We start from the raw sequence: 57671 nt of genomic DNA on the forward strand, positions 1-57671 counted from the left end.
CCTTCGTCGCGTTCGGCTTCGAGCGCGAAGTCGATCATCATGATCGCGTTCTTCTTGACGATGCCGATCAGCAGCACGATGCCGATGATCGCGATGATGTCGAGGTCCTTGCCGGCCATCATGAGCGCAAGCAGCGCGCCGACGCCGGCCGAGGGCAGCGTCGAGAGAATCGTGATCGGATGGATGAAACTCTCGTAGAGCACGCCGAGCACGATGTACATCGTGACGATCGCGGCGAGGATCAGGAACAGCTCGTTCGACAGCGACGACTGGAACGCGAGCGCCGCGCCCTGATAGCGCGTCGTGAACGAGCCCGGCAGACCGATGTCGCGCTCGGCCTGCTCGATGGCCTTGACCGCCTCGCCGAGCGAGGCGCCCGGCGCGAGGTTGAACGAGACTGTCGTCGACGGGAACTGGCCCAGGTGGCTCACGACGAGCGGCGAGGTCTGTTCGGTGAACGTCGCGATCGAAGACAGCGGCACCTGGCCGGTCGTCGAGGTCGACGACGGCAGGTAGAGATCGCCGAGCGACTTCGTCGAGTGCTGGAGTTCGGGGTCGGCCTCCATGATCACCCGATACTGGTTCGTCTGCGTGAAGATCGTCGAAATGATCCGCTGGCCGAACGCGTCGTAGAGCGCGCTGTCGACGGTCGCCGGCGTGATGCCGAAGCGCGCCGCCGTGCTCCGGTCGATGTTGATGAAGACCGACGCGCCGTTCTGCTGGAGATCGCTCGCGACGTCGGCGAGCGCGGGCGCCTGCTTGAGCCGGTCGACGAGCTTGGGCACCCATGCATTGAACTCGTTCGAGTTCGCGTCTTCGAGGATGAATTGATATTGCGTCGCGCTGACCGTCGAGTCGATCGTCAGATCCTGCACGGGCTGCATGAACAGCTTGACGCCCGGTACCTGGTCGGCGTCCCGCTGAATACGGCGGATGATCTCGCTCGCATTCGCCTGGCGATCGTCGAACGGCTTCAGATTGATGAGGAAGCGCCCGGTGTTGACCGTGATGTTCGTGCCGTCGACGCCGATGAACGACGACAGGCTCTCGACATCGGGGTCCTTCAGGATCGCGTCGGCGAGCGCCTGCTGACGCTCGGCCATGGCCTTGTACGAGGTCGATTGCGTCGCCTGCGAGATGCCCTGGATCACGCCCGTGTCCTGAACCGGGAAGAAGCCTTTCGGAATCACGATATAGAGCAGGGCGGTCACCGCGACGGTCAGGATCGCGACGACGAGCGTCAGTCCCTGGTGATCGAGCACGACGCGCAGCGCGCGGCCGTACTGCGCGATGACGCCGTCGAAGAACGCGCGCGTGCGCGCCTCGAAGCTGCGGCTGCCCTTGGGCGGGCTGTGACGCAGGAGCTTCGCGCACATCATCGGCACAAGCGTCAGCGAGACGATCGCGGAGATCACGATCGTGACGGCGAGGGTGATCGCGAATTCGTGGAACAGCCGTCCGACGACGTCGCCCATGAACAGCAGCGGGATCAGCACCGCGATCAGCGACACCGTCAGCGAGATGATCGTGAAGCCGATCTGCTTCGAGCCCTTGAGCGCGGCGTCGAGCGCCGTCTCGCCGGCCTCGACGTAGCGCTCGATGTTTTCGATCATGACGATCGCGTCGTCGACGACGAAGCCCGTCGCGATCGTGAGCGCCATCAGCGAGAGGTTGTCGAGCGAAAAGCCGCACAGATACATGACGCCGAGCGTGCCGACGAGCGAGAGCGGCACGGACAGGCTCGGAATGATCGTCGCGTACGCGTTCGACAGGAACACGAAGATCACGATCACGACGAGCAGGATCGACACGCAGAGCTCGAACGCGACGTCGCGCACCGATGCGCGGATCGTCGTCGTCCGGTCGGTCAGCACGTGGACTTCGACGGCCGCGGGCAGCGTCTGGCGCAACTGGGGCAGCAGCTTCTGGATCGCGTCGACCGTGGCAATGACGTTCGCGCCGGGCTGGCGCTGGACGTTGAGAATCACGGCGGGCGTGCCGTTCATCCAGGCGCCGAGCTGTGCGTTCTCGGCGCCGTCGACGATCTTCGCGACATCGGTCAGCATGACCGGGCGGCCGTTCTTGTAGGCGACGACGGCTTTCTGATATTCCTTCGCGCTTTCGAGCTGGTCGTTCGCGTTGATCGCGTAGGCGCGCGTCGGTCCGTCGAAGTTGCCCTTCGGCGTGTTGACGTTGAGGTTCGAGATCGTCGTGCGCAGATCGTCGAGATTGAGGCCGTACGCCGCGAGCGCGCGCGGGTTCGCCTGGATCCGCACGGCCGGCCGCTGGCCGCCGCTGATGCTGACGAGACCGACGCCCGGCACCTGCGAGATCTTCTGCGCGAGACGCGTGTCGGCGAGGTCCTCGACCTGGGTCAGCGGCATGGTCCGCGAGGTCAGCGCGAGCGCGAGCACAGGCGCGTCGGCCGGATTGACCTTCGCGTAGATCGGCGGCGCGGGCAGATCGGACGGCAGCAGATTGCCCGCCGCGTTGATCGCGGCCTGGACTTCCTGCTCGGCGATGTCGAGCGGCAGGTCGAGATTGAACTGCAGCGTGATGACCGAGGCGCCGGCCGAGCTCGACGACGACATCTGGTTCAAGCTCGGCATCTCGCCGAATTGCCGTTCGAGCGGGGCCGTGACCGACGAGGTCATGACGTCGGGGCTCGCCCCCGGATAGAACGTCTGGACCTGGATCGTCGGATAGTCGACCTCGGGCAGGGCGGACAGCGGCAGAAAGCGCAGCGCGACGAGGCCCACGAGCATGATCGCGGCCATCATCAGCGCCGTGCCGACCGGGCGCAGGATAAAGAGGCGTGACGGGTTCATGCTTTACCCTTTACTGCGCGTCGCTCGAATGATGATGGCGGTGCGCATGGGCCGACGAGGCGCCCGACGCCCAGTCGGCGCCTGCCGCGCCGCTCGCACCGCTTGCACCGCTCGCACCATGGGGACCGCGCGCCGGAATCACGACCTTCGCGCCTTCGCGCAGCCGGTCCGCGCCATCCGTGACGACCGTCTCGCCGATCGACAGGCCCGACACGATGCTCGTGCGTTCGCCGTCGATCGGTCCGACCTTGACGACACGCACGGTCACGGTGTCGTCGGGCTTCACGACATAGACGAATTGGCCGATCGAGCCGGTCTGGACCGACGAACTCGGCACGATGATCGCGTCATGCACGGTGCGCACGAGCAGCTTCGTGTTGACGAACTGGTTCGGGAAAAGCAGGTTCTTCTTGTTGTCGAACAGCGCGCGCAGCTTGAGCGTGCCGGTCGTCGTATCGATCTGGTTATCGAGCGTGTCGAGATGTCCGCTCGCGATCGGGGTCGTGCCGCTGCGGTCGTAGGCGGTCACCGAGAGCTGCGCGCCGTCCGACACCTGCTCGAACACGGCGGGCAGATTGTCTTCGGCCAGCGTGAAGATCACGCTCATCGGCTGCATCTGCGTGATGATCACGACGCCGTTCGTATCGCTCGTCTGGACGTAGTTGCCCGGATCGACCTGGCGCAGGCCGACGCGGCCCGCCACGGGCGCGGTGATATGCGCGTAGACGAGATCGAGCTTGGCCGTGTCGATCGCGGCCTGATCGGTCTTGACCTGGCCTTCGTACTGCTTGACGAGGTACTGCTGGTCGTCGAACTGTTGCTGCGAGATCGAATCCTGCTTGATCAGCACCTGGTAGCGCGCGAGGTCGTTACGCGCCTGGAGCAGCAGCGCTTCGTCCTTCGCCTTCGTCCCCTCGGCGTTTTGCAACTGAATCTGATACGGACGCGGGTCGACTTGGGCGAGGAAGTCGCCGGCTTTGACCATCTGGCCCTCGCGGAACGCGACTTCGGTCAGCGTGCCCGCGATCTGCGTGCGGACCGTGACCGTCGCCAGCGGCGTCACGGTGCCGAGCGCGTTGATCGTCACGGGCATCTCCCCGCTCGTCGCCTTGGCGACCGTGACGGCCTGCGCCTGATTCATCGAATAGCGTCCGCCGCGTCCCGGCGGGCCACCGGGACCGCCGGGGCCGCCCGGCGCCGGCGTGCCGGCGCCCGCGGCGGCGGCGGCGGAGCCCGACGCGGTTTCGCGGCGATGATGGATCCACGCGATCAAGGCGACGACGAGTACGACGAGCAGCACGACCCAGGGCCAGCGGCGACTCGGGCGCGCGGGCGTTTCGGCGGGCGAACGGGAGGGCGGAGCGGGCGTGCGGTCTTTGTCGTCCATCAGGGAAAGGCGTCGAAAGGAGCGTGGATAGTACGGCTTGGGATCGGGGTCCGTTCGCGTGTCACGACATCGCGCGATATCAAGGGATACCCAACGATACCCCGTGAACCCGCGCACGGGCGGGGGCGCGCGTTGTCTCGCAGACGGCGTCGGCGCGGGCTCGAACGCGCGGTCCGCGCTCGCGCAATCGCGCGCGCGGCCGACCGCGTGCGCTCCCGCGACGGAACACGAGATGCTACGTCGGCAAGATGACAGCGTCCAGTTGCCATTCTTTCTAGGAGTTACGATGGCTTTCAAGCGCGCGTCACAAGGCGTTGCCGGGCTACAATCGCACGATCGCTGTTTAGCTTGATTTCGAAACTGCATGGAGATTCGACGCACGCCGCTCGTGTCGCCGTCGCTGGGCACGGCACGCGACTTGTTGCAGTACCACTTCGGACCCGCGCATGCGCCTCGGCGCATCGTCATCCAGTCTTCCGTGCATGCCGACGAGACGCCGGGCATGCTCGTCGCCTGGGTGCTCAAGCGCCGGCTTGCCGAACTCGAGCGCGACGGCCTCCTGCGCTCGCATATCGTCGTCGTGCCCGTCGCGAATCCGGTCGGGCTCAATCAGCGCGTCTCGGGATCGCTGATCGGCCGTTTCGACACGGACAGCGGGCAGAACTTCAACCGGCAGTTCCTCGATATTGCGTCGCTCGCGGGCGATCGGCTCGAAGGCCAGCTCGGCCGCGACGAGGCGCGCAACGGCATGCTCGTGCGCAAGGCCATCGTCGAGGCGCTCGGCGAACGCGCGCCGCGCACCGAGCTCGAATCGCTGCAGCTCGCGCTGCTGCGGCTCGCCGCGCCCGCCGATATCGTGCTCGACCTCCATTGTTCGCTTGAGGGCGTGCTGCATTTGTATACGCACGCGCGCGCCTGGCCGGCGTTCGAGCCGCTTGCGCGTTATCTCGGCGTCGGCACGTCGTTGCTCTGCGACGATTCGGGCGGCCATTCGTTCGACGAGGCGCTCAATCTCGGCTGGAGCCGGCTGATCGAACGGTTCGGCGACCATCCGATCCCCGCGGCGCCGCTCGCCGTCTGCGTCGAACTTCGCGGACTGCACGACGTCACGCACGCGCTCGCCGAGCGCGACGCGGATGCGATCCTTCAGTTCATCGCGCTGCGCGGCGGGATCGCGGGCGGCGTGACGCCGCCGCCCGACCTCATCCGCGAGCCGGTGCCGCTCACGGGTTCCGAGCAGATCGACGCGCCGTGCGCGGGCGTGCTCGTCTATCGCGCAGCGCTCGGGGCGTCGGTCAAACCGGGCGAGCCCATCGCGGACATCGTCGATCCCTTGTCGGATGCGGTGACGACGCTCGTGGCGTCGATCGAGGGCGTGCTGTTCACACGGCGCGTGGTCCGGTACGTGCACGCGGGCGCGATGGTGGCGCAGATCGCGGGCGCCACGCCGTTCCGCACGGGCCCGCTGTTGAGTCCCTAGTGGACGGGGGGGCGACGTCCGGGCTGACTGGCGGACCGTCCCGATCCGCCATTGTCGGGGCGGCAAGCGCCAACCTTTTGGCAATTCCGGGAAAGCACGGGATAATGTGCGCAACCGCACTTTCGAGCGGTGTCTTGCTTCGGCTCCGGCGGCATGCCGCGGACCCGGTGCCTGGTTGCCACAGTCTGGCCGGTCGGTGTGCCGGCAGCGCGTTCGGGAACGTCGGCCGCGATGCGGCCGCGTGCGCGGGCGCGCAGTATAGGGTGTTCGACTGTCGTCACGTATCCGCCAAGCACTGGAAGACGCCGAACGCATGAGACTTTTCACAAAGGGCCTGCTGCTGATCGCCATTCCGAGCGTGTTCGAGATCGGGCTGCTGGGCCTTGTCTACGCGACGCACCTCGATACGGAGGTCGCGGGCACCTGGGCCGCGCACAGCAAGCGCGTCATCGGGCAGACCAACGATGTGCTCGAGCCGATGCTCGTGCAGTCGATCCGCGTGCGTAGCGCCGCGTTGGCCAACGATCCCGCGGCGATCGACGATACGGCGCTCTGGACCGAACTCGACCGGCGCGTCGACCGGCTGACCGATCTCGTCGCCGACAATCCCCCCCAGGTCGCGCGTGCCGCGCAGATCCGCAACACGATCCAGCAATATCGCGAGTGGTCGTCGCATGCGCGCGAACTCATCGAGACCGGTCAGCGCGAGGCCTTGATTGCCCATCTGAGCGAGCCGCAGGGTAGCGCGCTCGTCGATACGTTCCGGCGCGAGCTCAATGCCTTCAAGGCCGAGGAGCTGCGTCTGGACGCCGCGCGGACCGAGGCCGTGCACGAGGCCCGCGAGCGTCAGCGCGGTTTGCTGATCGGCGCGGTGTTCGGTTCGATCGCGGTGGCGAGCGTCGCGATGTATCTCTTCATTCGCGGGTTTCGCGGTCGCCTGCTGGCGCTCGGCGAGAATGCGCGCCGGCTCGCCGACAATACGCCGCTGCCGCCCGCGCTGGCGGGCGACGACGAGGTCGCCCAGCTCGACGGCATCCTGCACACGACGAGTCGCCGCCTGGCGGCCGCCGATCGCGCGCGCAACGCCGTCAAGCGCGACCTCGAACATCGGGCCGCGCAACTCGCGCTCGCGAACGAACATCTGCGCCTGCAGACGGCCGACAACGAGATGTTCATCTACAGCGTCTCGCACGATCTGCGTTCGCCGCTCGTGAATCTTCAGGGTTTTTCGCGCGAGCTCGCGCATACGTGCAAGGATCTGCGCGATGCGCTGCGCGAGTTCGATCTGCCCGAGCACGAATGGCAACGTTTCGCACAACTGCTCGACGAGGAGATCGCCGAGTCGCTGCATTATCTGCAGACTGCGGTCATGCGGTCGGCCGACATCATCGATGCGCTGCTGACGCTCTCGCGCGCGGGCCGCGCCGAGTACCGGCCCGAACGCGTCGATCTGAACGTGCTCGTGCAGCGGATCGCCGCGCGGTATCAGGCCAAGCTCGAAGCGCTCGACGCGCGGCTCGTCGTGCATCCGTTGCCGGCCGTCGAGGCGGATCCCGATGCGATCGAGCAGGTGTTCAGCGGCCTCGTCGATCACGCGATCGAGAGCCTCGATCCGGGCCGCGCCGCGCGGATCGAGATCGGCGCGCGCGAATTCGAGGATCACCGCGAACGCGCGGGTCAGCATCCGTTGCAGCCGTTTGCGACGCTATATGTCGCGGATAACGGCCGCGGCATCGCGGCGTCGCAATTGTCGAAGGTATTCGCGGCGTTCTACCGTCCGCAGGGCGGCGGCGGGGTCGCGCTTGCGCTCGTGCGCCGGATCGTCGAGCGGCACGGCGGCCGCTTGTGGGTCGAGTCCGTCGAGCAGAGCGGTTCGACGTTCTATATGACCCTTCCGATCGGGGGCGTATTGCCTGCGATGCCGCCGGCCGCCGCGGAGAGCGCGGCATGATGCGAGTTCGAACCCTTGCCGGCGATGTGCCTCGCGCCGCTTTCCTGACAGCATGACTGACGTCCAAACTTCCTCCCTGCGCGATGCCGTGCGCGTGCTGCTCGTCGACGACGACGAGGGGCTGCTGCGCCTGGCGAGCCGCGCGCTTCAACGATGCGGCCATGCCGTCACGACCGCGGCAACGATTGCGCGTGCGAAAGAGGCGATCGACGCGTCGGTGCCCGATGTGATCGTCGTCGACTATCAGCTCGACGGCATGACGACGGGGCTCGAGTTCCTGCGCGCGCTGCGCGCGCGCGGACTGCATATTCCCGCCGTGCTCGCGACGGGCTTCGCCGACGAAAAGCGCGTGATCGAGGCGCTGCGCGCCGGGGTCGGCGACGTCGTACCGAAGACGCCCGACTATTTCGATTTCCTGCCCGAAGCGATCGATCGTGTGCTCGCGCAAGCGAGACTGCAGCGCGAACTGGTCGTCGCGGCGGAGCGCGAGCGGCTGCTCGAGGCCGAGCGTGCGGCGCGCACGGAAGCCGAACGCGCCGCGCGCGTCAAGGACGAGTTCGTCGCGACGCTCTCGCACGAGCTGCGCACGCCGCTCAACGCGATCGTCGGCTGGGTGCAGTTCCTGTTACGCGATGCGAGCGACCCCGCGCGCGTGCACAAGGGACTGCGCGTCATCGATCGCAACGCGCGGCTGCAGGCGCAGATGGTCGACGACCTGCTCGATCTGAGCCGCATCATTTCGGGCAAGCTCCGACTCGACATCCAGCCGGTGGATTTGCGCCAGGTCATCGACGACGTGATCAGCTCGCTCCAGCCCGCGGCCGATGCGAAGGAGATCGCGGTGTCGACGGCGCTCGCCGAGACGGGGCCGATGCAGGGCGACTCGTCGCGGCTCCAGCAGGTGATGTGGAACCTGTTGTCGAACGCGATCAAGTTCACGGACCGGCGCGGCAGCGTGCGGATCGAGCTTGCGCAGCGCGACGGCTCGGTCGTGATTTCGGTCGTCGATACGGGGCAGGGGATATCGCCCGAATTCATGCCGCATGTGTTCGAACGGTTCCGGCAAGCCGATTCGAGCACGACGCGTCAGTTCGGCGGACTCGGCCTGGGCTTGTCGATCGCGAAGCAACTGACCGAGTTGCATGGCGGGCGTATCCGTGTCGACAGCGCGGGCGTGGGGCTTGGCGCGACGTTCACGGTCGAGCTGCCGGTCGCGCGCGCCGTGCAGGGCGCGGCGACCGGGCGCGAAGGCGTGCGCGACGATCCGACGCGTCTGGCGGGCCTGCGCGTGCTGGTCGTGGAAGACGAGGACGACGCGCGCGATCTCACGCGTCATATCCTCGAATCGCTCGGTGCGCGCGTGACGGCCGTGGCGAGCACGCCCGCGGCGCTCGCGGCATTCGATCTCGAACGCCCCGACGTCGTCGTCAGCGATCTCGGCATGCCCGGGCAGGACGGCTACGAACTCATCCGCCAGTTGCGGATTCGCGATGCGAGTCTCGGGCGGCTGACGCCCGCCGCGGCGTTGACCGCGCAGGCGCGCAGCGAAGACCGCAAGCGCGCGTTGATGGCGGGCTTCCAATCGCATGTCGCGAAACCCGTCGATCCGCGCGAGCTCTCGACGGTCGTCGCGGAGCTTGCGGGACGTCAGACCCCGTAGCGCGCGCGGCGAGTCAAGCTCGCGAAGCCACGCGCGCGCTCCGGAACCCGTCTTCAGAACACGCGATAGCGGAAGCTGCCTGTCGTCGTGCTGCCGGGCCAGCTGATCGGCGTGCGCGAGCCGCCCGTGCTCGCGTGAACCTTTTGCACGGGCTCGCCGACGACGGCGTTGCCCGAGTGCGAACCACCGGCCGGGCGCGCGGCGTTCACACTGCGTGCTTTGCTCCCCGACTCGTCGCTCGATCCGGTGTCCCCGTACGTCGTCGAGCCGTTCGAGGCGTGCTCGTCGCGGGCCGGGTCGGCCGACGATGCGCGTGCGGCCTCGTCGGCCGCGGCGGTCTGGGCGTGCAGCGCGTCGGCGTCGTCGAGCACGGTGGTGAATGTCGCGATCGAGGTTTCGTCGGGCATCGGCGCCTTGAGCGCCGCGACCATCAGCGAGGAGAGCCGCGCGATGACCTGCAGATCGCTCGACGTTTCGCCGTGCGCGAACTGCGCGACGAGCGCCTGGCTATTGCTGCCCGCGAGTACGCCCGACAGCGCGCCGATCGAGAAATGCAGGCGCCAGCTCAGTTCGTCTTTCGGCAGGTGGGGCAGCGCCCGCGCGAAGGCCGCGAAAATGCGGTCGGACACGGAGGCGTAGTGCCGCGCGAGAAATTCGCGCACGAACGACGAGGGGTCCGTGTACGCGCGTCCGAGCAGACGCAGGAACGCGCGGCCGCCTTGTTCGGGATCGCGCGCGAGGCGCAGCGCCGGGATGAAGAGGGCGCCGAGCACGTGTTCGCAGGTCAGGCCGCCGCCGTCACCCGAATCGGCGAAGCGCTGTTCGAAGTGGTCGAGCAAGGCGAGCCGATCCACGTTCAGACGATCGAGCCGGCGCGCGAGCATCGAATGGATCAGCGTTTCCTTGCTGCCGAAGTGGTAGTTGACCGCGGCCAGATTCACTTCCGCGTGTGCGGTGATTTGCCGAAGCGAGAGGGCCTCGAAGCCCTGTTCGATAAAGAGTGCTTCGGCGGCGTCGAGAATGCGGCTCTTCGTGTCACCGTTTGGACGAGTCCCTGCTGCGCGTAGTGTCATCTTGATCTCCTTGTCGTCATGGACCGGATACCGGCGAGTCGAGGAGATTCCTGCAAAGACTGTGCCAACAGCGTGAATTGCCTGCCGCCTCCGTGTTTTCCCGCAAATTCGTGCGTTTTACGGTCGAAATGACCGGCGTTGGCATGCGGCGATTTCTGTTTCGATCGGTTCGAGTGGGGAGTTGTTACGTAACGCCATGCAGATGTTTCGAAACGTGTGATTCAAGCGTCGCAGACCGAGCGCGCAGGGAAGGTCGGAACGAGCCGAGATCGTCGGGGATGCGCGCGGATCCGACGTAGGCCGCTTGCTTCGAGCGTCATCCCGACTACGACGTGTCGTCGAGGTGATCGGCTTTTTATAACGTTTCATATAGGATGCATTGATGAGTTTTTCTCCAATAAAGTTCTGTATAGGATACGTATTTGATTTTTGGAAATGTATCGTATTAAATACACTATCTGACTAATTAACGATAACGTATCTAGGAAGGAACATGGATTTCGTTGAGCTCGGGGAGGCGTTTCGCCTCGCGAGGCTGGCCGCCAACAAGACTCAGCAGCAGGTTGCGGAGCAAAGCGGGATCACGCGCGCGCGAATCAGCCGGTTCGAGACGGGATTGCTTCCCGAACTCGGCACCGTTAAATTGCTGAGCCTCTTCGAGGCCGTCGGGCTCGAACTGTTCGCGCGTCCGATCGGCCATGGGCGAACGCTTGACGACGTTCTGGCCGAGCAGCGTACGCCTGCGCTTTCCAGCGCGGAAACCCGGCGCCGCGTCCGGCTGCCGCGTCCCGAGGCTCGGACCAAGATCACCGGAAAAGGCGGATAGCGTATGGCCGTGCTCGACATCTACTGCAACGCCACGCGGGTTGGAACCCTGGCCGAAGAAGCGCACAACGGCGTCTTCACGTATCTGCCCGGCACGTCGTCGGCCGATGTCGTCTCGCTGCTCATGCCGGTGCGAAACGGATCCTATATATGGCCCGGCGGCATCATGCCTTCGTTTCAGATGAATCTGCCAGAAGGGTTCAAGAAGGACCTTATCCGTCGAACACTCGGCCCGCACGCGGATGTGAGCGATTTCGGGCTTCTCGCGCTGACGGGCGCGAACACCATCGGGCGAGTGCGCGCTGTTCCGCTCGGCGCGTCGTTCGGCTCCGCCACCTCTCGTTTCGATATGGCCAGACTGCTCGCGAGCCCGGACTCGAGGGCGCACCTGCTCCGGCACCTCGAGGCCGGGATCACCGAGGGCGTATCGGGGGTCATGCCCAAGTCGCTGGCCTCAGGCGATCAGAAGGCCACCGTCTGGACGGACGCGTATATCTTGAAGACGGGCCCCGTCGATCTGCCGGGGCTCAGCATCAACGAATATCTGTGCCTCGAGGTCGCGAGACATGCCGGCCTTGATGTTCCGGAAACGCATCTCTCGGACGACGGGCAGGTGCTCGCGGTGCGGCGTTTCGACCTGAATTCCGATGGGACCCGCCTCGGCGTCGAGGACTTTTGCGCGTTGAAGGGCCTGGACCCCGTTCGCAAGTATCAGGGTACGGTGGAAGACCTCGCGAAACTCTGCAATCAGTATCTCGGCGTCGAACACAGGAAAGACAGCAAGCGCAAATTGTTCGCTTTGCTGCTGCTGAACCATGCGCTGCGTAACGCGGATGCGCATCTGAAAAACTACGCGCTGACGTATACAAACGAGCAGGACGCGCGTCTTTCGCCCGTGTACGACATCGTGACCGTGACGGCGTATCCGCGTTTTCAGGATGACCTGCCCGCACTGCCGTTGAAAGGCAAAAAAACCTGGCGTTCAGGAAAGGCGCTTTTCGAGTACGGCGGGGTGCGGTTGAGTCTCTCGGCGACGGATATGCACGCCGTACTTGAGCACGTCGTGCGGGCCGTGCAGCGCGTGCTGCCTTGCGTAAGCGAATACGCAGATCGGTATCCGGAATTCCGGGAGGTCGGCAAGCGCATGCTGGATGCCTGGGCGCAGGGTCTCGAGGACATCAGACCGGACGCAAAACCTGGCAAAGGTGAGCCCGCGCCTTTGCGAGAGCAGGCGGGGTTGTCCGACACGCATTCGAGTCACGGTCGAAAGGCCCGGAATCCTTACGTGGACCCGAACGGACCGTTCGGGCACAAATCACGATAGCGAACCCGGCGTCGTGAAACAAAAGGCCAGCCGCAAGGCTGGCCTTTGTCTGTCGGCGGGCGGGATTGCCCGCCCCGCGCGAATGCGCGCGTTCAGACCGTCGACGCGCCGGGCACCGTCTTCGCCGACTGCGTCATGTCGATGCCGCGCCGTTCCGGGCCGAACAGGATGATCGCGGCGATGATCACCGCGACGATGCCGGCGATCGTCGCGAGCGCGATCGAATAGTTGCCGCCGTTCGCGACCGCGATCTTCGCCTGCCAGACCGCGTTGACCGACGCGAGCAGGTTGCCGAGCTGATAGACGAGGCCCGGGAACGTCGCGCGGACTTCGTCGGGCGAAATCTCGTTCAGATAGACCGGAATCACGCCCCATGCGCCCTGCACCGAGATCTGCATGAGGAACGCGCCGAGCGCGAGCATGCCGACCGTTGTCGAAAACGCCCAGATATAGATGAACGGCAACGCGAGCAAGGCCGCGATGAAGATCGCGCGGCGGCGGCCGATCTTCTCGGACACGCGGCCGAACAACAAGCCGCCGCAGATCGCGCCGATATTGAGCACGATCGTGATGAACGAGACCGTCTTCGGATCGAAGTGATGCTGCTCGCGCAGGAACGTCGGATAAAGATCCTGCGAACCGTGACTGAAGAAGTTGAAGCACGTCATGAGCACGATCGCGAACACGGACAGCTTCCAGTTATGCGCGATCGTCGTGAGCAGGCCGACACGCTCGCGTTTTTCCATGACCTGGTACGCGGGCGACTCGGGCACGTGCGAGCGCACATAGAGCACGAGCAGCGCGGGTGCGATGCCGACGAAGAACATGCCGCGCCAGCCGATGTGCTGATAGAGCAGACCGAACACGACCGACGCAAGCAGATAGCCGCTCGGATAGCCCGCTTGCAGAATCCCCGACACGAGGCCCCGCGAACGCGGCGGAATGCTTTCCATCGTCAGCGCCGAGCCGACGCCCCATTCGCCGCCCATCGCGATGCCGAACAACGCGCGCAGCACGAGCAGCATGCCGAGACTCGTCGAGAAGCCCGAGAGCAGTTCGAGCACCGAATAGCAGACGATATTGACCATCAGCGTCGGCCGGCGTCCGAACTTGTCGGCCAGACGCCCGAAGATCAGCGCGCCGAGCGGACGCATGAACAGGGTCAGCGTGATCGCGAACGCGACGTCGGGAATCTTCGTGCCGAATTCCGCCGCGATGTCCTTCAGGATGAACACCATCAGAAAGAAATCGAATGCGTCCAGCGTCCACCCCAGATAGGCGGCCAGCGTGACGTGTACCTGCTCGCGCGTCCAGCTCATGTTCGTTCTCCTCGTTTTTTTGCGCGATTGCGCGACTGCGAGATCGCGAAAATCTTTTCAAGAACCTTTCGATATCTCGTCCCCAAGTGCCCCGAGTGTAGCGCAGCCCGTATCCCACGCGCCTCGCACGGCGCGGCTTTCAGGGTTTGTACTGACTATTAAGAATTCCCTTAACTCTGACGCCGCGCGGCGCGCGATTGTCCGGTCTACGCACGGAATTAAAATCTTCCGCTGAAAGATTTTTAGAATTGGATTTTCCCGTTCGCAAACGTTTTGCCGGTTCGCATGAATGACTTACCTATTAAGAAACGCGTGGAGCGCGATTTTATTGAGTCATTCGCCGATTAAAGCCTAAAGCTCTGAAGAATCCATCCGTTATTGCAGGAACCAGCGGCCGGCAAGGCGTGCGCGCCGATCGACGCAGGTCCGCTGAGCAGGGGGGAAGCGCATTCGGCAAGCCGTCGCAACGATAAACGGCGATCAGATAAAAAATGCTTGCTTGTAAATAAAAAGCGTACTTAGGCGGATTTTGCCGAATGGCGCCGATCCGGCGCCATTCGGTCATTTCTTCCGAGCGACCCACATTTTTCCACTTTTGCGGAATCCACTTCAAACTTGGGGATTGGGATTATGGACACAGCGGATCTGGATACACAGCTCGATTCGGCGCAGCTCAAGGCGATTTTTGCCGCACTGCATCGAGTGCAGGCGATTATCGAATTCAATCTTGACGGCATCATCGTCGATGCGAACGACAATTTTCTCAAGACCGTCGGCTATGCGCGCGACGAGATTGTCGGTAAGCATCACCGGATCTTCTGCGATCCCGATTATGCGGCGAGCGCCGCCTACCAGGATTTCTGGGCCAAGCTGCGGCGCGGCGAATTCGATCACGGCGAATACCGGCGTCTGGGCAAAGGCGGGCGCGAGATCTGGATCCAGGCGTCGTACAACCCGGTGTTCGATGCGGCAGGCGCACCCGCGCGCGTGATCAAGTTCGCGACCGACGTGACCGAGATCAAACGCCGGAACGCCGAATTCGAAGGCAAGATCGATGCGATCGACAAGTCGCAGGCCGTCATCGAGTTCAATCTCGACGGCACGATCCTGCGCGCGAACGAGAATTTCCTCGATGTCGTCGGCTATGCGCTCGACGAGATCGTCGGCGAGCATCATCGGATTTTCTGCCCACCCGAATACGCGCAAAGCGTCGAATACCGGCGCTTCTGGCAAAAGCTCAATCGCGGCGAGTTCGATTCGAACCGCTATATGCGCATCGGCAAGGGCGGCAAGACGATCTGGATCCAGGCGACCTACAACCCGATCTTCGATGCGAGCGGGCGTCCGTACAAGGTCGTCAAGTTCGCGAGCGACGTGACCGCCGAAGTCGAACTCGAAGCGCAGATCAAGCGCAAGGCCGAAAGCGACAGCGCGAAAGTCGCGCTGTTGCTCGAGACTGTTCAACGCGCCGCGCGCGGCGATCTCAGCGCGGACATCGTCGTCAACGGCAGCGAGCCCGTCGATCTGCTTGCAGAAGGCATCCGCGCGATGATCGGCGATCTGCGCGCCGTGATCGCCAAGGTCGTCGGCGCGGCCAATGCCTTTACGGGCTCGTCGCGACAGATCGCGGACATGTCGAGCGGCGTCGCCGCGGGCGCGCAGACGCTCGGCGCGACGGTCGAACAGATGAATGCGTCGATCGAGGAACTGACCGCATCGATCAACTCGATCGCGGAAAACGGCCGCGGCGCCGACGGCGTCGCGAAGGCGACGCAGCACGAAGCGCTCGCGGGCGCGAAGGCCGTCGCGAAGTCGATCGAGGCGATGGATCTGATCAATCGATCGTCCGAGGACATCAGCGAGATCATCAAGGTCATCGGCGAAATCGCGAGCCAGACGAATCTGCTCGCGTTCAACGCGGCGATCGAGGCCGCGCGCGCCGGCGAGCACGGCCTCGGTTTCTCGGTCGTCGCCGACGAGGTCCGCAAACTCGCGGAGCGCTCGTCGCAGGCGACCAAGGAAATCTCGAAGCTCATCAACGAATCGGTCAAGCGCGTCGCGGCCGGCAGCGAGATTTCGCGTCAGGCCGCCGATGCGTTCGAGAAGATCGTCCAGGGTGTCGAACGCACGACGCAAGCGATCTCCGAGATCGCCTGCGCGGCCGACGAGCAGCTCATCGCGGCGCGCGAAGTCAGCGCGGCGATCCAGCATATCGCCGAAGAAACCGAACGCTCGGCGAGTTCGTGCGACAGCATCGCGCGCGAGACCGGCGAGCTGAGCGTCGGCGCGGGCGATCTGAACACGACGGTCGCGCGGTTCGTCGTCTGAGACACGCGTTCGCTGGGGAGACACCATGGCATATGAAGCCCTGCGCGGCGCGCCCGACGCAGACCCGACCGAACCCGGCGGGCCCGCCGGGTCGGCGCGCGCCCACGGGATCGAGGGCGAACTCAGTCCCACCGAGCTGCGCAAACTGCTCGACATGGTCCGCGAGCACACGGGCATCGCGATGGCCGAACGCAAGCGCACGCTGCTGCAGGGGCGCTTGCGCCCGCGCATGCGCGCGTTGTCGATCGGCGTCTACGGCGACTATCTGCGGTACGTCGAAACGCATCCGCAGGAGTGGCCGCATTTCATCGATCTCGTGACGACGAACGAGACCTCGTTCTTTCGGACGCCGCGCGTCTGGACCTATTTCGCCGAACGCTTCCTGCCCGAGTGGCTCGCGGCGCATCCGCGCGAGACGTTGCGCGCGTGGTCGGCCGCGTCGTCGTCGGGCGAGGAGGCGTGGTCGATCGCGATGACGGCCGACACGGTGCGGCTCGCGTCCCCGCCGTTCGATTACACGATTCTCGGCACGGACATCAGCATGAACGTGGTCCAGGCGGCGCGTGCGGGCCGCTATCGCGGCCGCTCGATCGAGCAGTTGATCGCGAGCCGCCCCGATCTCGCCGCGCGGTTTTTCAGCGCGGAAGGCGATGCATGGCGCGTCGCCGCCGATCTGCGCGCGCGCGTCCAGTTCGAGCGGTTCAATCTGCTCGAAGCGTTGCCGCGCGAGCGCACGTTCGACATTGTGTTCCTGCGCAACGTGCTGATTTATTTCGATGCGCCGACGCAGCAGCGCATCGTCTCGAACGTGATGTCCGCGATGCGGCCCGGCGCGATGCTCGTGCTCGGCGAATCGGAATCGCTGCAACGCTTCGAGACGGGCCTGCGCTTCGAGCAACCGCTGCTGTACCGCAAGGCGGACGGCGATGGGCGCGCCTGAACTCGCGCGTGCGGTCGAACCGGTCACCGATCGGATCGTGCGGATCGGCGAGGCCTATCGCGCGGAAAGCGGGCTGTTGCGCGCGACGCTCGGCTCGTGCGTCGGCATCGGGCTGATCTGGCGCGCGCGCAGCCGATGTGCGCTCGCGCATTGCCTGCTGCCGAGCGCGCCGGGGCCGGGCGGCAGCCCGCCCTATGAAGTCGAGCGCGATCCGCACGCGTGCGCGCGCTACGTCGATCGCGCGGTGCCCGCGCTGTTGCGTCTGCTCGATGTCGAGCGCGGCGCGTACGGCGAGCTCGATGCCGTGCTCGTCGGCGGCGCGAGCCTCGCGAAACTCGGGCGCGGCGCGGCGGGCCAGATCGGACGTCAGAACATCGAGGCCGCGCGGACGTGCCTCGTCAAATTCGGCCTGCGTATCGTGTTCGATCAGGTCGGCGGTACGAAGGGCTGGCAGGTCACGATCAACGCGTCGCAACTCAGTTACGCGGCGCGCGAGATCGTGATTCCCGGACATTGAACCTAGACACCACGAGGTGGCAGCATGGACATGCTCGAACTCGCCGATCAGCTCGATTCCCGGCCCGGTGCGCTTGAGGCCGCGTATGCGCCGGCGCGCGCGGATCTCGACGCGGCGGCCGCGCTCGCGATGCCGGCGCGATTGCGCGCCGGCCCCGATCCGCTGCTCGAGGCGAACCTCTACGGGTCGTTCTATCTCGGTCACACCGAGTTCGCCTTGCCGGTCAGCGCGATCCACGAAGTCGTCGTGTTTCCGTCGCGCGTGACGCCGATCCCGTTGTCGCCCGCGTTTCTGATCGGGGTCTTCAATCTGCGCGGCGCGATCATTCCGATCGTCGACTTGCGCGCGATCCTCGGCATGTCCGACACGACGGAGCGCGACACGCAGAAGGTCGCGATCGTCGACTTCGCGGGCACCCGGATCGGACTCGTGTTCGACGCGACGGGCGAGATGTTGCGCGTGCGCCCCACGGACCGCCATCCGTTTCATTTCGCCGATGACGATCCCGCGCACGCCGCGCATCGCGCCGCACGGCATGTCGTCAAAGGCGCGCTGAAACTCGAAGGCGGTGAGCGCATCGTCCAGATTCTCGACGCCGCCGAGCTCATGCAGATCGAGCAGGTGCCGCAGATCCTCGACAAGCAGCGCGCGGGCGGTCTGGCGCGCCGCGCGGTCGTGACGCAGCGGCACCAGTGCGTGTCGTTCCGGCTCGGCGACGCGGCGCTCGCGTTCGAGATCGGCGCGATCCACGAGATCGTCCGCGTGCCCGAAATCGCGGAGTCCGTGCTCAAGAGCGAGCTCTGCATCGGCATGTTCAATCTGCGCGGCGATCTGATGCCGCTCGTCGATTTCGGCGCGCTGCTCGGCTTGCCGAGTCGCGCCGCATCAGGCGGCGAGGGGGGCAAGGCCGGCGCAGGCGCCGACGACGCGCGGCGCATCCTCGTGATGCGCATCGGCGACGATCAGATCGGTCTGCTCGTCGACAGCGTCGATTCGATCGTTGGCTATACCGCCGAGCAATTGCTGCCGATCCCGGGCCTCGGCGCACGGCGCGCGGGCCTGTTCGCGGGCTGCGTGAGTCGCGAAGGGCATGACGATATCGTCTTGCTCGCACATACGGCCGTGCTGACGAGCGACGAGATCCATGCGCTCACGCAAGGGCATAGCCATCTGTACGCGCATGGCGAGGGCCATCGCGCGAACGCGCGCCAGCGCGGCGAACGGCATGTCTACATCACGTTCCGTCTCGACAGCCTGATGGCGGTGCCGATCACGGGCGTGCGCGAGATCATCCGCTATACCGACGATTTCATGCGTCCGCCGGGTCTGCCGGCGGCCGTGTGCGGGATGCTCAATCTGCGGCGGCGGCTCGTGACGATCGTCGATCTGCGCGCGCTCTACGCGCTCGCGCCGCGCGCGACCGATGCCGCCGCGCACGCGAACGCGAAGATCCTCATCATCGAACGCGGCGACGACGCATACGGTCTGATCGTCGATTCGGTCGAGAACATTTCGAACGTCTTCGCGAGCGACAAGATGGCCGTGCCGTCGATCATGATGGATGCGACGCAAAAGCGCCTGCGCGCCGATCTGACCGAGATCGTCGAGGTTCAGAAATCGGCCGCGCAGGCCCATGAGGGCAAGCCGACGCAGGTCATGATGATCTTCGACGTCGTGAAGCTCATGGACCGCGTCGCGCAGATGATCGACGCCTGAGCGAGGCGGACGGCTTCGGCTTGCGTCGCTGCATTCAGGCGCTGCGTTCAGTTGTTCCAAGCGGTCGTTCCGGCGCGCGCGCCGGCGTGTCTCACGACGCGTGCGCGTCGATCGCGGGCGGGAGCGCGGCCGCGCGCGGGCGCCGCGCGAGCAGCGCGCGACATGCGTCGAGCGCCGGACGTTCGACCCAGTGGCACGACGCGTACGCGCAGGCGAAGACGACCGGCAGCACGAACGCGAACGCGATCAGGTGATTGAGCGTCGGCGCGACGCTTGCGAGACATTGCTGGATCACGAAGCCGTAGACGTAGATGCCGTACGAGTAGTCGTGCGTCGGGACGAACCTGCGCAGCGCGGGCGTCAGCCCGACCCAGAGCACGCCGTACGCGAACGCGATATAGAACAGCACGGGGCCCGCGCCCGTGTCCCGCAGGCCGATATAGGCCGCCACGAGCGCGAGCGCCGTCACGCCGTTGATCGCGACCTGGTCGCGCCATCCGTAGAGCAGCATGCCGAGCAGGAAGAACGGCACGGGCCAGAACGAATAGCCGGCCTGGAGCACCGTGATATCCATGAACAGGATGAACGTCGGCGGATGACGCAGCAGGAACGCGAACCCGAGCGATGCGATGACGCACGCGATCGTCATGCCGCGACGCGTGCCGATGAGTCCGAGCACGCCCGCGCCGAGCACGACGAGATAGCACTTGAGTTCGAGCGGAAGCGTCCAGATCGCGGCGTTGATCGCGGCGGGAAACGGATTGTGCTCGAACACGCCGGGCAGCAGCCAGCCGAGTCCCTTGACGATCGTCAGCATGTGCGCCACGAAGAACCACGTGACGGGCGACGTGAAGTATTCGCGCAGCGGCACCGTCGTGAAGATCGGTCCGACCACGAACGCCGCGAGCAGCGAACAGACGGCGAGCGCGGGCCAGATCCGCGCGATGCGCAGCACGAGGAAGCGCGCGATCGAGCGCTGGCGGTCATAGCTCGCGCTGATCAGGATGCCGCTCAGCAGGAAGAACGAGAACACGCCGAGGCTGCCGGCCGATTCGCGTCCGAACAGATGCGTGATCACGTCGTGCGGGTCGGCGGGCCACTGGATCACGTATGAGTGGCCGAAGACGACGGCGAGCGCGGCGATGAGCCGGACGAGGTCGAAATTGTTCCTGCCGCGCGAAAGCGCATCGGAGAGTGCAAGCATGGCGTCACCGTGGCGATCCGTCGCGCCGGTCGTATGGACCTGACGGATCATCGCGCGATGCGCGTCGCGAGACCGTGCGGCAGGGCACGTTGGCTCGCACGCCGCGCGAAGGCCCGACGCGCGAGCACCGGGGGACGGATCAGCTCGCGTGCTCGACGATCATCTGCACGCGTGCGACGCCGTTATAGACGTCGCGCGACAAGCGATAGGCGACCTCGGCGCGCGCGGGCAGCAGCTCCGTGCGGTTGAACCAGATCGCGTTGTAGCGCTGGCGTCCGCGCACGAGCTGGAGCTTGAGGTGCCGTTCCTTGACGAGCGCTTGCGACGCGACGTCGAATTCGCCCGAAAACACGGGCGGCGGAAAGCCCTGACCCCAGACGGCCGCGTCGAGCAGTTCGACGAACGACGGATTGAAATAGGCGTCCTCGAGTTCGCCGTCGGTCTCGATGACGCGCGCGAGCGTCTCCTGCGTGAGCCATTCGCGGCCGACCTGCTCGAAGGCGTCCGTGAATACGGGCAGATCGGCCCCGCGCACGCTGAGGCCGGCCGCCATCGCGTGGCCGCCGAACTTGAGCAGCAGCCCCGGATGACGCTTCGAGACGAGATCGAGCGCGTCGCGCAGATGAAAGCCGGGGATCGATCGTCCCGATCCCTTGACGACCGCGCCGGCGTCGTCGGCGGGCGCGAACGTGAACGCGGGCCGGTAGAACTGCTCCTTGAGCCGCGACGCGACGATGCCGATGACGCCCTGATGCCAGCCCTCGTTGAACAGGGTCAGCGTCGCGCGGCCGGTCGCGTCGATGCCCGACAGATCCGCGAGCGCTTCCTGCTGCATGCCGGCTTCGATCTCGCGCCGCTCGCGGTTCATCGCATCGAGCTCCTGCGCGAGCGCCCAGGCGCGGCCCGGATCGTCGGTCAGCAGGCACTCGATGCCGAGCGACATGTCGGCGAGCCGTCCCGCCGCGTTCAGACGCGGGCCGAGTGCGAAGCCGAGATCGAAGCCCGCGGCCGAGCGCGCCTCGCGGCCGGCGACGCGAAACAGCGCGGCGATGCCCGGCTGCATGCGTCCGTTGCGGATTCTCGACAGGCCCTGCGCGACGAGCACGCGATTGTTCGGATCGAGCCGCACGACGTCGGCGACGGTGCCCAGCGCGACGAGATCGAGCAAGCCGTCGAGGCGCGGCTGCGACTGTGCGTCGAGCGCGCCGCGTTCGCGCAGCAGGGCGCGCAGCGCGAGCAGCACGTAGAACATGACGCCGACGCCCGCGAGATGTTTGCTCGGGAACGTGCAGCCGGGCTGGTTCGGATTCACGATCGCGCGCGCGGCCGGCAGCGTGTCGCCGGGCAGATGGTGATCGGTCACGAGCACGTCGATGCCGAGCGCGCGCGCGGCGTCGACGCCGTCGACGCTCGCGATGCCGTTGTCGACCGTGATCAGCAGGTCCGGGCGGCGCTGGGCGGCGAGCGCGACGATTTCGGGCGTGAGTCCGTAGCCGTATTCGAAACGGTTCGGCACGAGATAGTCGACGCGCGCGCCGAGCATGCGCAGCCCGCGCACGGCGACCGCGCAGGCGGTTGCGCCGTCGCAGTCGTAATCGGCGATGACGAGCATCGAGCGCTGGTTCGCGATCGCATCGGCGAGCAGATGCGCAGCGTCGTCGATGCCCTTGAGGGCGGCGGGCGGATGCAGTTGGGCGAGCGCGGTCTCGATCTCGTGCGTCGAACGCACGCCGCGCGAGGCGAACAGGCGCGCGAGCACCGGATGAACGCCGGCGCGCGTGAGCGATTCGGCGTCCGCGAATGAGCACGGACGGATGGCGATGCGGGTCATGGAGCGGTCGTTACTCGGTCATCGCGCCCGCGAGCGGGCGCCGGCGCCAGAACATGCGCAGCGTGGCGCGCGTGAGCGCGAACGTCGCCGCGCCCGTGTCGCCGGTCAGGGTCAGGGTGAGCGCGGGCAGCGTGCCGTTGCGCAAGGCGGCGAGCGCGGGCGCGAACCAGTCGCGCTCGTAGCGCGCGAGCGTCTCGTGCCACGTGTACCAGTCCTGCTGGACGTAGGGTGTCGCGAGCGCGTCGAGTTCGACGAGGACGGCGCGCGCGGAAGCGGGTGTCGCATCGGTCGAGTTTGTCGCATTCGCCGCATTCGTCGATACCGAGGCCGCATCGTCGCGCGACGCGTTAGCGAGCGCGGCGCCGAGCCCCGACAGCGTATCGGGCGGCGCACCGACGCGCGCGCCCGATGCGATGCCGAGGCCGCGCGTCGCGAGCGCGCGCGACAGCACGCATGCATGGGGCCGTGCGAGCGCCGCGCGCCGCGTGCCTTGCGCATAGAGCCAGAGTCCGTTGATCGCGGGCTGTCCGCGCGATTCGCGCGCGCGATTCAGCGGATGCTCGAACCAGCTCATCTGGACTTCGTTCTGCAGCTTCATCCAGGCACGCGAGCGGTCGCCGGTCTGCGCGTCGTGCGGCAGCCAGATTTCGATGCTGCGCCCGGCCGCGCGCAGCGGCGGCGCCGCGACGAGCGTGCCGAGCGCGTCGCCCGACACATACCAGCGGCGCAGCGTCGGCGCCTCGACGCGCACGCCGAGCGCGTCGAACGACGGCCGGGCCGCGTCGAGCAGCGTCGCGCATTCGTCGTCCGAGAGTCCGAGCGCATCGGGCTCGATCAGGACGAGGTGGTCGTGCGCGATCTGGATATGGGCGGGCTCGACGACGGCCCAGCGCGCGTCGCCGGGATTCCCGCCTTCGGCGAGCATCATGTAGGGCGCGAGCGGCGCATCGTCGCCGCCGGACGCCGGCGATGCGCTCCCGGCCGGCGGCGCGGCGCGCGCCTGCGGGCCGGCCCCGGCGCCGATCGCGCCGAACCGGCTCGCGAGCCAGCGTTCATGCGGCAGCGTGCGCTGGAAGTCTTCGCCCGTCGCGCGTTCGACGAGCGACGCGCGCGCGAGCAGGGCGCCGAGCGCCGGATAGTCGAGCTTCGCGAGCGCGACCTGGGCGTCCGCGGCCGAAACGAGCGCGAACGGAATAAGGAGGTGAAGGGGTTGGGCAGGCATTTGGGCGCAATTGTATGGCAAACTTTCCGACCGGCGCCGGGATGCCCGTGCATTCCGGCCGCGAGACGGCCGACCGCGTGCCGCCGCCGCACGCCGGAACCGTTCCCTACCAGGAAGGACACGCTTGAAAATCCCATTCGAATGGCTGATCGGCTGGCGCTACACGCGCGCCGGCAAGAAAAGCAGCGGCAACGGCTTTATTTCATTCATCGCGCTCGTGTCGATGAGCGGCATCGCCCTCGGCGTGGCCGCGCTGATCGTCGTGCTCTCGGTCATGAACGGTTTCCAGCGCGATGTGCGCGACCGCATGCTCTCGGTGCTCGCGCACGTCGAGATCTTCTCGCCGACGGGGTCGATGCCCGATTGGCAACGCACGGCGCAGGAGTCGCTGCGCAACCCGCAAGTCGTCGCGGCCGCGCCGTATGTCGAGGCGCAGGCCCTGCTCACGCGTCAGGACGCGGTCAACGGCGTCGCGCTGCGCGGCGTGGATCCGAGTCTCGAATCCAAGGTGTCCGATGTCGCGAAAGAGATGAAGGCCGGCGCGCTCAGCGATCTGCAGCCCGGGCAGTTCGGCATCGTGCTCGGCACGCAGCTCGCGGCGAGCCTCGGCGTCATGACGGGCGACAAGGTCACGCTCGTCGCGCCCGAGGGCAGCATCACGCCGGCGGGCATGCTGCCGAGGCTCAAGCAGTTCACCGTCGTCGGCATCTTCGAGTCGGGGCACTACGAGTTCGACAGCTCGCTCGCGCTGATCGATATCGCCGACGCCGAGGCGCTGTTCCGGCTGCCCGCGCCGACCGGCGTGCGGCTGCGCGTGCGCGACATGCAGAAGGCGCCCGATATCGCGATCGCGCTCTCGCATACCCTGTCGGGCGACCTCTATATCCGCGACTGGACCAAGCAGAATCAGACGTGGTTCTCGGCGGTGCAGATCGAGAAACGCATGATGTTCATCATTCTGACGCTGATCATCGCGGTCGCCGCGTTCAATCTCGTGTCGTCGCTCGTGATGACCGTGACGGACAAGCAGCCCGATATCGCGATCCTGCGCACGCTCGGCGCGCAGCAGCGCTCGATCATGAAGATCTTCTTCGTGCAGGGCGTGACGATCGGCTTTATCGGCACGACGCTCGGCGTCGCGCTCGGATGCGCGCTCGCGGCGAGCATTCCGACGATCGTGCCGATGATCGAGCATCTGCTGGGGGTGCAGTTCCTGCCGCCCTCGATTTATTTCATCAACGAATTGCCGTCGGACCTCGAAGCGGGCGACGTGCTCCGTATCGGCCTCATGGCGTTCGCGCTGTCGGCCGTCGCGACGCTCTACCCGAGCTGGCGCGGATCGCGTGTGCGTCCCGCGGAGGCGCTGCGCTATGAATAGGCCCGCACACGTGAATCCATCGAACGTTTCATCGAGCTTCGAAACGCCATCCGCCGCCGACGACGTCGTGCTCGAGGCGCGCGGTGTCGCGAAGGCGTTCATGCAGGGCCGCGCGCCGGTCGAGGTATTGCGCGGCGCGTCGATCACCGTGCGCGCGGCCGAGAAAGTCGCGATCGTGGGCGCGTCGGGATCGGGCAAGAGCACGCTGCTCCATGTGCTCGGCGGTCTCGACGAACCGTCCGCGGGCAGTGTCGCGCTGCTCGGCAAGCCGTTTACGTCGCTGTCGGACCGCGAGCGGACCGACCAGCGCAATCGCGCGCTCGGCTTCGTCTATCAGTTCCATCATCTGCTGGCGGAGTTCTCGGCGCTCGACAATGTCGCGATGCCGCTCTGGATCCGGCGCGAGCCGCGCGAGCAGGCGCGACGGATCGCCGCGGCGATGCTCGAACGCGTCGGGCTCGCGCATCGCGCGAAACACCGGCCGGGCGAGCTGTCGGGCGGCGAGCGCCAGCGCGTCGCGCTCGCGCGCGCGCTCGTCACGCAACCGGCATGCGTGCTTGCCGACGAGCCCACGGGCAATCTCGATCATGCGACGGCCGAGTCCGTGTTCAAGCTGATGCTCGAACTGTCGGATACGCTGCGCACGAGCTTCATCATCGTCACGCACGATCCGGAGCTCGCGGCGCGTTGCGACCGCACGCTGCGCCTGCGCGACGGCGTGCTCGTCGAAGAGTCGTCGGTCCCGGTCTGACGCCGATGTGGATCGACTCGCACTGTCATCTCGATGCCTCGGAGTTCGATCCGGATCGAGATGCCGTGATCGGCGACGCGCAGCGCGCGCGCGTATCGTGCATCGTGATCCCGAGCGTGGGCCGTGCGAATTTCGGCACGGTTCGCGAGCTTGCACATCGCACGCCGGGCGCGGTGTACGCGCTGGGCATCCATCCGATGTACACGCCCCATGCGCGTGAATCCGATCTCGAGGCGTTGCGGTTCGAAGTCGAGGCGTCACTCGACGATCCGCGTTTTGTCGGCATCGGGGAGATCGGGCTCGATTACTTCGTGCCCGGGCTCGACGATGCGCGGCAGACGGCATTCTATGAAGCGCAGTTGCGTCTCGCGCGCGAATTCGATCTGCCCGCGATCTGCCATGTGCGCAAGTCTCAGGACAAGGTGCTCAAGGGGCTGCGCACGTTCAACGTCCGGCGCGGCATCGCGCATGCGTTCAACGGAAGCGCTCAGCAGGCCGATGCGTTCGTCTCGCATGGGTTCAAGCTCGGCTTCGGCGGCAACGTGACGTTCGAGCGCGCGAAACAGATTCGCCGTCTGGCCGTCGATCTGCCGCTCGACGCGATCGTGCTCGAGACCGATGCGCCCGATATCGCGCCCGCCTGGCGCTACAAGCAGCGCAATACCCCCGATCAGGTGGCCCGCATCGGTGAAGTGCTGGCGGCGTTGCGCGGCATCGATGCGCAAGCGTGCGCATGGCACACCTCGCGTAACGTGCACAACGCGTTGCCGCGGATGGGGCCGCCCATGGGGCAAACGACAGGGCAAGCGACAGGGCAAGCCACGGGATCACCCGCGGGGCCGCGCTAGGCCGATCGCATCTATCTGGCGGATCGCGCATCGCGACGCGCGATCCGCACGATCCGCACGATCCGCAGGATCGGCACAAGCCCCTGATCATGCCGGTGTTTTGTTTTTGAAAGTACGTGCCGCCGGCGAGCGCGAGACTCGGTGCTTCATTTTCGCCGGGAGACTCGCATGCGTTCTGAGCATTCGGATGCGTCTTCGATGCGTTCGCGTGGTGTACGCGGGCATCGGACGTGGGGGCGGACCCATCGCGGGCGCGCGCACCACCCGTCTTTCACGCGCAAGCATCGGCTCGATTCCGAGCGCATCGACGAAGCGCGCGCGCACAGGCACGCGGTCGACGAAGCGATGTTCGTTCATCTGCAGGGCGTACATCGCAACGCATCGGCGCTACGTGCGATGCGCATCGAAGACGGTGAGCCCGGCGATGTCGATGCGGGCGGTTCACAGACGGCATTCGAGCGGATCGATGCGTTTCGCAACGCGACACGCGGTGCGTTTGCGGCCGGCGGACAGGGATGCGGTTCATGGCCTCTGCCGCTGAACCCGTTCGGACAGGTTGTGGGTGCGCTCGTCGGGCTCACGCGCGGGTTCGGCGCGCCGCGCATGCATGCGGCACGTGTATCGATCGACAATGCGTCGGCCATTGCATCGGCACCGGAGCCGACGCCGACGCCGACAACTGCGGACGGTGTGTCGTTCGAGACGGCGTCCGCGACATCCGAACCGATGCCGGTATCGCCGAGCGCATCGGTCGATGAGGCACGCGATCCCGAGCCCGATCGGCGGCACGCATCCGCGAACGGCGTCACGGCGCGGCATCCGCTCGGAGAATACGCGATGGCCGCATGGATCCGGCAGCGGTGCGGCGCGGCCGACATGCTCGGCCGCCTCACGCGCGGACTCGGATGGACGATCGCGCAGCATATCGCGTCGCTCATCGGACAGCCGCGATGCTCGGTGTGGTTCGACGCGTCCGCGACCGAGATCGTGCCGGGCGCCGGTCACGCGAGCGCGCTTCGTCCCGACGAGGCGGTCGTCGAAGTATCGCTCGTGCCACGCGGCATCGCGCGGCGCTTCGTCGTGCGCGATCGCCGCGATGCGTCGAGCGAACCGCCTCTCGTACGTGCGCCCGATACGGCGCAACCGCCCGCGCATCGCGCCGCATCCGAGGCGACGCACGGCCGCATACAGGGTCCCGTCGTCAATGCGCACTATCTGAGCGGATGGCATACGCCGCTTGTCCAGGCGGCTGTCAATCAGGTGCGTCTGGGGAGGCCGGCGGCCGAACGCAATGCGATGACGAGCGGGTATGCGACGCTCTCGAAGCGTCTCGACGAGTTTCTCCAGGGGCCCTGCGGAACGCTCGTGCGTTTCGTGTTCGAATCGTCCGACAAGAAGCCCGACCTCGAGCAGTGGAAGGTACGCTCGGCCGTCTGCGACTACCTCTACCAGGCGACGCCGATCGGTGCGAAAGCGTCGATCTTCGGGTATCTGCTCGAACTGACGACGCAGGTCAAGAAGGGCGAGGCGCTCAGCGCGGATCAGATGGCCAAGGCGTTCAGCGTGCTGTCGATCCGCCCGAATCGCGAGGGGGTTGTCGAAGTCGGGCGCACGCGGAAGATCTGGACGGGCGACGGGCTGAGGCCGATCACCGTGAACGACGCGCAGCACCAGATCGAGCAACCGCCCGTTTCGGCATTGGGCGCGCCGAGTTTGCCGGGCTTGCCCGTCGAGCATTCGCCCGAAGGCTGGCGCATCGTGTCGATTCCCGACGAATACGTCGCGAAAGGCGTCGAGGTAGCGGATCTCGACACGCACACGCGACGGTTGTCGACGAGCTCGACGGCCGCGTATGTCGAACTCGACGGCAAGCTCTACGAGGCCGAGCGATCCCGCGGGACCACGCGTTGGCGGATCGTGCCGCCCGGCGGACGGCGCGGCCTTTCGATTCCCATCGAGTTCCATACGGACACGCGCCGATGGGAGGCCATCCTGCTCGTGGGACCGGGCGACCCCGCGCCGCTTCCCGAACGCTACGCCGCGCGCGTGGACGCGCTCGCGAGCGGGCCCGAACACGACGTCTACCTCGACGCCCATCACGAGGAGTACGACCCGGCGCTGTTGCCGGCGGATGCCGAGCAGACGCCGACCGAGGCCTTGATGAACGTGTTCGCGACGTCCAACGCGATGACGCCGCGTGAGCTCGGTGCGCTCCATCAATACATCGAGATGCGTCGTTGGACGTCGCTCGTCGACGAAGTGAACGTGCTCAATCTGCGCCAGGCCGAGAGCCCGGCGTCCGCCGCCGCGTACCTGAGAGGCGTCGATCGCGCCGACGTTTCACGCGTGCCCGGGTACCGGTCGTCGATGACGGCCGTCGAATTGCTCGAACTCGTCCGCAGCGGCGGGCTGACGCCGTACGAGATCGGCGCCTGTTCGCGAGAAGCCGTGGTACGGATGACGATCGACGACGTCCGTCACGAGGCCGACCGGCTCTATCTCCGTGCAAGCCGATCGATGCAGGGCGTGCTGCGATTCGAACACGTGAGAATCCCGGGCCTGACGGCCGATGCGACGTTCGAGGACATGCTCGATCTGTTTCTGCGCGGCGCGTTGACCGATACGCAGCGCGGCGCGCTGCGGCCGAAGCTGCAGAGCGCGGCCGGCGAGTTGAATTCGCTGATGCTCGAGTTCGGTCAGAAGATCGGCGTGTTGCGCGCGTTGGTCCTTCCCGAAGGCGAAGCGCAGTTCGTCTACGGGTACGAGAACTATCTGCGTATCACGATCGACCGGTTGACGCCGGAGATGGATCTGACCGCGCTCGCAAGACTCGGGGTCCAGCACGCGGCGCAGCCGTCGCGGATGGGGGCGATATGGCGGCACATCGAACTTGCCGCGTCCGATCTCGAACTCGACATGTCGATGTTCACCGAGATGGTCGAGGAGATCGACCACGGATATACATTGTTCGCGGCGGGTTACGAGGCGAGCAATCGGATCGAACTACCGCCGACGAACGACGGCACCTTACTCGAGCTCGGCGCGCAGTTTCTGTCGGGCGAGCTCACGCTCAGGGAGCGGGGCGCCGTGTATGCGCGCTTTCAGAATCGGGAAATCATGGAGCGGATCAATCGTTATGTCGCCGATTACCATGCGCCCGAGCTCGCGGAGCGGATTCGCTTTGGCTACACCGAACCCGATGCCGTTCCGGGGCTCGAGCATGGCGAAGCGTCGACGCTCGACGTCATCGCTTCGCGCTTCGCGCGCGGCGATCTGTCGCCCGAGCAGGTCGGTCGGCTTGCTTGGGAGGCGGATCAGATCGATGCGGACATGACGCTCGCTCGCGTCGACGCGTTTCGCCACCGGATCGTGACGGGCGCCGAGATCCACGACTATGTCGACGCATATCTGAATCCGGGACCCGATGACGGAGCGCTTGCCATGAAGCCGCCTGTCGGCGAATGGACGCAAGAGGCGTTGCTCGATCTGTTCGGCCGCGACGGCATGGACGTGCGCACGCGCGGACGTATCGCCTGGCGCATCACGCAGATGGAACGTGAACAGGTCGAGTTCGAGGGCATCGTGCTGGAGCGGATCTACGCCAACGCGGCGACGTCGGCGCGGCTGCGGTTTCGTCAGACGCTCGTGCCGCGCATGCTGAACGGACTCGTCGACGGCGCATGTTTCGCCTTGTCCGCGACGATGTGTGTCGCCCTCGAAGCGGGCGATGCGGCGGTTGAACGGTTTGCGAGACGCCTGCGTCGGATCATGCGTGTCGAAGAGCGTGCGGGCTCTCCGGGTCAGGTCCGGCTCCGGATGCGCGACGAGTCGCGCAACGTGCTGGCGGCGCTCGCCGCGCTCGGCGTCCGTCAGCCGCGCTCGCTCGGCTCGCTGATCGCGGGCGAGATGACGTTGCTGTCGGCCGAATTTCCCTGGGCGGACCTGCCCGGACTGCTCAATCGCGGCACCTTGGAGGATGGTCGCTCGACCTGGTTGATCGCGACCGAGCGACATGCGTTTGCGATGCACGGCGAGCGCGCGCCGGATACCGCGGACGGCGTGCGTTATCGCTTCTACGAGCCCAACTACGGATTGCTCACGTTTGACCGGCATCAAGCGTTCAGCGCGGCGCTCACGCAGGCATTTCGTCAGTCGTACTATCGGATCGACGTGTTCGGCGGACTGTCGACGGTGTCGGTGTACGCGGTCGACGTCGAGCGACTCGGGGATCTCGAAGTCGTGCCGCGCGCGCATCTGCGCGTACGCGATCTCGTCGGGTCGCAGCCGTTTCGCGCAGTACGGCGCCCCACGCATGCGCATGCGGGTACGCAGACACACGACGGCGAGCGCATGGACGTCGACGCGAGCCGTGTCGTGCACCATTTCGTGCCCGCCGCGGGATCGGCGTCGACGACGGAAGCGAATCATCGCGCGAGCGGGTACGACCGGGTCGGCGGCGTCGGCGGCGTCGGCGCCATCCCGCACATGCCGTATGACGCATTCGACGCGGATTTCGAGGGATCGTTCGGGCACGGATTCGACGCGCGGCGCGACCGACCTTTCGACGACACCGATACCGATGACGACCCCTTCGATGTCTTCGACGCGTTCGAAAGGTCCGACGCGCGTTCCGGCGGAACGTCGCACCGCGTCGTATCGGGGAACCCCGGCGAGGCGCGCGACGATGCATAGGACGGTCGCGGATCTGGCCGGACCCGTCGCGTGCGTGCGCGCTGGCGTGCGGCAAGCGTGTCGATCGGCGATGCGTGGGAGGGACGAACGATGAGGCGAACAGCAGCGGCGTCAGGCGCCGCGCACACAAGCACCGGCGTCCATGGCCGCTATCCGGCGCAGGCGCTCGGCAAGACACATCGTCAGGCCCTCGCGCGATCCCGCGCGCGCCACGAACGCCGGACGGCGCGCGACGAGGACCGTGCGGCGCATAGGCTGGCCGAGGTGCTTGCGCGTCTCCACCATACGGCGCCGCGCGTGCCTGCATGGAGCTGGCCGGCGCCGTCGAACGCGACCGGCCGCGTCGTGGGCGCGCTCGTCGGTCTTTACGGCGCGACGGCTGGCTATGACTACAACCCGCTGCGTTTCGGTCCGGTCGGGGACACCGTCGAGCACGGCACGGTCGGCGCGTGGGGCGCTGTCGAACCGCGAGGGACGGCATGGACGGGCCCGCGCGATGCGACCGCCGAGCCGGGCGATGCCGCACAGGACGTCGTTGCCGTGCGCACGCTTGCCGACACGATGGTGGCGTCGTGGATTCGTCAGCGATGTGGCGCGATCGTCGAGCTCGCGCGTATTGCGAGCGGCGCGGCGTGGCGCCCGGAACAGAGCGTCCTGTCGCGCTTCATCCACGCGCCGTGCCGTGTCTATCTCGATGCGCGGGGGCGCGTGCGCACGCTCAAGAGTCTGACGGTCTCGGGCGAGTCCGGTGCGGCCGTCGAACTTGACCGCGTGAGAACGGATGGCTTCACGCCGCGCGCGCACAACGCGGCTCGCGCGACGCCATCGCCGGCCCGTCGCGAGACGGGCGACGGCGTCAACCGCACCCGCGTCGAGCGTCGAGATGCGCCGCGCGAATGGATCGCCGATGTGCAGTGGCCCGCGGTGGTCAACGCGACGAAACAGTTCAGAACCGTTTGCACATGCGTGCCCGTCGAGACGACGGCCGAGTTGTTCGCGCGGCTCGCGCGGAAGCTCGGCGAGTTTCTGCAGGGGCCATGCGGGGTCATTGTGCGGGATCTCTACGAGGGACGGACGAGCGGCGAGGCGCCGGCCGGCGCGCAACTTGGCTCGCGGATCTGCGACCTGGTCTATTCGCTGTCGCCATACGGATTTGAGGCGACGCTGATCGGTTATCTGGTCGAACTCACGACGAAGGTCTTGCGCAACGCGCCCTTGACGCGCGACGAGGCGATACGCGGCATCGAGCTGCTGTCATACCAGCGCGTGCCGAACGGCGAACTGCGCGTGGGGCGGCAGCAGATGGTCTGGACGTCGAAGGGGCTCAGCACGATCGAGCGCACGCGTAGCGCGGCCCACGTCGTCGACGATGCGGCCAGGATGGCGCCCGATTCCGCTCGCGTTCCCGATTTGCCGGTCGAGCATACGCCCGAGGGGTGGCGCATCGTGTCGATCCCCGACGCGTATCGCGTGTCCGGCGCCGAGCCCGATCTCGTCGACGACCCGTCGACGCTGCGGTTCACGTCGATGACCGCCGGTTATGTCCGGATCGACGACGCCGTCTACGAGGCGCGCCTCGACGGGCGCTCGACACGCTGGCACGTGGTGCCGCCCGAGGGCAAGCTGGGCGTGCGTATTCCGCTCGAATTCAATCCGGTTGAACGGCGTTGGGAAACGATGTCGCTGATCGGCGCCGGCGATGTGCCCTCGTTCGCCGAGCGCTATGCGGCGCGTGACGCCGAATTGCGCACGGGCGGCGGGCAGGACGATTATCTCGAATCGCATGCCGAGCTATACGATCCGGCGCTGCTGCCGGCCGATGCGGATGCGCTGACGCTCGAAGCGCTGATCGAGCATTTCGCAACGAACGACGGCGCGACGCCGGCGCAACTCGGGGTATTGCATCAATACATCGAGGTACGACGCTGGACCCAGATCAAGGACGCATATGGCCAGGCGATGAGAGACGTGGTCGATGCATCCTGGGCCTCACGGCTCGAGTATCTTCACGGCTTGCTGCGCGGCGACGTCAAAAGCGTCGAGGGGTTTCGGCACACCATGACGATCGCCGAACTGATGGGGCTTGCCGTGCATGGTCGGCTGACGCCTTATGAGGCCGGGGCGTGTTCGATGACGATCGCCGAGCGCATGGTGCGCGCCGAGACGCATATCGCGGCCGGGCGTCTGCTTGGCGCGCGCGACCGGATGTGGATCGGATCGCTACGCGCCGAGCGGATCGCGGTTCCCGGTCTGCCCGCGCATCCGATATACGAGGACCTGCTCACGCACTTCCTGCACGGCAAGCTGACCGATACCCAGCGTGGCGCATTGATGCCGCGCATCGATCGCGCGGCGGCGCGCGTGATCAATCGTTGGCGCACGCTCTTGGACCATATCGAACATCTGCGCGAGAACCTGAGCGTGCGCGCGCACGAGGATTTCGCCGACGGCTACGACCGCTTTGCGTCGCTGGTCGACGAGAACGAGCGGCTCGAATCGGGCATCGATCGTTTGCTCGATCTCGTCGACACGCATGCCGAAGATCCGACGATGCTGGGCGCGCTCACGCGTAGCGTCGAGCTGCACGAATCCGAACTGCGCGAGCTATTCGACGAGTACCTCGATGAACTCGCGCGTATCGAGGACGACTATGTGAAGTTTCTCGAAGGGTTTCACGGCGCCGAGCGCTATGAGCTGCCCTCGACGCCGAGCGGATCCGCGCTCGACCTTGCGGCGCTCTATTTTCACGAGACGTTGACGCCGCACGAGCGCGGCGCGCTTTATGCGCGTTTTCGCGAGTCGGATGCGCTCGACCGCATCGACGCGGTGCTCGCCGACGAGCGCGCACGCGGTCACGGCGCGGAAATCGACAGGGGCTACCGGCATCCCGAGCTCGTCGACATTTCCGCATTGGGCCCGCTGGATTCGTTGACGCGCGTGCTCGATCGCGTCGAAGGCAGACGCTTGAGTCCCGCGGAGTTCGGCCGCCTGAGCCGCGAAGCGGATGACATCGCGAGCGTCTGCCGGCAGGCTCGTGTCGACGCCTATCGGCATCGCATCGTGACGGGTTCCGAGTTCGACGCGTATATCGATGCGTATCTGAATCCCGACGACACGGACGCGGCCGGGTTGCCGAACATCGCCGACGTCACGCACGAGGCGCTGCTCGACATGTTCAGGCGCGACGGCACGGGGGCGCGCATGCGCGGCCGCATCGCGCGCGCGATTACGCAGCACGAGACCGAACAACGCGCGCGCGATCTGCTCGTGCTGCGTGCGCTCTACGCGGCAGTCACGGACGCGCACAAGATTGCATTTCCTCAGTCGCAGATCCCGACGATGCTGCATGGGCTCGTCGATGGCTCGTGCTTTCCGCTCTCCGCGGCGATGGGGGTGGCGATGCATGAGGGCAATGCGGCGATGCGGCGATTCATGACGCGCGTGAGTTCGATCGTGCCCGACGCGCACGCTGTGCCCGCCGGACAACGCGCACGCATGAGCGAGGAATCGCGCGACGTGCTGGGTGCGATGGCGACGCTCGCACTCGAGCAGCCGCGCTCGCCCGGGGCGCTCGACGCCGGCGAGTTCATCCCGATGCTCGAAGGCGCCGATTGGAGCGAGCTGTTTTCGCTGCTCGACGAAGCGCGCGAAGATCTGATTCGCGACGTCGCGGCGATGCCCGAAGCAAGCGTCGAGGACGTCAATCGGCGTGGCGCATCGACGTATCTGATCGAAACGGATCGTCACGCGATGCTCGTGCGTGTCGAGTATCGTCAGCGGGCTGCGCAGCGCATCCGGTATCGCGTCTATGAACCGAATTACGGCGTGTTGTCGTTCGACCAGCGGCAGGCGCTCGAGCATGTCCTGCGGCGCGTGTTCGAGAGCGATTACTACGTGAGTCACGTATTTGGTCATAACCGGCGCATCAATGTTTACGGCGTCGATCCGAACCGACTCGGCGAGCATCGCGTGTGGGGCGGCCGGACGGTCGCGGATCTGGCCGGCGCCGAGCCCTTCGTGCGGCTGAACTGATGCGGGTCGGCGTCTGCGCGTTTGCGTTCGGCGTTCTTGTGCTTCAGCAGTCGGCGCAGTTGCCGGACCGCGCGCACGGTGCCGCGCTCGGCATCGTCCTGTGTGTCCAACTCGGCGCGTGCGCTGTTTGGCGGTGGAGGGCGGCGACGTCGCGTGGACGCACGCGCCTGAGGCGCGGGTTTGAATGGGTGTGGATCGTATCGATCGGGATCGGGGTCGGCTATCTGTATGCGGGATGGCGCGCGCATCTGCGGCTCGATATCGCGCTGCCGGCTGCGGTCGAAGGTCGCGATCTCGGCGTCGAGGGCCGCGTGAGCGGGCTGCCTGTGCAAATGGGCGACGCCTGGCGGTTCGACTTCGATCTCTCGGAGATCGACGCGCCGCGCGGGATCGACGCGGCCGACATTGCGCGGATTCCGCGCCGGGTGTCGCTGACGTATCAGACCGAGCGAACCAAGCTGAGCGGCCGGAGAGACCCAATTGACCCGACCGACCGGATCGACCGGCTGCCGCCGATCTGGCCCGGCGAGCGTTGGCACATGACCGTGCGCTTGCGCCGGCCCCATCGACCGGTCAACTTCGACACGCCGTTTCCCGAAGCCGATCTGTTCGCGCGCAATATCCGGGCGACCGGCACCGTGCGCGAGCGGCCGGTGCCCGTGCGCGTGCCGTCTGCGCACGACGCGAGCACCCTGCGTATCGCGCTGGCGCGTCTGCGAGCCGATATCCGCGCACGCATCGAACACGCGCTCGGGAATGCCGCGCATGCGGGCATCGTGGTCGCCCTCGCGATCGGCGACGCATCGGGTGTCAGCGCCGACGATCAGCGCCGCTTCGCGCGCACGGGGACGCGTCATCTGATCGCGGTGTCCGGGCTCCATGTCTCACTCGTGGCGGGCGCGATCGCGGGGCTCGCGTCGCTCGCGTGGCGGCGGCTGTTCGGTTTGCGCGGCCGTGCGCCGCTTTGGTGGGCGACGCCACGCGTCGCGGCCGTGTGCGGCGGCAGCGCGGCGCTGGCATATGCGGCGCTCGCGGGATTCGGCGTGCCCGCCCTGCGTGCGTTCGTGATGTTCGCGACCGGCGCGGCGGCGACGCTGGCGGACCGTCGAACGACGTCGTCGATCGCGCTGTGCGCGGCGCTCGGCGGCGTCGTGCTGATCGATCCGTGGGCCGTGGTGTCCGTCGGATTCTGGCTCTCGTTCGGCGCGGTCGCCGCGATGCTGTGGTTCGGCGATGCGCGCCGCGTGCCGTCGCGCGACGACGGCATCCTGCGCACCGTCGCGTCGGGGCTGAGCTCGGCCGCGCGCGCCCAATGGGCCGTGACCATCGCGCTGGTGCCGCCGGCGCTCGCGTTTTTCTCGCAGATCCCGTTATTGGGTCCCGTCGCGAATGCGTTCGCGATTCCATGGGCGAGCTTCATCGTGACGCCCTTGACACTGATCGGCGTGATCGTACCCGCGCCGCTCGACGCCTATGCGTGGCGACTTGCGCACGCGGCGCTCGACGCGTTGATGACAGGCGCCGACTGGCTCGCTTCGCCGCGCTGGGCCGTGCTCGAACTGCGTGCGCCCGACGCCTGCGTACTGGCGCTCTCGATCGCCGGCGCGATCTGGATGCTCACGCCGCGCGGCTGGCCGATGCGCTGGGCCGGCTGGTGGCTCTGGTTGCCGCTCGCGTGGCCCGGCACGACGCGCCCGCCGCCCGGCGAATTCCGGGTTACCGTGCTCGACGTCGGGCAGGGCGCCGCGGCGTTCGTCGAGACGCATGCGCATGGGTTGCTGTTCGATACCGGGCCGAGCTATGGCGAGGCGGCCGACGCGGGCCAGGCGATCGTCGCACCCGCACTGAAGGCGCAGGGGGTGACGCGGCTCGATCGTCTCGTGATCAGCCACGCCGACGCCGATCATATCGGCGGCGCGGCGTCGGTCGCCGCGTCGATCGATGTCGAAGCGCTGCTCGCGAGCCTGCCCGGCGACGACACGCGCTGGCGTCTTGCGGGGCGGGCCGCGGCGTGCGCGGCCGGGCAGACGTGGAATTGGGACGGCGTCACATTCGAGATGCGCTGGCCGCCCGCCGACGCGCGCGTCGACGCCCATGCGCGCAATGCGACGAGTTGCGTGTTGCGCGTCTCGAATGCGGCGCTGGCCGTGCTGCTGCCCGGCGATATCGAAGCCGCGCAGGAGCGCGCGCTCGTGGCGGCCGCGCCTGGCGCGCTGCGCGCCGATCTGTTGCTCGCCCCGCACCATGGAAGCCGGACGTCGTCGACCGAGGCCTTCCTCGACGCCGTCGCGCCGCGCGATGTCGTATTTCAGGTAGGCTATCGCAACCGATTCGGACACCCGCATTCCGCGATCGTCGCGCGTTACGCGGCACACGGCGTGCGTCTGCATCGTAGCGATCGAGACGGGGCGGTGCGGGCGACGACATCGGCCGGCGTCATGACGATCGAACGTGCGCGTGAAACCCGGCATCGGTACTGGATGGACGATTGACGAGACGATTCACGCGCGGCGCGGTCGCGGTTCGACGCAGGTGCATCGACGAACGAGGAAGAGCGCATTGAAGGAAGTCATCCATTTCTCGCACGCGAACGGATTTCCGGCATCCGTCTACCGGACGATCTTTGCCGAATTGGCGGATCAGTACGACGTTCGCGCGGTCGAGACGATCGGGCACGATCCGCGATATCCCGTGACGCGCGACTGGCGGCACCTCGCCGACGAGCTGCTGGCTTCGGTCGACGCGGGGCTGCGGCCCGGCGAAGCGCCCCAGCCCGTCTGGCTCGTCGGCCATTCGCTGGGCGGCTATCTGAGTTTGCTGGCGGCGCTCAAGCGGCCGCATCGCGTGCGCGGCGTCGTCATGCTCGACTCGCCGATCATCGGCGGCTGGCGCGGCAACTTGCTGCGCGTGTTCCAGTGGACGGGCATCGACGAGCGGCTTTCGCCGGCCGCCGCGACCAAATCGCGGCGCACGCGCTGGGGGAGCCGGGATGAAGCCTGGCGTCATTTCCATTCGAAGCCGGCTTTCGCGCGATGGGACGAGCGCATGCTGGCCGACTATATCGACCACGGCACCGTCAAGGTCGACTCGGCCGGTACGCGCGAGCTTGTCTTCGATCGCGGCACCGAATACCGGATCTACCGGACGATTCCGCACACGATCGGTGCGCGCGTCGTCCACGGCGCGAGCGTGCCGGTCGGATTTCTCGCAGGCACGCGCTCGCGCGAGGTCCAGCAGGTGGGTCTCGACGCGACGCGGCGTGTCGTCGGCGACTACTTCGAATGGATCGAAGGCTCGCATCTGTTTCCGATGGAGCACCCGATCGACACCGCGCGCGCGATCCAGCGCATGCTCGTGAAGCTCGGCCGGCTCGAACTGGCCGCGTGATCGGCGCATACGGGCCGGCCGCGTCGCCGGGCGCGTACGGCCCGGTTGATCCGGTCGGCCGCGCGCCTCGCGCGGGGTGCACGGCGCACACGGTGCGGCCCGCAAACCCTTGATGCGCGGGCGGCGGCGGGGCGCGCGCCGATATCGGCGCGGGCGATTTCCAATCCCGATTCGCTCAGTAGGGTCAACACGGGTATAATTCCGCTTTCCCGCGAGCACCCCAGCGATGACCAAATATGTATTCGTCACCGGCGGCGTTGTTTCGTCCCTAGGTAAAGGGATTGCCGCCGCGTCACTTGCCGCGATTCTCGAATCGCGCGGCCTCAAAGTCACTCTTCTCAAACTCGATCCCTACATCAACGTCGACCCCGGCACGATGAGCCCTTTCCAGCATGGAGAGGTGTTCGTGACCGAAGACGGCGCGGAGACCGATCTCGACCTCGGCCACTACGAGCGCTTCATCAGCACGAAGATGCGCAAGGCCAATAACTTCACGACCGGTCAGATCTACGAGTCGGTGATTCGCAAGGAACGCCGCGGCGAATATCTGGGCAAGACCGTGCAGGTGATCCCGCACATCACGAACGAGATTCAGGCGTTCGTCGAGCGCGGCGCGCAGTCGGCGACGTCGGGCGAACCGGATGTGGCGATCGTCGAGATCGGCGGCACGGTCGGCGATATCGAATCGCTGCCGTTCCTCGAGGCCGCGCGGCAGATGAGCCTGCGCATGGGCCGCCATCACTGCTGCTTCGTGCATCTGACGCTCGTGCCGTACATCCACACGGCCGGCGAGCTCAAGACCAAGCCGACCCAGCACAGCGTGCAGAAGCTCCGTGAAATCGGGATTCTGCCGCACGCGCTGCTGTGCCGCGCCGATCGTCCGATTCCCGACGACGAGCGCGCGAAGATCTCGATGTTCTCGAATATCCCGAACGACGCCGTGATTTCGGTGTGGGACGTCGACAGCATCTACAAGATCCCGCAGATGCTGCACGACCAGGGTCTCGATTCGATCATCGTCGACGAACTCAAGCTGACGAACGCCGCGCCGGCCGATCTCTCGATGTGGTCGAGTCTCGTCGAGCGTCTCGAACATCCGACGTCGGAAGTCACGATCGGCATGGTCGGCAAGTACGTCGATCTCACCGAGTCGTACAAGTCGCTGATCGAAGCCCTGCGCCATGCGTCGATCCACACGGGTACGAAGGTCAACATCGAGTACATCGACTCGGAAGTCATCGAGTCGGACGGCCCCGCGTCGCTCGCGCACCTCGACGCCGTGCTCGTGCCGGGCGGCTTCGGCCGGCGCGGCACCGAAGGCAAGATCGCGGCGATCCGCTATGCGCGCGAATCGTCGATTCCGTACCTCGGCATCTGTCTCGGCATGCAGTTGGCCGTCATCGAGTTCGCGCGCGACGTCGCGGGACTCGCGGGCGCGAACAGCACGGAGTTCGACGCCGAGACGCAGCATCCGGTCGTCGCGCTGATCACCGAATGGTTCGATCGCGAGGGCAAGGTCGAGAAGCGCACCGAAACGTCGGATCTCGGCGGCACGATGCGTCTGGGCTCGCAACGCTGCCCGGTCAAGCCCGGCACGAAGGCGGCATCGATCTACGGCGTCGACGTCAACGAACGTCATCGTCACCGGTATGAAGTCAACAACCGGTTCGTGCCGCAGCTCGAAGCCGGCGGCATGGTCATCAGCGCACGGACGCCGACCGAGGATCTGCCCGAGATGATGGAGCTTCGCGAAGACGTCCATCCGTGGTTCGTCGGCGTGCAGTTCCACCCCGAGTTCACGTCGACGCCGCGCGACGGCCATCCGCTGTTCAAGGCGTACGTCGAGGCGGCTCGCGAATACAAGGCCACGCGCAAGCATGCGCGCGTGCCCCAGGTTTCGGGAGTCTGAGATGAAGCTGTGCGGATTCGAAGTGGGGATCGACAAGCCGATGTTCGTGATCGCGGGCACGTGCGTCGTCGAGTCGGAACAGATGACGATCGACGTCGCGGGCAAGCTCAAGGAGCTGTGCCGCGGCCTCAATATCCCGTTCATCTACAAGTCGTCGTATGACAAGGCGAACCGGAGCTCGGGCAAGTCGTTCCGCGGGCTCGGCATGGACAAGGGCTTGCAGATCCTGGAGTCCGTCAAGAAGCAGCTCGACGTGCCCGTGCTGACCGACGTGCATTCGGTCGAAGAGATTCCCGAGGTCGCATCGGTCGTCGACGTGCTCCAGACGCCGGCCTTCCTGTGCCGCCAGACGGATTTCATCCATGCGTGCGCGCGCTCGGGCAAGCCCGTCAACATCAAGAAGGGCCAGTTCCTCGCGCCGCACGACATGCGCAACGTGATCGACAAGGCGCGTGACGCCGCGCGCGAAGCGGGGCTCTCCGACGATCGCTTCCTCGCGTGCGAGCGCGGCGCATCGTTCGGCTACAACAACCTGATCTCGGATATGCGCTCGCTCGCGATCATGCGCGAGACCGGCGCGCCGGTCGTGTTCGACGCGACGCATTCGGTCCAGTTGCCGGGCGGGCAGGGCACGAGTTCGGGCGGCCAGCGCGAGTTTGTGCCCGTGCTCGCGCGCGCGGCCGTGGCGGTCGGCGTCGCGGGGGTGTTCATGGAGACGCACCCGGATCCGTCGAAGGCCCTGTCCGATGGGCCGAATGCCGTGCCGCTCGCGCGCATGGGAGAATTGCTGCTCACGTTGTCGACGCTTGACGAAGCGGTCAAGCGCGGTCCGCTGCTCGAAGACCATTTCAACTAGTAGGCGAGCGCGGGCTGTCACACGCTCGCGTCAGAATGCAGGACGATCGCACCGCGCGGAGACGTCGGCGGTGCGAGCCCGCGTAGCAGGGTGAAGGCCCGTGCGGCGCGCATGCCCGGGCGCGGCGCGGCCACAAGCCGCACGGGCGCGACGGCACGCGGCCGCGGAGGCGGTCACGTGAATTCAAAAAGTAGAATTGAGCGACATATTCTGAGGACGCTATGAGTGCAATCGTTGACATCATCGGCCGCGAGATCTTGGACTCGCGCGGCAACCCCACCGTCGAATGTGATGTGCTGCTCGAATCGGGCACGATGGGCCGCGCAGCGGTGCCGTCGGGCGCATCGACGGGTTCGCGCGAAGCCATCGAACTGCGCGACGGCGAAGCGGGCCGCTACAGCGGCAAGGGCGTGCTGAAGGCCGTCGAGCATATCAACACGGAAATCTCCGAAGCGATCATGGGCCTTGACGCATCGGAGCAGGCGTTCCTCGACAAGACCCTGATCGAACTCGACGGAACCGAGAACAAGTCGCGTCTCGGCGCGAACGCGATGCTCGCGGTCTCGATGGCGGTCGCGAAGGCTGCGGCCGACGAAGCCGGTCTGCCGCTCTATCGTTACTTCGGCGGTTCGGGCGCGATGCAACTGCCGGTGCCGATGATGAACATCGTCAACGGCGGCGCGCACGCGAACAACAGCCTCGATATTCAAGAGTTCATGATTGTGCCGGTCGGCCAGTCGAGCTTCCGTGAAGCGCTGCGCTGCGGCGCCGAAGTGTTCCATGCGCTCAAGAAGATCCTCGCGGACAAGGGCATGAGCACGGCAGTCGGCGACGAAGGCGGTTTCGCGCCGAACTTCGCGAGCAACGACGAGTGCCTGTCGACCGTGATCCAGGCGATCGAGAAGGCCGGCTATCGCGCGGGCGAAGACGTGCTGCTCGCGCTCGATTGCGCGGCGAGCGAGTTCTACAAGGACGGCAAGTACGTGCTGTCGGGTGAAGGTCTGCAACTGTCGTCGACCGAATTCGCCGACTATCTCGCGACGCTCGCCGACAAGTTCCCGATCGTGTCGATCGAGGACGGCATGCACGAAGCCGACTGGGAAGGCTGGAAGACGCTGACCGACAAGCTCGGCAACAAGATCCAGCTCGTCGGCGACGATCTGTTCGTGACGAACACGAAGATCCTGAAGGAAGGCATCGACAAGGGCATCGCGAACTCGATCCTGATCAAGATCAACCAGATCGGCACGCTGACCGAAACGTTCGCGGCGATCGAGATGGCCAAGCGCGCGGGCTACACGGCTGTCGTCTCGCATCGTTCGGGCGAAACCGAGGATTCGACGATCGCCGATATCGCGGTCGGCCTCAACGCCGGCCAGATCAAGACGGGTTCGCTCTCGCGCAGCGACCGGATCTCGAAGTACAACCAGTTGCTGCGCATCGAAGAAGATCTCGGCGATATCGCGTCGTATCCGGGCCGTTCGGCCTTCTATAACCTGCGGTAAGCTTCGCAGGACGCGCGTCCATGTCGTCGCGCACGCAATCTCATATGCCGCCGGCGCTTGCGTCGGCGGCATTGGCTTATCCAGAGTCTATGCGGCTTGTTACGGTAGTGTTGATTGCCTTGTTGGCGATGATTCAGTATCCGCTGTGGTATGGCCGCGGCGGATGGCTGCGTGTTCATGAGCTCGAGACGCAGCTCGCCGATCAGCTCAAGAAAAACGCCGATCTCAAGCAGCGCAACGACCGCCTCGCCGGTGAAGTCCAGGATCTCCAGACCGGCACGACGGCGCTCGAGGAGCGCGCGCGCTACGAGCTCGGCATGATTCGCGACAACGAGGTGTTCGTGCAGTTCGTCTCGCCGAACGAGCCGATCGTGCTGACGCCGAACGCGGTCGCGGGTCCCGAGACGTCGACGCGCGGCGTGGTTGCCGCAGCGCCGGTGCGTGTCGTGCCCGAGCCGCCGTCGCGCACCTTGCTCAACGAGAAAAAGAAAGCCGACAAGGCGGCCAAGGCCAAGGATGCGAAAGCCGCCAAGACGACGATGAAGACCGCCGCGTCCAAATAATCGAATCGGGCGGGATCTGCGTCGACGGTCATGGCCGCGGGCGTCGCGAATCGTCGATGGGCCGAATCGATATCGATTCGACACGGATTTTCAATGACGCTTACTCGACGTCACTGAAAATCAAGCGATGACTCAACATCGCCAGATCGCTGAAAATCGATCGAAAATCCGCAGCGGGCGATAAAAACGGACGACAAAACGGCGGAGCGAGGCGATGTTCGGCCGGTGTTCCGCGATCGATCGCCGATGCGGCTTACCATCCCCAGCCTGAACTGAATCCCACGCCGACGCTCCAGCGCGATCCGCCGCGCCAGCAGCAGCCGCGTCCGCCCCAATTGCTGTAATACCCGCCGACGACGACCGGCGATGCGTAATACGGGTAATACGCGGGCGAATAAGCGGGGTAATAGGACGAATAATAAGCAGGGTAATACGCGGGGTATGCGTATGACGGGGAATACCACGCGAGGCGCGCCGCGTCTTCGGCGGCCATTGATTGCGCCTGTTGCTGCTGAACCTGCCGGTCGATCGCCGCATATTGTGCACGCTCCGCGTCGCTGAGCGGCGGGACGGCGGTCGCGCCCGCGGGCGCATGCGGCGCCGCGTCGACGGATTGCGTCTGGACGGAGGCGTCTTGGACCGGCGCGGCGTACGCGTAGTTGTCGGGCAGGCGGCTGATGATGCTGGTCTGGCCCGGCGTGGGCGGCACGGCGCAGCCCGCGAGCGCCGCGGCCGCGCCGAGCGAGGCGGCGATCAGGGGAAGTCGCATACGGCGAAACGGTGTCGTGCTCATCGTCGGCGGTGAATCAGGGTTATCAGGTGGGCGGCGTCTCGCGCCGCCGCACCGCGCCGCCGTGTCGTGGCGCGGCGAATTCAGTGCGTGCGGCCCGAGGCCGGATTCATAGTTTCTGAGAGCGGGCCGGCAAGGAAAAGTTGCGCCGCGTCGACCGCATCGAATTCGTACCGCTGGTTACAGAATTCGCAGTGGATCTCGACGTGTCCGCGTTCGGCGAGGATCCCTTCGACCTCGTCGCGGCCGAGCATCTTGAGCATGCGGCCGACTTTGTCGCGCGAACAACTGCAGCGAAAACGCGCGCGCGCCGGCTCGAAACGGCGCAGATTTTCCTGCCAGAACAGCCGCTTCATCAGCGTTTCGGCGTCCGCATGGAGGAGTTCGTCGTGCGTGAGCGTCGCGCCGAGATGGCAGACGCGATCCCACGTGTCCGCATCGTGTTCGCCCGCGTGCGGGACGATCCCGCCGTCGCCCGGCAGCTTCTGCAGCAGCATGCCGGCGGCTTTCGTCTCGTCCGCCGCGAGCCACATGCGCGTCTCGAGCTGCTCGGAGTGATGCATGTACTTCTCGAGGATGTCGGACACCGACTGGAGCGGCGAACCATGGTCGTCGTTGAGCGGCACGACGCCCTGGTACGGCTGCTGTCCGGGCTTTTTGTCGGCCGGATCGAGCGTGATCGCGCAGCGTCCGCGTCCGCCCGCGTTGATCAGCGAGGCGAGCGTCGCATCGTCGTCGATCGTGCCGTCGAACTTCGCGGTCGCGCGCAGCGTGAGGTCGGAATTGCATTCGACGACGAGCATGCGGACCGGACCGTCGCCCATGATCTGGATGATCAGCGCGCCGTCGAACTTGAGGTTGGCCGACAGCAGGGCGGCGGCGGCCATCATCTGCCCGAGCACGGCGCGAATCGGCGCGGGGTAGTTGCGCCGCGTGAGCACCTCCTGCCAGGTGTTTTCCAGCAGGACGATTTCGCCGCGCACAGGCGCAGCGTTAAACATGAATTTCTGAAGCTGATCGTTCACCAAATTTACCTTCCTGTCGAATGAACCGGCGTTGTCGAGTCCGCGGCCGCGCGCGCGGCGGCGATCCCGCCGCGCCGGTCATTCAGTGCATGCGCCGCGCGCCGGAGGCGTCGCGGCGCGGGTTCAACCGACGCGCGTGAGGTCTGTCTTGAACGTCTGGCGACGTTCGACATAGACCCGCGCATTGCGCTGCAGTCGCGCGATGTCGTCTTCGTTGAGCGTGCGCACGACTTTGGCCGGCGCGCCGAGAATCAGCGAGTTGTCCGGAAAGTGCTTGTTTTCGGTCACGACGGCGCCCGCGCCGACCAGACAGTTGCGGCCGATCACGGCGCCGTTCAAGACCACCGCCTGAATACCGATCAGGGCGCCCTCGCGGATCGTGCAGCCGTGGAGCATGGCCTGATGGCCGATCGTCACGTTCTGCTCGATGGTCAGCGGGAATCCGGGATCGGTGTGAAGCACCGCGCCTTCCTGCACGTTGCTGTTCTCGCCGACCGTGATCGGTTCGTTGTCGCCGCGAATGACGGCGCCGTACCAGACGCTCGTGTTTCTCGCGAGCACGGCTTTGCCGATGACCGTGGCGGTGTCCGCCACGAAGGCGGTTTCATCGATCGTCGGGGCGTGTTCGCCAAGCTTGTAGATTGCCACTGGTTCTCCCGTGTGCCGTCGCGCAACTTGATACGGTGCCTGCAACGTGCCTGCGCGCGTGATCGGCGTTCGCGAGGACGCGCGACGCGCGCGGCGGTTCGTCCGTCTCGTCCATCGTAAAGGCGTTATTGTATGCTCGGTCGATGGAATTCAATTTCGATGTGCTTTCGGGCGAACGATGCGCGCGTGCGCTCGCGCTCTCGGCCCTTGCCCTGTCCGACCCCGGTATGAAGGTCGACGCGACGCTCGCACTGCGCGAAGCCGCCGACGCGGGCCGCGTACGGATCGATTCCGTGCGCGTGCTGCACGACCTCGCGGACCTGCCGGACTTGCCCGGCCGTCCGTCGCGTCCCGAACTTGTCTTGCCGCGTCTGCTCGTCAAACGCTCGGTGCATACCGAGGTCGGGCGCGCGGTCTTGCTTCACGCACTCGCGCATATCGAGTTCAATGCGATCAATCTGGCGCTCGACGCCGTCTGGCGGTTCGCCGGCATGCCCGATGCGTACTACGCCGACTGGCTTCGCGTCGCGGCCGAGGAGGCCTACCACTTCAGTCTGATTCGCGCGCATCTCGCGTCGATGGGGTATGCGTACGGCGACTTCGCGGCGCACAACGGACTCTGGGAGATGGTCGAGAAGACGTGCGGCGACGTGCTGGCGCGCATGGCGCTCGTGCCGCGCACCCTTGAAGCGCGCGGCCTCGACGCGGCGCCGCCGATGCGCGCGAAGCTCGCGCAGGCCGGCGACGAGGTAGCGGCTCGGATTCTCGACATCATCCTGCGTGACGAAATCGGCCACGTCGCGGTCGGCAATCGTTGGTATCGGTATCTGTGCGCGCAGCGCGGCGCCGATCCGCATCTGACGTACGCGAAGCTCGCACGGCAGTTCAAGGCGCCCGATCTCAAGGGGCCGTTCAATGTCGACGCACGCCGGCTCGCGGGCTTCACCGATGTCGAGCTCGACGCCCTTGTACAGGCCGATGCGCAACGCGGAAGTGCGCAGGTCGAGTAGGGGGGCGATGCGCTCGAGTGGGAGGCGATCCAGGTTGGCCAAAGGGCAGGTTCGGTCGGGCAGGGATCGATCCGGTCGGAAAGGCGACAGGTTCGGTCGGCTGGCGGATCGATCCGAGCCGACTGGGGATGGGTTCGGTCGGTCAGAGGATGGATCCGCTCGGATAGAGGCGGGCACGGACTGGCGGAGCGGATCCGTTCGACGGTCGGCCTTGCCGATCCGGATGCCGAAAATGACCTCCCCCGATCGCGTCATGGCGTCTTATAATCGAACGATCATTCTTTTTTAACCTCGCGATGCACGCTTCCACCTCCGAATATGTTCAGACGCGCGGTCCGCGCATTCATGTCCGACGTTGGGGGCGTCCCGACGCTCCGAAGCTGTTCATGCTTCACGGCTGGATGGACGTGGCCGCCTCGTTTCAATTCATCGCCGACGAACTGGCCGACGACTGGCAGATCCTCGCGCCCGACGCGCGCGGCTTCGGGCTCAGCGATTGGCCGGTCCATCAGGCGGGTGGCGGCAACTACTGGTTCCCCGACTATCTCGTCGATCTCGAAGCCTTGCTCGATCATTACGCCCCGGGCGAATCGGTCAATCTGGTCGGACACAGCATGGGCGCGAACATCGTCTGCCTCTATGCGGGCGTGCGGCCCGAGCGCGTGAGGCGCGTCGTCGATCTCGAAGGGTTCGGTCTGCGCCAGTCCGCGCCGGGGCGCGCGGCCGTGCGCTATGCGCAGTGGCTCGACGACATCAAAACGCCGCCGTCGTTGCGCGATTACGCCGATCTCGACGCGGTGGCCGCGCGGCTCACGAAAACCAATCCGCGTTTGCGGCCCGACCGGGCGGCGTTTCTCGCCGCGCACTGGTCGCGGCCCACGGCCGAAGGGCGCCGCGAGCTGCTTGCCGACCCTGCTCACAAGCTGCGCGGGCCGATGCCCTATCTCGTCGATGAGGTCATGAGCATCTGGGCCAAGGTCGCGGCCCCCGTGCTGCACGTCGAGGCGCTCGATTCGCCGACGCTGACGTCGATCCGCGGCGATACGCCGCTCGACGCGTTCCGCGAGCGGTTCAGCGCGTTTCCGGATTGGCGCGAGGCGATCATCGAGCACGCGGGCCACATGCTCCATCACGATCAACCCGAACAGGTCGCGACGCTGATTCGCGATTTTTGCGCGTGAAGCAGGCGACGCGATATGGCGCAGCGCGGTAAAATCGCCGCATGATCAATGCCGACCTTCACTGCCATTCCACGTATTCCGACGGCGTCCTTGCGCCGGCGGACGTTGCACGCCGCGCGCTGGCAGGCGGCGTTTCCCTTTGGTCGATGACCGACCACGACGAAGTCGCGGGCCAGCGCGAGGCGCGCGCCGCGGCCGAATCGCTCGGTATGCGCTATGTCGAGGGTGTCGAGATCTCGGTGACCTGGGCCGATCGCACGATCCACGTCGTCGGCTTGGCGATCGACTCGACCCATCGGGCGCTCGTCGAGGGCCTCGCGGCCACGCGAGGCGGCCGTGACGGCCGCGGCAAGGTCATCGCGGACAAGCTCGCCGACGTCGGTATCGAGGGCGCCTACGAAGGCGCGCTCCAGTACGCCGCCAATCCGGCGCTGCTCTCGCGCACGCACTTCGCGCGCTTTCTCGTCGAACACGGCTACTGCGAATCGACCTCCGAGGTGTTCGCGCGTTATCTGGCCGAGGGTCGTCCTGGCTACGTGCCGCATCTCTGGGCGACGCTCGAAGACGCGATGGGCTGGATTCGCGGTGCGGGCGGCGTGCCCGTGATCGCCCACCCGGGGCGCTACAAATACTCGCAGCTCGAATTCGGCGCGCTGTTCGACGCGTTCCGCGATCTCGGCGGCGATGCGATCGAGGTCGTCACGGGCAGCCATACGCCCGACCAATGCCACGAGTATGCGGACGTCGCGCGCCGCTATGGCTTCCGGGCGTCGCGCGGGTCCGATTTTCATGCGCCGGGCGAGATCCGCACCGAGCTCGGCGCGCTGCCGATGTTGCCCAGCGACCTGACGCCTGTGTGGCGCGATTGGCAGTGAATGAGCCAATACTTCCGGATTCACGCGGATAACCCGCAGCAGCGTCTGATCAAGCAGGCAGCCCAGGTCGTGTCGGGCGGTGGCGTGATTGCGCTGCCGACCGATTCGAGCTATGCGCTCGCGTGCCGGCTCGACGACCGTTCGGCGGTCGAACGGCTGCGCCGGATTCGCGGCATCGACGAGCGTCAGCATCTCTCGCTGCTCGTGCGCGATTTGTCGGAGCTCGCGACCTTCGCGATGGTCGACAACCGGCAGTTCCGAATGATCCGTTCGGTGACGCCCGGTCCCTATGTGTTCGTGCTGCAGGCGACGAAGGAAGTGCCGCGCCGGCTTTCGCATCCGTCGCGCAAGACGATCGGTCTGCGTGTACCGGATCACGAGATCGTGCGTGCGTTGATCGCCGAGCTCGGCGAACCGCTGATCGCCTCGACGCTGATCCTGCCGCCCGACGACGAGCCGCTCAACGACCCCGAAGAGATTCGCGAACGCCTCGAAAAGCAGATCGACCTCGTGATCGACGGGGGCGCGTGCCCGCGCGAACCGTCGACGGTCATCGATCTGACGGGCGCGACACCCGAGTTGATCCGGCTCGGGCGCGGGCCGCTCGAACCGTTCGGCCTCGACGCCCCGGCGCACTCCGATATCTGAGGTCGCTGCGCGCGCGGAGTCGATCCGAGTCGAGCCCCGATGTCGACGCCGGCCCGTTCGGCGCGCCGGACCCCCTTGCTACAATAGCGCCCCATGTACGATACCCTGATCCAGAATATTGCCGTCAATGCGCTGCCCGTCGTGTTCGCGATCACGCTGCACGAGGCCGCGCACGGCTATGTCGCGCGCATGCGCGGCGACAACACCGCCTACATGATGGGGCGCGTCTCGCTGAACCCGGCGCGGCACATCGATCCCATCGGCACGATCGTGATGCCGCTCGTGCTGTATTTCCTGACGAACGGCGCGTTTCTGTTCGGTTACGCGAAGCCGGTCCCGATCAATTTCGGCGCGCTCAAGAATCCGCGCTGGGACAGCCTGCTCGTGTCGATCGCCGGTCCCGCATGCAATTTTGTTCAGGCGATCATCTGGGGCGTCGTCCTGATCGGATTGCAGGCCTTGGGTATCGATGAGCCGTTTTTCTCGAGGATGGCCAGCGCGGGCATCGGCGTGAACCTCGTGCTCTGCGCGCTGAACCTGTTTCCGTTGCCGCCGCTCGACGGCGGCCGCGTGCTCGCGTCGCTGCTGCCGCCCAAGCAGAGCTACGCGCTGTCGCGCGTGGAACCCTATGGTTTTTTCATCGTGATGATTCTCGTGACCACCGGCGTGTTTGCGACGTTCTGGCTGAGGCCGCTGACGCAGTTCGGCTTCCAGATCATCGGATCGTTGCTGAATCCGTTGATCGCGCTTATTTCCTGACGCTCATGTTCCCTGAACGCATCTTTTCCGGCATGCGCCCGACCGGGTCTCTGCACCTCGGCCACTACCACGGCGTGCTGAAGAACTGGGTCCGGCTACAGAGCGAATATCCGTGCTTTTTCAGCGTCGTGGACTGGCATGCGCTGACGACGCACTACGAAACGCCCGAAGTCATCGAGGCGAACGTCACGGAAGTGCTGATCGACTGGCTTGCTGCGGGCATCGACCCGACGCAGGCGACGCTGTTCATCCAGAGCCGTGTGCCCGAACATGCCGAACTCGCGCTGCTGCTCGGCATGAGCACGCCGCTCGGATGGCTCGAACGCGTGCCGACGTACAAGGAACAGATCGAGAAGATCAAGGACCGCGACCTCCAGACCTATGGATTTCTCGGCTATCCGGTGTTGATGGCCGCGGATATCCTGCTGTATCGCGCCTCGCTCGTGCCGGTCGGAGAAGACCAGGTGCCGCACGTCGAAATGACGCGTGAAATCGCGCGCCGATTCAACTATCTCTACGGCCGAGAGTCGGATTTCGAGGAAAAGGCGCTCGAAGCGGCGCGCAAGCTGGGTGGAAAACGCTCGAAGCGCTATCTCGAGTTGCGCAACGCCTATCAGCAGGACGGCGTCGACGAAGCGCTCGACCAGGCGCGCGCGCTGTTGCAGGAATCGCAGAGCCTGTCGCTCAACGATCGCGAGCGGCTGTTCGGGTATCTCGAAGGCGCGCGCAAGATCATTCTCGTCGAGCCGCAGGTCTTGTTGACCGAAGCGTCGCGCATGCCGGGTCTCGACGGGCAGAAGATGTCGAAGTCTTACGGCAATACGATCGGCCTGCGCGAGGATGCGGACACGATCGCGAAAAAGGTCAGGACGATGCCGACCGATCCGGCGCGCGTGCGCCGCACGGACCCGGGCGATCCGACCCGGTGCCCGGTCTGGGAGTTGCACGCCGTCTATTCGGACGATGCGACGCGAGAATGGGCTGCCGCGGGCTGCCGCAGCGCGGGAATCGGGTGTCTCGAATGCAAGCAGCCGGTCATCGACGGCATCTTGCGCGAGCAGCAGCCGATGCTCGAGCGCGCGCAGAAGTATATGGACGACCCGTCGCTGTTGCGCGCGATCGTCGCCGACGGCTGCGACAAGGCGCGCAAGTTCGCGCACGAGACGATGCGTGACGTACGCGAGGCCATGGGGCTCGCTTACACCTGATGTGACAGTTTGGGGTGGCGGTTCTTGAATCCGCTACAATCCCGTTTTATCGAATTTACTGGCGTTTTGGATGACTACCGGAACTGACTCGGTCGCGCGCGGCACCTCCATCCGTGGCAGCATCGTTGCCATCATCACTCCGATGCACGAGGACGGCAGCCTCGATTTGCCGGCGCTCAAGCAACTGATCGACTGGCATGTCGCCGAGGGGACGGACGCGATCGTGATCGTCGGGACGAGCGGCGAATCGGCGACGGTGTCGGTCGAGGAACACAAGCAGCTGATCCGGGAAACGGTCGAGCATGCCGCGGGCCGGATTCCGGTGATCGCGGGGTCGGGCGCGAACTCGACGGCCGAGGCGATCGCGCTCACGCGGCACGCGCGCGATGTCGGCGCCGACGCGACGTTGCAGGTCGTGCCGTACTACAACAAGCCGACTCAGGAAGGCATGTTCCGTCATTTTTCGGCGGTGGCCGAAGAGGGCGGTTTGCCCGTGATTCTGTACAACGTGCCGGGCCGCACCGTTGCCGATATGAGCAACGAGACGATCCTGCGGCTCGCCGAGGTGCCGAACATCATCGGCGTCAAGGACGCGACGGGCAATCTGGACCGTGCGGTGCATCTGATCAAGGATGCGCCGGCGGGTTTTTCGATCTACAGCGGTGACGATCCGACGGCGATCGCGCTGATGTTGATGGGAGGGCACGGCAATATTTCCGTCACGGCCAACGTCGCACCGCGCGCGATGTCGGACCTGTGCCGGGCCGCGCTGGCGGGCGATGCCCGTACGGCGCGCGAGATCCATCTGCGTTTGCTCGGTCTTCACCGACACCTGTTCGCCGAATCGAATCCCATCCCGGCGAAATGGGCGCTTGAGCAGATGGGCAAGATCGAGGGCGGCATTCGCTTGCCGCTGACGCCGCTGGCCCCGCAGTTCCACGACGTGGTCCGGGCGGCGATGCGCGAGGCCGGTCTCTGATCCGGCACGACTGAACGCGCGCACGCCCGTGAACTGCCGTGGCCGCGCTTTTCGATATTCGAAGGACTTCATGACACGCTCTGCCCGTATTTCCCACATTGCGCGCGCCGTGGCCGCACTCGCCCTGTTGGGCACGCTTGCCGGCTGCGATACGCTCAACGATTGGCTTGCTCCGGATCGGGTCGACTATCGCAGCGCGACGAGCGCGCCGACGTTGACGGTTCCCGAGGACCTGTCGAAGGCGCACCTCGACGATCACTTCACGGTGCCGGCCACGCAGATCGGGCTCGGCGGCGCGCCGCTGTTCACGCAGACGGCGAACGGCACGGCCACGCTCGGCCAGCCGACCGCGCAGGATCCGCTCGGCATGCATATCGAACGCGACGGCGATACGCGCCGCCTCGTCGTCGATGGACGCACGCCCGAAGAACTCTGGAGCGAACTCAAGGAGTTCTGGGGCGAAAACGGCTTTGTCGTCGAGACGGATCTGCCCGCGCAGGGCCTGCTCGAAACGAACTGGGCCGAGAACCGCGCGAAGATCGGCAACGACTGGTTCCGTGCGTCGATCGGCAAGCTGTTCGACGGTATTTACTCGTCGGGCACGCTCGACAAGTTCCGCATGGTCGTCGAAAAGGGACCGAACGGCGAAACCGAGATCACGATTTCGCATAGCGCGCTCGAAGAAGTCATGATCGGCCAGCAAAAGGAAACGTCGCGTTGGGTTTCGCGTCCGCGCGATCCGAATCTCGAAGTCGCGCTTCTGAATCGCCTGATGCAGAAGTTCGGCCTCTCGAACACGCAGGCGCTGATGCTTGAGGCGAACGCGCAACCCGGCGATCCGAAGGTCTCGACGGTCAGCGACGGCGGGACGCCCGAGCTCGACGTGGCGGAACCGTTCGATCGCGCGTGGCTGCGGATCGGCGTCGCGCTCGATCGCAGCAGCTTCGCGGTCGACAACAGCGACAAGAGCAAGGGCCTCTACTACGTCCGCTATGTCGACGACACGCAGGACATCAAGAAGGAAGGTCTGTTCGGCAAGCTCCTCACGAGCAACGCGCAGCCGAAGAAGCTCGTCGTCAATGTCCGACCGAAGAACGATGCGCTGACGCAGGTCACCGTCGTCGATGCGAGCGGCAACTTCGACACATCGGCTGAAGCGAAGCGCCTCGTCTCGACGTTGAGCGCGGCGCTCAACTGAGCCGCGGCTTCGACGCGCGGCGCGTCTGATGCGCTTCACGAGTCTCGGTAGCGGCAGCGAGGGCAACGCCCTCGTCGTCGAAGTCTCGGAAGGGGCCAGCACGACGCGCGTGCTGCTCGACTGCGGTTTCTCGGTCCGCGAGCTGCAACGCCGTTTGCTGCGCGCGGGTCTCGATTTCAGCGATCTCGATGCGCTGATCGTCACGCACGAACATACCGATCATGTCGGCAGCGCCCTGACGCTCGCGCGCAAGGCGCGGCTTCCCGTCTTCATGAGTTGGGGCACGGCGCTCGCGTGCGGCGCGGACGATGGCAGCATCGATCTGCGTATCCTCTGGGCCGGCGACCCGCTCGCGATCGGCGATATCGAAATCCATCCGTACACGGTGCCGCACGACGCGCGTGAGCCGCTCCAATTCGTGTTTTCCGACGGCGATGCCCGGCTCGGTGTGCTGACCGATACGGGGTGCCCGACGCCGCATATCGTCGAGATGCTCGGCGGCGCCGATGCGCTGGTGCTCGAGTGCAACCACGATCGCGAGATGCTCGCGGCGAGCCGGTATCCGGCCTCGCTCAAGCGGCGCATCGCGGGAGATCTGGGTCATCTCGCGAACGATGCTGCGGCGCACCTGCTTGCGCAGATCGATCGCAGCCGGATGCGTCATCTGATCGCCGCCCATTTGAGCCAGCAAAACAATACGCCGGAACTCGCGAAGGCCGCGCTTGCGCAGGTCGTCGGCGCAGCGGCCGGCGACATCGTCGCGGCGACGCAGGCCGACGGATTCGATTGGCGAACCCTGTAGCGCAACGTGGACCGAGTGCGGGCGTAAACCAAGCACCACGCTCGGCTCGCCAGCGGCATTACGCGTGCAAAACGGCGGGCCCAAGAAAGACCTAAACAAGGCCTAAGCGACGCCTAAACAAGGTCGCAGCGGAAGTGTAGTGGGGCCGAGCAGAAGTTCAACGAAGAAGCTCAGCGAGACCTTGGCGGAACCCTAACGGGGGCCGTAGCGGAAGCTCGGCGAGGCCATAGCAAGGCGCTCAGCGGACTGGAAATGGAGGCTCAACGCGGGCCCAAACGAAAGCGTCGCAAGGCGCTTCGTGCGGGCCGAAGTGTGCGCGGCGCGCGCGCATAAAAAAACCGGCCCGCAGGCCGGTTTTTTTCCAAGCGGAAATCCGCTTAGTTGCTTGCAGCCGAAGCCGGAGCGGCAGCCGAAGCGCCTGCGTCCGAAGCTGCGGCCGGAGCCGATGCGGCGTCAGCAGCCGGTGCCGATGCGGTCGCGTCCGAAGCAGCAGGTGCTGCAGCAGCCGGTGCCGAAGCAGCGTCGGCGGCCGGTGCCGAAGCAGCAGCAGCGTCGCTTGCCGGAGCGGCAGCCTGGTCGCTGCTCGACTTGCCGCAAGCTGCCAGAGCCAGTGCAGCCATCAGGGAAGCGAGGAGGAGGGATTTCTTCATGATCACGTCCTTTTATGGATAAAGGTAAGCAACAGCGCGAATGTTACCGGTAATGTTTATGTGCTAACACCGACCTTGGCCGTTGGCGTTGGCGCACACGAATGCGCCCCATTTACCGACGGCTTGGCCCGAAATTATATGCACTTTCGTACAGAGAGTCGATAAATCTTGCCAGTTGTACGATTGCGCCACACGAGCCTTTTAATGGCTTTAAGAATATCCGCAAGGCTTGTTGAGAATATGCCGATATGCAGCTATCAGCAACGCTCAAGCCGCTCGTACCCAACCTGCACAATACCATTCGTGAACGAGCACTGTCATTGCAGCGGTCTCCGAGAGTGTTACAAAGTCTTTCCCTTCAAGCGCCTTGCGATCGGCGAGCCGCTGCACGCCATCGCGGATCGATCGTTCAAGCCGATCGGTCTCCCCATTGATGTAGAAAGCGCGGTCGTCGTACAGCAACACGGTACGCGGATCGACCCGCACGCCGTGTGCGCGCGCATGCGCCAGAAAAGCCTCGATGTCCATCGGATCCTCGGGCGCATCGAATACGACCGTCGGCTTGGGTTCGCTCAGGTATCGACCGACAAAACGTTCAATATCGGCGCGATTCCATTGCACATTGCGTATCCATGCCTCGGCCGTGTCGGTCACGTCCTGGGGGATCCGAGCCGGCGTCAACGTCGGTTCGCGTCCAGGGTCTCGCAAGCGGCGTGCCGCCCCCTTCATCTCGCCGGCGCGTTCGGCGAGATCGAACAAGAATTGGCCGATCACCTCGCCGGCCAGCGGCGCGCGAAAACCGATCGAGCACGTCATGCACTCGCCGATCGCGACGCCGTCATGCGCGATGTGCGGCGGCAGATAGAGCATGTCGCCGGGTTCGAGCACCCATTCTTCGGTCGGCTCGAAGCGGTCTAGAATCTTCAGCGGCATGCCCTCGCGCAAGCTCAGATCGCGTTGCGCGCCGATGCGCCAGCGTCGCTTGCCATGCGTCTGCAACAGGAACACGTCATAAGAGTCGAAGTGCGGCCCGACACCGCCGCCATCGGTCGCATAGCTGTACATCACGTCATCGAGCCGCGCATCCGGCAGGAAACGGAACCGGTTCATCAGCGCATGCGTCGCGTCGTGGTGCAGATTGACGCCCTGGACGAGCAGGGTCCATTGTTTGCTTCGCGACGACGGCAGTTCGTCGGGCGCGAACGGCCCATGATCGAGCGACCATTTTCCGCGACGTTGCGCGATGAGGCGGCTTTCGACATCGTCCCGATCGGCGAGATCGAACAATGTCGCGCGATCGATCAACGATGCCGTGTCGCGCACCGCGCCACGAATCAACAACGGTTTGCGCTGCCAGTAGCGGCGCATGAATTGCGCGGCGCTCAGGCCGCCGAGCAGCGTGTCGATCGACGCGTCGGCGGCGGCCGGCGCATCGTCATCGGCGCGCGTTGCGCGCGTACCGTTGGCGTGCGCGCGAGCGCGCGGTCGGGCAGGGGTGGGCGAGGATGAACGGGGCGTGTTTGAAGGCCGCGGCGGCATCGTATAATGCGGTTTGGTTTCCGGAGGAACGAATGAAGATCGTCAAGAATACCGTCGTATCGGTCGCTTACACGCTGTCGGATGCGCAAGGCAATCTGATCGAGCAAAGCGACGAGCCGATGGTCTATTTGCATGGCGGCTATGATGGCACGTTCCCCAAGATCGAGGAAGTGCTCGATGGCCGAGAGCCCGGCTTTGAAACGCTGATCCAGCTCGAGCCCGATGATGCGTTCGGCGAATACGATCCCGAGCTCGTCAAGATTGAAGAGCGCGGACGTTTTCCCGAACCGCTCGAGATCGGCATGCAGTTCGAGGGCACGCCCGAGGAAAGCGACGATGATCTCGATGCGCTGATCTACACGGTCACCGATCTCGCCGAAGACAAGGTCGTGCTCGACGGCAATCATCCGCTTGCGGGCATGGCGCTGCGCTTCAAGCTCAAAGTCACCGAAGTCCGCGAAGCGACGGCCGACGAAGTCGAACATGAACATGCGCATGGCGCCGACGGTCTGCAAGTCGTCGACGACGAAGACGAGGATGACGACGACGAGGAGCCGCCGCGTATCCTGCATTGATCGAGCGCGTTGCGCGTCCGTTTGAGCGCGTGCGTGTCGAATGCGAACCCAGCCCATGCCGTCGTGCGTGCGCTGGGTTTTTTTGATGGGCGTTCGATGTCGCGATGCACGCTTCACGCCGATCTTCGCGCGATCGTCGGCGACCGCGGTATTGAATCTGCGAGTGCGGTAGGCCGAACCGTGCGCATCGCGCTCGGACTGGCTTGCGGCTCGCATACTTGGGGCTCGCATTGATCCTGCCTTTGCCGCGCGTTTGTC

The 57671-nt window shown here is 65.9% G+C and carries 41 protein-coding genes (1 of these 41 only partly in view); 30 read left to right on the forward strand and 11 right to left on the reverse strand.

The genetic code is table 11. The features are described 5' to 3' along the window. Together D7S86_RS24285 and D7S86_RS24290 are read right to left on the reverse strand one after the other, a co-directional pair. Positions 1–2828 carry the 5' portion of an MdtB/MuxB family multidrug efflux RND transporter permease subunit gene (locus D7S86_RS24285; protein WP_121090258.1) on the reverse strand. It extends 292 nt beyond the left edge of the window, so 2828 of the gene's 3120 nt are visible here — the first part of the coding sequence; the start codon lies at positions 2826–2828; its stop codon lies beyond the left edge, outside the window. A gap of 10 nt (positions 2829–2838) precedes the next feature. Further along, entirely contained in the window at positions 2839–4215 is a 1377-nt protein-coding gene (locus tag D7S86_RS24290; RefSeq protein ID WP_121090260.1) for an MdtA/MuxA family multidrug efflux RND transporter periplasmic adaptor subunit, read from the reverse strand. Between the two features lie 364 nt (positions 4216–4579). On the opposite strand from D7S86_RS24290, the gene D7S86_RS24295 reads away from it, so the two are divergent. The 3 genes from D7S86_RS24295 (at position 4580) to D7S86_RS24305 (ending at position 9306) form a co-directional block, all read left to right on the forward strand. Continuing rightward, positions 4580–5695, forward strand: coding sequence for a succinylglutamate desuccinylase/aspartoacylase family protein (locus D7S86_RS24295; RefSeq protein ID WP_121090262.1), 1116 nt, complete (start codon positions 4580–4582; stop codon positions 5693–5695). 313 nt (positions 5696–6008) lie between these two features. Next, positions 6009–7646, forward strand: a complete 1638-nt coding sequence (locus D7S86_RS24300) for a sensor histidine kinase (protein ID WP_121090264.1) — start codon at positions 6009–6011, stop codon at positions 7644–7646. Positions 7647–7698: 52 nt separating this feature from the next. Continuing rightward, positions 7699–9306: an ATP-binding response regulator gene (locus tag D7S86_RS24305; protein ID WP_121090266.1), complete on the forward strand. Its 1608-nt coding sequence runs from the start codon at positions 7699–7701 to the stop codon at positions 9304–9306. A gap of 53 nt (positions 9307–9359) precedes the next feature. On the opposite strand, the gene D7S86_RS24310 is transcribed toward D7S86_RS24305, so the two are convergent. Further along, the gene (locus D7S86_RS24310) at positions 9360–10379 is read right to left on the reverse strand and encodes a TetR/AcrR family transcriptional regulator (protein ID WP_121090268.1); all 1020 of its coding nucleotides are present in this window, start codon (positions 10377–10379) and stop codon (positions 9360–9362) included. 493 nt (positions 10380–10872) lie between these two features. On the opposite strand from D7S86_RS24310, the gene D7S86_RS24315 reads away from it, so the two are divergent. Both D7S86_RS24315 and D7S86_RS24320 read left to right on the forward strand, forming a co-directional pair. Next, on the forward strand, positions 10873–11205 hold the full coding sequence (locus D7S86_RS24315) for a helix-turn-helix domain-containing protein (protein ID WP_121090270.1): 333 nt from the start codon (positions 10873–10875) through the stop codon (positions 11203–11205). Between the two features lie 3 nt (positions 11206–11208). After that, positions 11209–12528, forward strand: a complete 1320-nt coding sequence (locus D7S86_RS24320) for a type II toxin-antitoxin system HipA family toxin (RefSeq protein WP_121090272.1) — start codon at positions 11209–11211, stop codon at positions 12526–12528. A 92-nt stretch (positions 12529–12620) separates the two neighbouring features. On the opposite strand, the gene D7S86_RS24325 is transcribed toward D7S86_RS24320, so the two are convergent. After that, positions 12621–13847, reverse strand: a complete 1227-nt coding sequence (locus D7S86_RS24325; protein ID WP_121090274.1) for an MFS transporter — start codon at positions 13845–13847, stop codon at positions 12621–12623. Positions 13848–14477: 630 nt separating this feature from the next. On the opposite strand from D7S86_RS24325, the gene D7S86_RS24330 reads away from it, so the two are divergent. The 4 genes from D7S86_RS24330 to D7S86_RS24345 are packed head-to-tail and all read left to right on the forward strand — an operon-like array spanning position 14478 to position 19348. After that, positions 14478–16175, forward strand: coding sequence for a methyl-accepting chemotaxis protein (locus D7S86_RS24330; protein WP_121090276.1), 1698 nt, complete (start codon positions 14478–14480; stop codon positions 16173–16175). A 25-nt stretch (positions 16176–16200) separates the two neighbouring features. Further along, on the forward strand, positions 16201–17115 hold the full coding sequence (locus D7S86_RS24335) for a CheR family methyltransferase (RefSeq protein ID WP_121090278.1): 915 nt from the start codon (positions 16201–16203) through the stop codon (positions 17113–17115). Next, positions 17102–17632, forward strand: coding sequence for a chemotaxis protein CheD (locus D7S86_RS24340; RefSeq protein WP_121090280.1), 531 nt, complete (start codon positions 17102–17104; stop codon positions 17630–17632). The genes D7S86_RS24335 and D7S86_RS24340 overlap by 14 nt, the downstream gene beginning before the upstream one ends. Positions 17633–17656: 24 nt before the next feature. Further along, on the forward strand, positions 17657–19348 hold the full coding sequence (locus D7S86_RS24345; RefSeq protein ID WP_121090282.1) for a chemotaxis protein CheW: 1692 nt from the start codon (positions 17657–17659) through the stop codon (positions 19346–19348). Between the two features lie 91 nt (positions 19349–19439). Here D7S86_RS24345 and D7S86_RS24350 read toward each other — a convergent pair whose 3' ends face one another. From D7S86_RS24350 to D7S86_RS24360, 3 genes are all read right to left on the reverse strand, one after another. Then, the gene (locus D7S86_RS24350) at positions 19440–20552 is read right to left on the reverse strand and encodes an acyltransferase family protein (protein WP_121090383.1); all 1113 of its coding nucleotides are present in this window, start codon (positions 20550–20552) and stop codon (positions 19440–19442) included. 139 nt (positions 20553–20691) lie between these two features. Continuing rightward, positions 20692–22383, reverse strand: coding sequence for a single-stranded-DNA-specific exonuclease RecJ (recJ, locus tag D7S86_RS24355; RefSeq protein ID WP_121090284.1), 1692 nt, complete (start codon positions 22381–22383; stop codon positions 20692–20694). Positions 22384–22393: 10 nt separating this feature from the next. Beyond that, positions 22394–23605: a regulator gene (locus D7S86_RS24360; protein ID WP_121090286.1), complete on the reverse strand. Its 1212-nt coding sequence runs from the start codon at positions 23603–23605 to the stop codon at positions 22394–22396. Positions 23606–23729: 124 nt separating this feature from the next. On the opposite strand from D7S86_RS24360, the gene D7S86_RS24365 reads away from it, so the two are divergent. The 11 genes from D7S86_RS24365 to ftsB all read left to right on the forward strand — a co-directional run bounded on the left by D7S86_RS24365 (position 23730) and on the right by ftsB (position 43526). Next, positions 23730–24983, forward strand: a complete 1254-nt coding sequence (locus D7S86_RS24365) for a lipoprotein-releasing ABC transporter permease subunit (RefSeq protein WP_121090288.1) — start codon at positions 23730–23732, stop codon at positions 24981–24983. Further along, on the forward strand, positions 24976–25734 hold the full coding sequence (lolD, locus tag D7S86_RS24370) for a lipoprotein-releasing ABC transporter ATP-binding protein LolD (RefSeq protein WP_121090290.1): 759 nt from the start codon (positions 24976–24978) through the stop codon (positions 25732–25734). The genes D7S86_RS24365 and lolD overlap by 8 nt, the downstream gene beginning before the upstream one ends. A 5-nt stretch (positions 25735–25739) precedes the next feature. Beyond that, on the forward strand, positions 25740–26582 hold the full coding sequence (locus tag D7S86_RS24375; RefSeq protein WP_121090292.1) for a TatD family hydrolase: 843 nt from the start codon (positions 25740–25742) through the stop codon (positions 26580–26582). Between the two features lie 345 nt (positions 26583–26927). Further along, positions 26928–31274 (forward strand): hypothetical protein, encoded by a 4347-nt coding sequence (locus tag D7S86_RS24380; RefSeq protein ID WP_147432458.1) that lies wholly within the window; start codon positions 26928–26930, stop codon positions 31272–31274. 90 nt (positions 31275–31364) lie between these two features. After that, positions 31365–35306, forward strand: coding sequence for a hypothetical protein (locus D7S86_RS24385; RefSeq protein ID WP_147432459.1), 3942 nt, complete (start codon positions 31365–31367; stop codon positions 35304–35306). Beyond that, positions 35306–37798: a DNA internalization-related competence protein ComEC/Rec2 gene (locus D7S86_RS24390; protein WP_121090298.1), complete on the forward strand. Its 2493-nt coding sequence runs from the start codon at positions 35306–35308 to the stop codon at positions 37796–37798. The genes D7S86_RS24385 and D7S86_RS24390 overlap by 1 nt, the downstream gene beginning before the upstream one ends. Before the next feature lie 67 nt (positions 37799–37865). Then, positions 37866–38693, forward strand: a complete 828-nt coding sequence (locus D7S86_RS24395) for an alpha/beta fold hydrolase (protein ID WP_121090385.1) — start codon at positions 37866–37868, stop codon at positions 38691–38693. Positions 38694–38919: 226 nt separating this feature from the next. After that, complete coding sequence (locus D7S86_RS24400; protein ID WP_121090300.1) at positions 38920–40602, forward strand: CTP synthase; 1683 nt, start codon at positions 38920–38922, stop codon at positions 40600–40602. Between the two features lies 1 nt (position 40603). Continuing rightward, positions 40604–41458 (forward strand): 3-deoxy-8-phosphooctulonate synthase, encoded by an 855-nt coding sequence (gene kdsA, locus D7S86_RS24405; protein WP_121090302.1) that lies wholly within the window; start codon positions 40604–40606, stop codon positions 41456–41458. 221 nt (positions 41459–41679) lie between these two features. Then, positions 41680–42963, forward strand: a complete 1284-nt coding sequence (gene eno, locus D7S86_RS24410) for a phosphopyruvate hydratase (RefSeq protein ID WP_121090304.1) — start codon at positions 41680–41682, stop codon at positions 42961–42963. A gap of 89 nt (positions 42964–43052) precedes the next feature. Further along, positions 43053–43526, forward strand: a complete 474-nt coding sequence (ftsB, locus tag D7S86_RS24415; protein ID WP_121090388.1) for a cell division protein FtsB — start codon at positions 43053–43055, stop codon at positions 43524–43526. Positions 43527–43779: 253 nt separating this feature from the next. On the opposite strand, the gene D7S86_RS24420 is transcribed toward ftsB, so the two are convergent. The 3 genes from D7S86_RS24420 to D7S86_RS24430 form a co-directional block, all read right to left on the reverse strand. Further along, complete coding sequence (locus tag D7S86_RS24420; RefSeq protein ID WP_240648388.1) at positions 43780–44295, reverse strand: hypothetical protein; 516 nt, start codon at positions 44293–44295, stop codon at positions 43780–43782. A 104-nt stretch (positions 44296–44399) separates the two neighbouring features. Beyond that, on the reverse strand, positions 44400–45341 hold the full coding sequence (gene hslO, locus D7S86_RS24425) for an Hsp33 family molecular chaperone HslO (RefSeq protein ID WP_121090389.1): 942 nt from the start codon (positions 45339–45341) through the stop codon (positions 44400–44402). A gap of 123 nt (positions 45342–45464) precedes the next feature. After that, positions 45465–45989 carry a gamma carbonic anhydrase family protein gene (locus D7S86_RS24430; RefSeq protein WP_121090308.1) on the reverse strand — a complete coding sequence of 175 codons (525 nt, stop codon included), beginning with the start codon at positions 45987–45989 and terminating at the stop codon, positions 45465–45467. Between the two features lie 143 nt (positions 45990–46132). Between D7S86_RS24430 and D7S86_RS24435 the strand changes: the two genes are divergently transcribed. From D7S86_RS24435 to D7S86_RS24475, 9 genes are all read left to right on the forward strand, one after another. Next, the gene (locus D7S86_RS24435) at positions 46133–46999 is read left to right on the forward strand and encodes a ferritin-like domain-containing protein (protein WP_121090310.1); all 867 of its coding nucleotides are present in this window, start codon (positions 46133–46135) and stop codon (positions 46997–46999) included. 296 nt (positions 47000–47295) lie between these two features. Beyond that, positions 47296–48180, forward strand: coding sequence for an alpha/beta fold hydrolase (locus tag D7S86_RS24440; RefSeq protein WP_121090311.1), 885 nt, complete (start codon positions 47296–47298; stop codon positions 48178–48180). A 41-nt stretch (positions 48181–48221) separates the two neighbouring features. After that, the gene (locus D7S86_RS24445) at positions 48222–49055 is read left to right on the forward strand and encodes a 3',5'-nucleoside bisphosphate phosphatase (RefSeq protein WP_121090313.1); all 834 of its coding nucleotides are present in this window, start codon (positions 48222–48224) and stop codon (positions 49053–49055) included. Then, positions 49056–49703, forward strand: a complete 648-nt coding sequence (locus D7S86_RS24450; RefSeq protein ID WP_121090315.1) for an L-threonylcarbamoyladenylate synthase — start codon at positions 49056–49058, stop codon at positions 49701–49703. Positions 49704–49796: 93 nt separating this feature from the next. Then, entirely contained in the window at positions 49797–50462 is a 666-nt protein-coding gene (locus D7S86_RS24455) for a site-2 protease family protein (protein ID WP_121090316.1), read from the forward strand. Between the two features lie 5 nt (positions 50463–50467). Continuing rightward, positions 50468–51670 carry a tryptophan--tRNA ligase gene (locus tag D7S86_RS24460; protein WP_121090318.1) on the forward strand — a complete coding sequence of 401 codons (1203 nt, stop codon included), beginning with the start codon at positions 50468–50470 and terminating at the stop codon, positions 51668–51670. A gap of 70 nt (positions 51671–51740) precedes the next feature. After that, entirely contained in the window at positions 51741–52649 is a 909-nt protein-coding gene (gene dapA / locus D7S86_RS24465) for a 4-hydroxy-tetrahydrodipicolinate synthase (protein WP_121090320.1), read from the forward strand. Positions 52650–52719: 70 nt separating this feature from the next. Continuing rightward, on the forward strand, positions 52720–53847 hold the full coding sequence (gene bamC / locus D7S86_RS24470; RefSeq protein ID WP_121090322.1) for an outer membrane protein assembly factor BamC: 1128 nt from the start codon (positions 52720–52722) through the stop codon (positions 53845–53847). Positions 53848–53875: 28 nt separating this feature from the next. Then, positions 53876–54649 carry an MBL fold metallo-hydrolase gene (locus tag D7S86_RS24475; protein ID WP_121090324.1) on the forward strand — a complete coding sequence of 258 codons (774 nt, stop codon included), beginning with the start codon at positions 53876–53878 and terminating at the stop codon, positions 54647–54649. Between the two features lie 917 nt (positions 54650–55566). On the opposite strand, the gene D7S86_RS24490 is transcribed toward D7S86_RS24475, so the two are convergent. Further along, a complete protein-coding gene (locus D7S86_RS24490; protein ID WP_121090325.1) occupies positions 55567–56838 on the reverse strand; it encodes a cupin domain-containing protein in 1272 nt (423 codons plus the stop codon). Between the two features lie 32 nt (positions 56839–56870). Here D7S86_RS24490 and D7S86_RS24495 point away from each other — a divergent pair, with 32 nt between their 5' ends. Continuing rightward, positions 56871–57413: an FKBP-type peptidyl-prolyl cis-trans isomerase gene (locus D7S86_RS24495; RefSeq protein WP_121090327.1), complete on the forward strand. Its 543-nt coding sequence runs from the start codon at positions 56871–56873 to the stop codon at positions 57411–57413. The last annotated feature ends 258 nt before the right edge of the window (positions 57414–57671 follow it).

It is taken from the genome of Pararobbsia silviterrae (genome assembly GCF_003628125.1).
Lineage (GTDB): Bacteria > Pseudomonadota > Gammaproteobacteria > Burkholderiales > Burkholderiaceae > Pararobbsia > Pararobbsia silviterrae.

What these genes read in the sequence shown, in the direction of transcription:
- D7S86_RS24290 (WP_121090260.1), bottom strand. Translation starts at nt 4,215, where the DNA reads ATGGACGACAAAGACCGCACGCCCGCTCCGCCCTCCCGTTCGCCCGCC.
- D7S86_RS24295 (WP_121090262.1), top strand. Translation starts at nt 4,580, where the DNA reads ATGGAGATTCGACGCACGCCGCTCGTGTCGCCGTCGCTGGGCACGGCA.
- D7S86_RS24300 (WP_121090264.1), top strand. Translation starts at nt 6,009, where the DNA reads ATGAGACTTTTCACAAAGGGCCTGCTGCTGATCGCCATTCCGAGCGTG.
- D7S86_RS24305 (WP_121090266.1), top strand. Translation starts at nt 7,699, where the DNA reads ATGACTGACGTCCAAACTTCCTCCCTGCGCGATGCCGTGCGCGTGCTG.
- D7S86_RS24310 (WP_121090268.1), bottom strand. Translation starts at nt 10,379, where the DNA reads ATGACACTACGCGCAGCAGGGACTCGTCCAAACGGTGACACGAAGAGC.
- D7S86_RS24315 (WP_121090270.1), top strand. Translation starts at nt 10,873, where the DNA reads ATGGATTTCGTTGAGCTCGGGGAGGCGTTTCGCCTCGCGAGGCTGGCC.
- D7S86_RS24320 (WP_121090272.1), top strand. Translation starts at nt 11,209, where the DNA reads ATGGCCGTGCTCGACATCTACTGCAACGCCACGCGGGTTGGAACCCTG.
- D7S86_RS24325 (WP_121090274.1), bottom strand. Translation starts at nt 13,847, where the DNA reads ATGAGCTGGACGCGCGAGCAGGTACACGTCACGCTGGCCGCCTATCTG.
- D7S86_RS24330 (WP_121090276.1), top strand. Translation starts at nt 14,478, where the DNA reads ATGGACACAGCGGATCTGGATACACAGCTCGATTCGGCGCAGCTCAAG.
- D7S86_RS24335 (WP_121090278.1), top strand. Translation starts at nt 16,201, where the DNA reads ATGGCATATGAAGCCCTGCGCGGCGCGCCCGACGCAGACCCGACCGAA.
- D7S86_RS24340 (WP_121090280.1), top strand. Translation starts at nt 17,102, where the DNA reads ATGGGCGCGCCTGAACTCGCGCGTGCGGTCGAACCGGTCACCGATCGG.
- D7S86_RS24345 (WP_121090282.1), top strand. Translation starts at nt 17,657, where the DNA reads ATGGACATGCTCGAACTCGCCGATCAGCTCGATTCCCGGCCCGGTGCG.
- D7S86_RS24350 (WP_121090383.1), bottom strand. Translation starts at nt 20,552, where the DNA reads ATGCTTGCACTCTCCGATGCGCTTTCGCGCGGCAGGAACAATTTCGAC.
- recJ (WP_121090284.1), bottom strand. Translation starts at nt 22,383, where the DNA reads ATGACCCGCATCGCCATCCGTCCGTGCTCATTCGCGGACGCCGAATCG.
- D7S86_RS24360 (WP_121090286.1), bottom strand. Translation starts at nt 23,605, where the DNA reads ATGCCTGCCCAACCCCTTCACCTCCTTATTCCGTTCGCGCTCGTTTCG.
- lolD (WP_121090290.1), top strand. Translation starts at nt 24,976, where the DNA reads ATGAATAGGCCCGCACACGTGAATCCATCGAACGTTTCATCGAGCTTC.
- D7S86_RS24375 (WP_121090292.1), top strand. Translation starts at nt 25,740, where the DNA reads ATGTGGATCGACTCGCACTGTCATCTCGATGCCTCGGAGTTCGATCCG.
- D7S86_RS24380 (WP_147432458.1), top strand. Translation starts at nt 26,928, where the DNA reads ATGTTCGTTCATCTGCAGGGCGTACATCGCAACGCATCGGCGCTACGT.
- D7S86_RS24385 (WP_147432459.1), top strand. Translation starts at nt 31,365, where the DNA reads ATGAGGCGAACAGCAGCGGCGTCAGGCGCCGCGCACACAAGCACCGGC.
- D7S86_RS24390 (WP_121090298.1), top strand. Translation starts at nt 35,306, where the DNA reads ATGCGGGTCGGCGTCTGCGCGTTTGCGTTCGGCGTTCTTGTGCTTCAG.
- D7S86_RS24400 (WP_121090300.1), top strand. Translation starts at nt 38,920, where the DNA reads ATGACCAAATATGTATTCGTCACCGGCGGCGTTGTTTCGTCCCTAGGT.
- kdsA (WP_121090302.1), top strand. Translation starts at nt 40,604, where the DNA reads ATGAAGCTGTGCGGATTCGAAGTGGGGATCGACAAGCCGATGTTCGTG.
- eno (WP_121090304.1), top strand. Translation starts at nt 41,680, where the DNA reads ATGAGTGCAATCGTTGACATCATCGGCCGCGAGATCTTGGACTCGCGC.
- ftsB (WP_121090388.1), top strand. Translation starts at nt 43,053, where the DNA reads ATGCGGCTTGTTACGGTAGTGTTGATTGCCTTGTTGGCGATGATTCAG.
- D7S86_RS24420 (WP_240648388.1), bottom strand. Translation starts at nt 44,295, where the DNA reads ATGCGACTTCCCCTGATCGCCGCCTCGCTCGGCGCGGCCGCGGCGCTC.
- D7S86_RS24435 (WP_121090310.1), top strand. Translation starts at nt 46,133, where the DNA reads ATGGAATTCAATTTCGATGTGCTTTCGGGCGAACGATGCGCGCGTGCG.
- D7S86_RS24440 (WP_121090311.1), top strand. Translation starts at nt 47,296, where the DNA reads ATGCACGCTTCCACCTCCGAATATGTTCAGACGCGCGGTCCGCGCATT.
- D7S86_RS24445 (WP_121090313.1), top strand. Translation starts at nt 48,222, where the DNA reads ATGATCAATGCCGACCTTCACTGCCATTCCACGTATTCCGACGGCGTC.
- D7S86_RS24450 (WP_121090315.1), top strand. Translation starts at nt 49,056, where the DNA reads ATGAGCCAATACTTCCGGATTCACGCGGATAACCCGCAGCAGCGTCTG.
- D7S86_RS24455 (WP_121090316.1), top strand. Translation starts at nt 49,797, where the DNA reads ATGTACGATACCCTGATCCAGAATATTGCCGTCAATGCGCTGCCCGTC.
- D7S86_RS24460 (WP_121090318.1), top strand. Translation starts at nt 50,468, where the DNA reads ATGTTCCCTGAACGCATCTTTTCCGGCATGCGCCCGACCGGGTCTCTG.
- dapA (WP_121090320.1), top strand. Translation starts at nt 51,741, where the DNA reads ATGACTACCGGAACTGACTCGGTCGCGCGCGGCACCTCCATCCGTGGC.
- bamC (WP_121090322.1), top strand. Translation starts at nt 52,720, where the DNA reads ATGACACGCTCTGCCCGTATTTCCCACATTGCGCGCGCCGTGGCCGCA.
- D7S86_RS24475 (WP_121090324.1), top strand. Translation starts at nt 53,876, where the DNA reads ATGCGCTTCACGAGTCTCGGTAGCGGCAGCGAGGGCAACGCCCTCGTC.
- D7S86_RS24490 (WP_121090325.1), bottom strand. Translation starts at nt 56,838, where the DNA reads ATGCCGCCGCGGCCTTCAAACACGCCCCGTTCATCCTCGCCCACCCCT.
- D7S86_RS24495 (WP_121090327.1), top strand. Translation starts at nt 56,871, where the DNA reads ATGAAGATCGTCAAGAATACCGTCGTATCGGTCGCTTACACGCTGTCG.